Here is a 57,671-nt window from a genome sequence, read left to right as displayed (position 1 = left end):
GGGGTACCTAAGGGAGTAGTAGTTTCTCATAGAAGCATCATTGATTATATTGAATGGATTTTAAGTGAAAAATCTATTTGCCCCACAAGCGATGATGTGATTGGTAATCAATCGCCATTTTATTTTGATAAGTCTTTATTTGATATTTATCCAACATTTAGCATTGGGAACAAGCTGATTTTACTTCCCGAACAGGCATTTATTTTTCCTGCCAAAGCTTTAGAAATTTTGGAAGAAAAAGAAATTAATTACATCTATTGGGTGCCTTCTATCTTGAATACTATCGCACATTATGATTTGCTCAAAAACACCAAACCCAAACTAGATAAAATATTTTTTGGTGGCGAAGCAATGAGTGCAAAAATTTTGAATTATTTCAAATCTCACTACCCAAATGCCACCTTTGGAAATCTTTACGGACCTAGTGAAATCACAGATATTTGCGCTTACTATATCGTTAAAAAAGAACTCAAAGATACAGATCCCATTCCCATAGGAAAACCCTGCAGGAATACTCAAATAGTTATTATTGATGAAGAAAATAATAAAATTTGCACACAAGGAAAGTCAGGAGAAATCTATATTCGCGGGAGTTGTCTATCACTGGGCTATTACAATGATTTAGAAAAAACAAAGTCTGTTTTTGTGCAAAATCCTCTACACCATTTATTTTATGATAGGATGTATAAAACAAATGATCTAGGCTACTATAACCAAGAGGGTGAAATTATTCTGATAGGTAGAAAAGATTTTCAAATCAAACACAATGGCTATCGTATCGAGCTTGGGGAAATTGAAAATGCTTTGGGAGATTTTAGAGCAATCAGCAATCATTGCGCCATCTATGCAAATAATCAAATTATTCTTTGCTATGAAAGTCAAAAAGAAATTGCCAAAACAGAATTCTTGAAGCATTTAAAAAACAGACTTGCAAAATATATGATGCCACATCTATTTTTACATTTTGAAAAACTTCCCTTGAATGCCAATGGCAAGATTGATAGAAAGACAATTCAAGCCAATATTTGCTCAACAAATCAAAATGGATAAAATGTGTTAAAATTCAGACTAAAAAAATTACCAAAGATAATCAAAATATAATAAGCAATGAAAAATTTCATACAAACAAAAATATCGTGCATTTATCCTCAAATCAATCTTTTAAAGGCAAAAATGCCCTTTTATACAAACCTTTACTCTTATACCAATATTTCTTACTGGGTAAAATCTACTCCCAGCACCCTTTTGCTTCTGAAGGAAGAAAAACAACTCATCAGGGTATATTTTTTTACAAATGATTTTATAGAGCTTGAAGAACTCATCACAGATCTCACGCACGATAAAAATCTCTGCATAGAAATCTTGCAAAAACAACCTGAGATTTATTTTAAAACACTCAAACCTCAAGCTCTTTATCTGCGCCTGAGAAAAACACTCACACCGCTCTCTCCATCTTCTGAAAGTCACACAAATTTTGATAATATCAATCCAAAAACATTGCACAAATTATTATTCAAAGATTTTAATCCTAATTTTGACCACTTACCTAATCTCAAAATGCTTCAAAATCGTTTTAAAAACAGACACATTCTAAGCGTGCGTACTCAAAATATTATCTATAGTTATCTTATTTTTACCCATACTGGCAAAAGCGCGTATTTAAATTTTATTGCCAACTACGGCGATAAGCAAAGTCTGCTTGAAATCTGGAAAGTCTTTTATCAAAAGTTAAACACTCTTGAGGTAAAATTTCTTCACTTATGGTGTGATACCCTTAATCTAAAGGCATTAAATATGTATCAAAAAGAAAATTTTTCCATAGATGGTCTAAAGAACTATATTTATATAAAACTTTCTAAGACAAACGGGGGGGGGGCCTACAAAAGGTTAAGAAACAAATACCTATTGACTATTCTCATATTAGGATCAAATAGAGAAAAAACAGATAATGCCAATCGTTTTGTAAGCAATTCTGTAAAGCAGGTTGCTTAGTATGGTTTATCAAAAAATTATTCTCATCGGACAAGCAACCATTGCATTAAATATCTTAAAAAATTTGCTTGAATATAGACATTTTATTTGCGTTATTTCCTACAAACCCCATAATCTCTGCATATTAAAAACATTTTGCCAATCAAACAAACTATCCTATCAAAGTTATGAAGACTCCGCGCCATTGAGTGAATTTTTATATTCTCTCAATTCCAAAACTCTCATCATTAGTGCCAACAATAATTATATTTTTCCTAATAATATTCTTTCAAAAACCAATCTTAAAATCATTAATTTTCACAATGCCCTGCTTCCTCTTCATAAGGGAGTAAATGCCCCTATTTGGAGTATTTATAATCAAGAAAAAACCACCGGAATTACTTGGCATCTAGTCAGCTGTGAGCTCGATAGTGGGGATATTATTATCCAAAAAGAAATCCCGCTAAGCCCAGATATTAATAGCTTCAAATTAATCCAACTTTTAATGGAATTGGGGCTGGAAGCATTTTTGGAGATCAAGCAAGATTTATTGAATGACACCCTATCAAGTACCCCTATGCCAAAATCTCTCTTGAACCCTCATAAATCAAACGACCTTCCAAATAGTGGCTTTTTGGAAATAGAATGGGAAAAAGAAAAAATTAGTGCATTTTTAAGGAGTATGGATTCTGGGGGCATTATGCCAAAACCAAAAATACACTTATGTAAAATGGAATATTTTATTATAAAATATTCCATTGACAAACCCATCTCTGGATCCATTCTTTTAAGCAAAAATAATATTCATATGCTTCTAGGGGGGGGGGGGGCTAGATGACTTCTCTATAAACAATCTCTTCTTCACTCGTTTGATCGATTTTGAAAAGAATTGTATATGAAGTTACTCCATCCCTCTCTTATTGAACAATACAAACAAGATATACAAAGTCAAGCCCAAAAACTCTATAGAAATGATTTCATCTCCATAGATAAAGAAATTTATGGGAAAAAATCCCAAAAAAGCCTGATTTTTTTAATCCCCTATAAAAATTTCACCAAACTTTATTTTATTTCATCGGATTTAAACGATCTTGAAAAAGAATTGAAAAATTTGGATTCTAATCAACTCTGTTTAGAAATCATTCAAAGAGGAGATTTAGATTTAGAACTGAAAGATATTCTCAAAAAGCATTTCACTTTTCATACGCGATATGAAAAACTTCTCATCAATATAAAAAATTTAAAATCCAAAATAAAAAGAGACTTTCATACAATACAATACGCCAAAAACAATGATTTGGATTTCATTTATACAACCTTGCACACAAATTTTGACGAAAGATTTGATCATCTCCCAAGTGAGCAAGATCTCCTAAACCTTATTCAAAACCATCAAATTTTGATTAAAAAAACAGGTACAGAAATCACTGCTTATTGTATTTACACACTCAATGGAAAAACAAGCCATTTTAATTATCTTCTAAATCTTAAAGCCGAACCTTTCACTCTGATAGCACTGATGGAGGAATATTATGAACAAATAAAAACAAAAAATATCCAGTATGTCTATCTCTGGGTAGATGTATTAAAAAATATCCGTGTCAAAAATATGCATTTAAAATATGGCTATCAAAGTAGCAATATTTTCAATCATACTTTTATAAAAACCAATTTTAAGGAGTAAATTATGAAAACAAAAATCCAAAATCTCATTTGCAAATCCTTGCAAAATTTGAGCGATGAGCTTGAAAATGATGCATTAAAAAATCCCGATGCAAGTACAAAAATTTATGGGGGGGGGGGCAACTTAGATTCTTTGGCGCTAGTGAGCTTTATTTCCGATCTTGAAGAAAGTATCAGTGATACATTGGGCATTGATATCACGCTTGCTGATGAAAGGGCAATGAGTCGCAGAAATTCACCTTTCAAAGATGTGCAAAGTCTAAATGAATATATTTTGGAATTGATTTCTCAAAAAAGTCCTTCCCTATGAAAAAAATCTTTATCATTACAGGGAGCAGAAAAGGTATCGGTAAAGACCTTTGTTCTTATTATCTTCAAAAAGGGCATATTGTATGCGGCTGCTCGCGATCACAAGGAAGCATCTCACACCCAAACTACAGGCATTTTGAATTAGATGTCAGCGATGAAAAATCTGTAGTAGCGATGCTTAAAGCCGTCAAAAAAGAATTCGGACAAATTGATGTATTGCTCAATAATGCTGGCATTGCCTCAATGAATCATTTACTTTTGACCCCGTTGAAAAGTGTGCAAAATATCTTTGCCACAAATGTTTTCGGGAGTTTTTTATTCATCAGGGAATGTGCTAAAATTATGAGTGCAAGCTACCTCAAGAATAAAAAACACACTCCCTACCCTCATTATCGCATTGTAAATTTTGCCACTATCGCCACTGCCCTAAGACTTGAGGGCGAAGCGATCTATGCTGCATCAAAAGCAGCCATTATCAATCTCACTGAAATTGCTGCTAAAGAACTAGCTTCCTTTGGCATTACCATAAATGCAATTGCTCCCACACCTGTCCCAACTGATCTTATCAAAAATGTCCCTAAAGAAAAAATGGACGCCCTGCTCGCCTCTCAGGCCATTAAGCGATTTGGAAGTTTTGAAGATGTATTACATCCCATAGAATTTTTCATTAATGAAAAAAGCGATTTTATTACCGGACAAACTTTATTCTTGGGGGGCGTGAATGCCTAACTTCTCCCATCCGTTTTTACAAAAAATCTTTGCTTATCCCAAAGAAAAAGAAGCCCTAATCTATCAAAATCATTCTTATACTTACGATGAGTTATGCCAACAAACGCAGGCTCAAATAAAATGCCTCTCAAATATTCCAAATGGCTCATCTATGGGAATTATAGGTGACTATGACATTGATTGTGTCTCGATGTTACTAGCAGGCATTGAAAAAAAAATGATCCTAGTTCCCTTAAGCGAACAAATCAGCAACCCTGAAAAACTTGAAATCGCTCAAACAGATTTGCTCTTTCAAAACAATATTCTTACCCCCTATACGCATAAAGCAAAGCACACAATGCTACAACACTTACAAGATTCTTCCCAAAGCGGGTTAATCCTATTTTCAAGCGGAAGCACGGGCAAACCCAAAGCCATCGTGCATAACTTAGACAATCTGCTTAATGCTTATAGAGAGAAAAAATACAGGTCGATAAAAATCTTGCTTTTTTTAATGTTTGATCATATTGGCGGACTAAACACGCTTTTTAATACGCTTGCAATGGGAGCTTGCGGAGTAGGAATTGAAAACAGGAAAAATGTAGAGCTTCTTGCTCAAACCATTCAAAACCATCAAATTTCTCTCTTACCTGCAAGCCCATCATTATTAAACCTGATGCTTTTGAGCGAAGTCAATAAACACTATAATTTAAGTTCTTTAAAAGTCATCACTTATGGCACCGAACAAATGCCCTCTTCTCTGCTTGCAAGACTAAAAGATATCTTCCCTAAAGTCAAATTCCATCAAACCTTTGGAGCCACAGAAGTAGGAATTACCCAAACCAAATCCTTTAAAAATGCCATCAAGCTTGAAGATGTTGCGTATAAAATCATTCAAGGAGAACTTTATCTCAAATCCGATACTTGCGCACTCGGTTACCTCAACGTTTCAGACAATGTCTTTGATGCACAAGGATATTTTGCCACTGGGGATTTGGTTGAAACAATTGAGAAAGACGGGGAAGAGTATATCAGGATTGTTGGGAGAATCAAAGAAATCATCAATGTCGGGGGTGAAAAAGTATTGCCCCAAGAGGTTGAAGAAGTTGTTTTTGAAATGGATGGCATCAAAGACTGCCTTGCCTATGGAGAAGCCAATCCCATCACAGGACAAAGCGTGAGTTTAAAAGTCGTGTTAGATGAAAAGATTTTAGACCCTAAAGACAAAATAGGATTAAAAAAGCTTATCCGTGAATTTTGTAAAAATCGATTAGAAAACTATAAAATCCCTACAAAAATCATCGTCACACAAAATTTAAACGTGAGTGCGCGATTCAAAAAAATGAGGGGGGGGGGGCTAACTAATCTTCCCCTCTGGGCAAATAATCTTAATTATTATTTCCTTAGGAACCTCCAATGTTCTTAAGGCATACTTTTTTTGAAAGATTCCAAACCTATAAAAACCGCATTGCCCTGATCCATAAAGACCAAAAATACACTTATGGAGATTTAAATGAAAAAATATCTGAACTCTTATTGTCTCTAAAAATTCCTGATCAAAGTGCTGTTTCTCTAGTGGGAGACTACAGCTTTGAAACCATAGCAACCTTTCTTGCATTATGCATCAAAAAATGCATCATCACACCTATAAATTTAAAACCCCCTACTCACCTGATTGAACATCTTTGGGCGCAATTTTTGATTGAAAAAAATCAAGTTTTACCTATTAAAAAAAACCTCACTTGCCCCCAAAACCACCCCCTCATCAAACAACTCATCCAAAAAAATGCAAGTGGATTGATTATTTTGAGTTCTGCAAGCACGGGCAAACCCAAAAGCATTCTTCACAATCTGGATTTAATGCTTGATTTTTATGCTCAAAAAACTTTCAACCCTACTAACGTCGCAGGAGTATTTTTATTTGATCATATTGCTGGGATTGATGTGCTCCTAAGTCAATTTAGCACTTCAGGGATATTATGTGTTCCCGAATTCAGGACACCCCAAAGCGTGGGTGAAATCATTCAAAAATATCGCGTAGAAATTCTCCCCTCTTCGCCAACTTTTTTACGTCTGCTTTTGCTTGCCCAAATTACAGACACATTTGATCTGACCTCATTAAAACTCATTATTTATGGTTCTGAAATGATGCCCCCTCAATTGTTAAAAGATTTAAAAAATACTCTGCAATGGGTAAAATTCAAGCAAAGCTTCGGGACAAGCGAAACAAACGCCATTAAGACTAAAAATGCAAAAACTGCTTCAGGTTTTATCCGATTAGATCCCGCCCACACACAATATAAAATCATCAATAATGAATTATGGCTAAAGTCCAAGACTCAAACATTAGGCTATTTGGAAACTTATGAAGATACTTTTGAAGAAGGTTGGTTTAAGACGGGAGATCTAGTAGAAACCATCAGTGAAGATGGAGAAGAATTTATTAAGATTATCGGTCGCACCAAAGAAATCATCAATGTAGGCGGACAAAAAGTATTACCCCAAGAGGTTGAAAACACTATCGGGGAGTTAAAGGGCATCAAAGACTGCCTTGCCTATGGAGAAGCCAATCCCATCACAGGACAAAGCGTGAGTTTAAAAGTCGTGTTAGATGAAAAGATTTTAGACCCTAAAGACAAAATAGGATTAAAAAAGCTTATCCGTGAATTTTGTAAAAATCGATTAGAAAACTATAAAATCCCTACAAAAATCATCGTCACACAAAATTTAAACGTGAGTACGCGATTCAAAAAAATGAGGAGATAGCAATTATTTTAAAGCCATAGTGCCCAAGGCGCATTTCCACTTTGCCACATCTTTGTCATCTCCATTTTATCACGCAAAGTATCCATACATTTCCAAAATCCATAATGCTTATAACTATATAGTTCTCCACTTTGAGCAAGTCCCCTTAAAGGAGCTTGCTCAAATACGCAACTCTCATCCTGTTGAATATAATCAAAAATTTTTGGCTCGCATACAAAAAATCCTCCATTTATCCAACCAGCATTATGCAAGCTTTTATCACCCTTAGGTTTTTCAGTAAAACTTTTGATGCGTCCATCACTCTCTTGGATATCAAGCGCACCAAACTTACCATCAGGCAACACAGAAGTCATAGTCATTGCCTTTTTATGGGATTTGTGAAATTTAATGAGTGCAGGAATATCCACATCACTCAATCCATCGCCATAAGTCAGCATAAAAGTTTCATTCTGCACATAAGGTCTGGCTTGTAAAATCCTGCCTCCTGTCATCGTATCTTGCCCCGTATAAAGCATAGTGACTTTCCAAGGCTCGTGACGCATCGTGTGTATCTGCATAGAATTATCTGCCATATCAATGGTAATATCGCTGTAACGGGTATAATAATTAATAAAATATTCTTTGATAATATGGGATTTATAGCCTGTCAATACAATGAACTCATTATAACCATAATAGCTGTAAATCTTCATAATGTGCCATAAAATAGGTTTTCCTCCAATTTCAACCATAGGTTTTGGCTTAACCTCAGTTTCTTCAGATAACCGCGTACCATACCCACCTGCCAAAATCAAAACCTTCATTGCATTGCACCTTTTTTTCTTATTGATACATTTTGCAGAGATTTTATCGAAACTATTCTTGTTTTACACTATAATGATTTCATTAAATTACCAAAATACCCATCAAAGAAAGCAAGAATGAATTATCTACAACTCAAGATCAGTAATCTGATACCTAAAAACTCCCTTGAATATCGCTCCATTACAGATCCAAACAAGCCCTATAGCATTGCAGATATGACAAAATATGGTTTGCGCACAAGTAAAACAGACAGATGGGGGGGGGGGCAAACAAATGATCCTCTCAATGTGCCGCTTGATGAAATTCAAATTCTCCAACTTGACCAAGTTGAACTCATTGAGCAATGTGCTGTTTTTAAAAATGGTCAAACTATCTATGAAACCCTTGATTGCTACGATCCCACTAATACATACCCTCAAACCCAATATGACTATATTAAAAATCTTTCATTATTCAATCTAAAGACTTATCAAGATATAAAGAATTATGTTAAACACTTGTATTTTTTAAGACAAAACAAAAAACTTCTTGACCCAAAAATCCCAAAAATTCTTTGCTTTTGTCCGTGGTTTTCGAATATGTATCATTTTTTATTTGAAGCCTACCCAAGACTTTTAATTCTTTTGGAGCATTTTAAAAAACAAGGAATTGAAGATTTTTATATCATTGCACCTCCAAAATATAGAGGATATGCAAAATATCATCACTGGTATATCCAAGATATTTTCAAAATGTTGCAAATCCCTCAAGATAAAGTCATTTATCTTGATTATAAAATCTCTCAAGCAAACCATCTTTATGCCTGCACCTCTCCAAGATGCAATCCAACTTATGTCCTGCCCGCTATCAAAAAACTTCAAAATTATTTTTATGAGAAAGATTTTAAAAATCTTGGGACACGTATCTATATCAGTAGGAAGAAATCCGCTTATAGGTATTTAAATAATGAAGAAGAAATTTATGAAATCCTCCATAAAGAATATGGCTTTACACGTATATATATGGAAGATTTTAACCTTAAAGAAAAAATAAATATTATGATGAATGCAGAAATTACTCTCAGCGTAGATGGGACAAGTGCTGTAAATGGCTGTTTTATGGAAAAGCCCAATGCAAAAATAATTGCTCTCAGACCTTATGAAATGTCTGAATTTCAACTATTTATACCAAGTGTATTCGAAAATATTCAATATCTCCCCATAGTCTGTGACGTTCAAGATCAAATCGGGGAAAATATATGGAGCAGAAGCAATTTGTATTTAAACCCAGATTACTTGCACAAAAAATTTCAAGAATATCAAGTTGAGCGCATCAATTAAGCTAATATTTTATATAATCAAAATACATTTCGCCCTAGGGCAATATATTTAAGGAAACAAATGAAAACCCAAGCTTATCCAGAATATAAGCAATTTTACTCACCCGCATTTAATGCAGAGTCATTTCTGAAATGCCAACCCAACTTTAATGACACAAATCATATCGAATCTGTAAAAATTTTTGAACAAAACGATCATCAAAATCCTCTCATCACAATTGCAATTCCTACTTATAAGCGCATTGATACACTGATTGAAGCACTCAAATCAGCTATTTCTCAAAATATACCAATGGGATGGGGGGGGGGGTATGAAATTATCGTTGTAGAAAATACGGACGACTTCTACGCCTCAAGCAAACTAGAAGAAATTCTTCAGGACTACAGAGGTAAGCTTACTTATTATAGAAATAAACAAAATCTAGGACTTTTTGGTAATTGGAATCGCTGTCTCAGCCTCGCCAAAGGAAAATGGGTTTGCATACTTCACGATGACGATATTCTAATGGATGATTACATTGTCAAAATGGAAGGCTACATCCGACAAATAAATCAAAATACTGCCCTTATTTCAGGAAAAGCTCTCAATTTTTATACAAATCAAGCTGAACTCAAATACAAACATATTGCTCCGGTACCAAAAACTTTATTTTGGTACTGTAAAAAAATTCTAAAAAAAATGCTGAAATTTTTATTTTTTGGCATCTTTCCTAAACATATCAGCAAGAAAAATGCCAATGAAATCATTATAAATAATTCTATCTATCCATCGTGTCTTTTACACAACAAAGAATTATGTATAAAAATGGGTGGTTACAATCAAAATTTTTACCCCTCTGACGATTGGCTTTTTCATATACGTTGCGCACTCCATTCAGATGTTTATTTGGTTGATTATATCTCCCATAAATATCGCTACGACATCAATGAATCTTTTTCCAAAAAAACAATTATTGGGACTTTCATTATCTATTGCCTCAATATTAACAAAAACGCCAAGATAAATTCGATTTACAAAAACTATCTTATCAAGCAATTTTGTGAAGCAGTTTTTGTAAATTCTGGGATAGAAGGAGTAAAAGAAGAGCTTGAAGATTTTATTTCACAATACAATATAGACACCTCACCCATCCGTTTAAAAGAAAATTTAGTGGGCAAGTTCTATAATATTAAATATTTTGACTAAAAATCTAAGGAACATTTTGAATCAAGACAAGCTCCAGTCAAACATTTTTGACTACAAATTTCTATTTTATTTGGTTTCGAATTCTCTCTTTCTGCCGCACAATCAAAATACTGCAAAACTTTCACAAACTGCAAGTTCAAAGTATTTATATTCTATTTTGGAGGTTTCTTATGCTTAACCCTATTCTTAAAGAAGATTTACATTCCATCCTTAACTCGCTTTCAAAAGAACAAAGAGACATTTTTTCAGAATCAACAATCTTGATCACAGGATGTGCAGGTTTTTTAGGGTTCTATTTTATGCATTTCTTTGCTTATTTTCACCAAGAATTAAAAATTTCCAACGTCATTGCTCTAGATAACTTTATGCTTCGCACTCCAAAATGGCTCAATGATTTAAAAATCCAATATCCTGCCCTGATAAAAGTTAATAAATTCGACATTATCAAAGACAAAATCGAAAGCTTGGAAAATTCAAAACAGGCGAACCTCATTATCCATCTAGCAAGCATTGCCTCGCCCGTTTTTTATCGACAATATCCTATAGAAACACTAGATGCTAATATTTGGGGACTTAGAAATCTATTGGAATTTTACAAAGACAAGCCCATTAAGGGACTTTTATTTTTCTCAAGCTCAGAAATTTATGGCGACCCAAGTCCAGACCAAATCCCTACAGACGAAGATTACAGAGGCAATGTTGCTTGTATCGGCCCACGTGCTTGTTATGATGAATCCAAACGCTTTGGAGAAACTTTATGCTATTTGTTTGCACAAAAATATAGTATGCCAATTACCATTGCTCGTCCTTTTAATAACTATGGTCCAGGTATGAATCCTGAAGACAAAAGAGTACCTGCAGATTTTGCTAAAGCAATCTTGCAAAATAAAAATATTGAAATTTTAAGCGATGGAAGTCCCAAAAGAACTTTTTGCTATATATCCGATGCACTTAGCGGATATATAAAAACACTTGCTTATCAAAAATTTGACTATTTTAATATCGGCACAGATACTCCAGAAATATCAATCAAGGAACTTGCTCTGATCTACAAAAATGCCGGCGAAAAACTATTGAATTATAATCAAAACATCATTTTTGAAACGCCAAGCGATAAGGAATACCTCACCCATAACCCCAATCGCCGATCTCCTATTATAAAAAAAGCAAAAGAACTCCTCTCCTATGAACCTAAGATCTTAGTTGAAGAAGGGGTAGAAAGATTTTTAAAATTCTTAATCCTAGAAAAAGAGGAAAAATGATGAAAATAACAGTTTTTGGACTTGGTTTTGTAGGTCTTACAACAGCTGTAGGATTTGCCAAAAAAGGCTTTAATGTTAGAGGTTGCGAAATAGATGATTTAAAATACCAAATGCTTCAAAATGCTCAAGTGCCTTTTTTTGAAGAAAATTTAGAAGAAGCTCTCAAAGAAGTTTTAAATGAAAAACTTTTTATTACAAACGACGTTATCCAAGCACTTCAAGATGCAGAAATTATTTTTTATTGCATCGGCACCCCAATGGGGGAAGATGGAGAAGCCGATCTTAGCCATATCCTCAAGGCTCTAAGGGTTTTTGCTCAAAACAAAAACAAAACTTCCAACAAACCGATTCTAGTTATTAAATCTACCGTTCCTCCATCAACTTCAAGCGAAATTTTCATCCCTTTTTTAGAAAATCTAAAGCTAAAAAATAATCAAGATTTTATTTTGGCAAACAACCCTGAATTTTTACGCGAAGGTTTTGCCTACAACGATTTTATGAATCCAGACAGAGTAGTGATTGGCACGCAAGATGCAAAAAATCTAAATGCTCTTGAGAGGCTTTATGAACCTTTTAATACAAAAATAATATTTACCAATCTCAATACGGCCGAATTCATTAAATATTTAAGCAATACAACCCTTTCTATGATGATCAGCTATGCTAATGAAATGAGTATGGTTGCAGAAACGATTGGAAATATAAACATACCTGAAGCATTTAAAACGCTCCATTTTGATAAACGCTTCAGTGGAAATCCTGCTAGTATTACAAGCTATATATATCCTGGAATGGGCTTTGGAGGGTATTGTTTGCCTAAAGACACGCTTGCAATATGTAAAAAATCAAAAGATAAGGGATATGAAACAAAAATCTTACAAAACATTATCCGTGTTAATGAAGAGATCTTGGATTTTCATCTTTCAAAAATCTGCAATGAAGTTCCCAAAAATTCCAAAATAGGGGTGCTGGGACTCAGTTTTAAACCAAATAGCGATGATGTCAGAGAAAGTAAATCATTCATTTTGATTCAAAAACTTCTTCAAAATGGATTCAAAAATATAAGCGCCTATGATCCTCTAGCAAATAAGGCATTTAAAAACACCTACAAATTAGAAATCAAATATTGCGAAAATTTAGAAGAAATGCTTATTTGGGGTGAAGTTTTTATCATTGCAACAGCTTGGGAAGTGTTTAAAACTATTCCTAAATTTCCAAAGAAAAAAATATATAATTTAAGATATATAGAACTAGATTAAATTAAAAAAATTTTTAAAATAAGGAAAAATAATGCAATATATAATAAAAAAGAACATACCTTTTCTTGTAAGCATACTTTTTAATCTTCAAAATAATTGTATGCTCAAGTCTTTCTATTTTGCCACAAAATTAGAATGGCAAAGAATTGCAAATATTTTTAAAATATTTCAACAATTTTTGAAAATTTTCAAAGTATAGACTTATGAAACTCTTAATAACAGGGGCAACAGGCTTTGTGGGAACAAATTTTGTCCTAAAACTACATCAAAAATATAATATCACAGCACTATTGCGTCCCCATAGCAATCAAAAAGCCATTCAAGATTATTGTAAAATACACCGATATGATGGGAATATTGAAAATCTTATCAAATTATTTGAATGTGAAAATTTTGAAGGCGTCATCCATTTGGCAACCCTTTATAAATCCAATCATAGCATTGAAGATTTAGATGCGATTTTAGAATCAAATATCATCTTTGGCACCCAAATCCTAGAAGCACTCAAAATAAACCCACCGAATTTTTTTATCAACACACTCACCTTTAGTCAATTTGCCAATACAACAACATACACTCCAGCAAGTCTCTATGACGCAAGCAAACAGGCATTTTTTGATATTATAAATTTTTACAATCAAAGCCTGCCTACAAAATTTTCGCAGCTGTTGCTTTACAATACTTACGGGATAAATGATTTTCGACCTAAAATTTTCAATCTATGGCAAAACAATATCCAAAATCAACTACCCTTAGCAATGTCAGCAGGAAATCAAAAAATTGACATCAGTCATATCGATGATGTGATCAATGGTTTTGATATTTTGATACAAAATATCACCAATAAGGAAAGTTTCGATCCTTCCATTATCTACACTTTAGAAAATTTTCCACGCTATAGTTTGAAAGAATTGGCAAACATTTTTGAAAATGTCTTAGCCAAAAAACTCAACATTATTTGGGGAGCAAATCCCCCAAGACAAAATGAAATACAAGAGCCTATTTCAAGCTTATTATCTGAAAAATTTCAGAAATTACCAAATTGGAATCCTCAAATCACCTTAGAACAAGGGATTAAAAAAACTTTTGGAGAACACAAATGAGTCAAAAAATTGCTATCTTGGGTGCTGGAATTGCTGGAATTTCTGCTGCATATCACGCACAACAAAAATATCCTAATGATGAAGTTGTCATTTATGAAAAGGAATCTTTTTGGGGAGGGCTATGTGGAGGATTTGAACTTGATTCAACATTGGGAAAATTTTGGTTCGATCATTTTGTACATCTTTCATTTGCTTCCGACCCTTATGTAAAAGACAACTTTAATCGTTCTGCAACCCCGATCCTACACACCCCTGATCCCATAAACTATTACAAAAATATTCAGATCAAGCATCCTGCTCAAAATAATCTCTATCCCCTTGATCCTGAAATAAAAGTAAAAATCATCAAAGATATGCTTAAAAATGTTTATGAAATCCCGACAGAAAAAAGAGAAGCAAAAAATTTTGAACAATGGCTAAAGTTCCAATATGGTGATTATTTTGCAGAACATTTTCCAATGGCTTATACCCGAAAATATTGGACGACAGAAGCAAAAAATCTTAGCGTTTCTTGGGTTGGGGATCGCCTTTATCGCCCAAATATTGAAGAAATTCTTTATGGAGCAATGAGCAATAATACACCTTGTACTTATTATGCCAAAGAACAAAGATACCCCAAATGCGGACAATATCGATCATTTTTTAAGCTCTTTGCAAACCAGTGCCATATTCTCTATAACTATGAAGTCAGCAGTATTGATATGGAATCAAAAACATTAACCTTCAAAACAGGAGATTCAAAACATTTTGACAAAATTATCTCCACTCTTCCTCTGCCCTCTTTGCCAAATTTAATTGTTCAATGCCCCAAGAATATTCAAGAAGCCAAAAAAGATTTGTTTGCAACTTCAGGAGCAATTGTTTCGCTTGGATTCAATAAAAAAATTGCAGTCAAAAACTTATGGTTTTATATTTATGATGAAGATATTTTACCCTCAAGAGTATATAGTCCCTCAAATAAAAGTCCCGCAAATGCTCCAAAAAACTGCAGCAGTCTGCAAGCCGAAATTTATTTTTCTCCATTAAAGCCTATCAATGCATTGGATAGCAAGCTAAAAAAACTATCCGAAGAACAAATAAAAAAATTCTTTTTAGAACATACAATAGAAAAATTCATTAAAATGGGATTGTGCAAAGAATCTGATATTATTGCCAAAGATGTAAGAATTCTTCCTTACGCCAATGTTATTTTTACCCACCAAATGGAAGAAAAACGTCAAATTATTGCAGATTATTTAAGCTCTATAGGATTACTTTCTTGTGGCAGGTTTGGAGAATGGGATTACTTTTGGAGCGATCAAAGCTTCCTTAGCGGAAAAAAAGCCGGACAAGCAATATAAATTGCTATAATAAAAAATAATTAATCACTGAAACAAGGACAATACCAAAAAATGAAACACGGGCTTATTATTTGGATAAACGGTCTTGCCGGGAGTGGCAAAAGCACTATAGGAAAAAATCTCTACGATAAATTGAAGCCAACTTTTTCCAACCTTGTGTATCTAGATGGCGATGGATTCAGAGAACTTTTTGGACATTTCAAACACGACAAACAATCTCGAATAAAAGTTGCGCTTAAACGAGCAGATCTTTGCCATTTTTTAGCATCTCAAGGAATTAATGTTATCGCAACAACCATATCTCTTTTTGAAGAAATTTATCAATACAATCGCAAAAAATTTAACTCCTACCTTGAAATCTATATACAATGTGATCTTGATGAGCTCATAAAAAGAGATCAAAAAAACCTATATTCTCAAGCCATCCAAAAACAAATCAAAAATGTCGTGGGTATAGATATCCCTTATGATACGCCTTCCCCAGATATGATTATCAACAATAACAGATTAGATAATCTTGAAGAAAAAACAAATCAAATACTTCATTTTATAAAAGAACATCAAATTCTTCCTGTAAAATTTTTATAATAAAAGGCTTCAAAGATGATAATAACAAAATTGCAACGTCTTTTTCATAAAATCAAAAATAGAGAATTTAAAAAGATTGTACGTTCTATTGCACATAGGATTCCTTCATCCTTAAAGCAACGTTTGCCTCTCCCCCAGACATATTCTTTTTTAATCATAGGCACACACGGTGTAGGTTTGCACTCACTGCTATATTTTATTTCGCTCTGTAAATCTGTCCCCCCCCCCCCAGACAATAAACCTAAAAATGTCCTTCCTATGCCAATGCATCTTTTACACCCTGAATATTGCAACCAGCAGATTACCTTTGAAGTTTATTGGCATCTCTTCAAGGGTAATGGCTATGGAAAATGGGGTTTTACGCAAGATGGTTATGGTGCAAATAAAACATCTTACATAAAAACACATTTGAATAAAAAAGTTCCTGCCGTATGTTTAGTCAGAGATCCTATATCTGCATTGATATCCCATATTAATTATTGTGTCTTAAGGGATATGTTTCATAATGAATTTGATGTCCATAAAAACTACATAAAAAACTTTCTTGATGATGAATCTTTTTTAAACAGCACAGTGTGCTTTGAAAAAAATATCTCCCAAATGGCTGACGCCACGTCTGAAGTTCTCTATATAGATACAAAAGAGTTGATGGGAGAATCAACGATAAACACTATGCATAAAATTGCTAAATTCTTTGATATCGTTCCCCCATCCGATCAAGAAAAACTTTTGATTAAAGTCAATGACTCTTTCAGCAGGTGTTTTCCTTACTGCTTCAAGGTATCCAACCAAAAAATAATGATTTCAAGTTTTGAAGGAATTTTTGATCCCAAAGATCCAGAAGTCATTTACAACAAAAAAGATACTAGATTTTATCTGAATAAAGCCTATATATCAAAACAATTCCCACAAAGACGACTCTATATTTCTACTGAAAAACCCATTCGAAAAACCCCTGAAATAATTGATGAAATAAACAAGGAAACAGAAAAATATTTACAAAAAGTCCAAAATATTCAAGATTACTATAATCAATACAAACTTACCGAAAATAATGTATTTGAATATTTAAAATCCCATCCCAAAACTTTAACCCATCTCAAAAAAATTTTAAAAGACCAAACCGATATCATCAGAAAGAATGCCCCTCATATTTTTGAGAATTGGATATACTATCAAGACTTTTTAAAACTCTAAATAAAATACAGGAAATCATCAATTTGATTCAAATACTTAAAAAGAAATATCAATCTTTAGCACAATGCATCGAATTTGGCGAATATGATAGAATCATTGCTGCTATTTTGGGCAAAAAGATATCACTCTGGACCAACACTCTCAAACCTCATCGATATCGGTATATAATGCTTGCTTCACACGGAACAGGCAGAAATGCTTTTTGGCACTTCTTGCAAGCCTGTAATGCATATCCTATGAGAAAATTTGATATAGGCTGTATGGATAAAACAGCTTTTTTTAGTTGGAGAAAAATATATGGCATTGTTTCAGATAGAGATATTTCTCATTTGCCCTCAACCTTAAAATTTATCACAAAACTTGACCATAAAGTCCCAGTATTTTGCTTAGTAAGAGACCCTATTTCAATTATTCGCAGTGGTGTCAATATGACACTAGCTTCTAACCTGATGGGGGGGGGGGATAATGTTTCTATCCAAGAAGTCCTAAAATCTTATTTAGAGTCATATGCACAAATGCCTCATCATTTTATATTTACAACCTCCCCTAAACAATTCTCATCCCTCACTCAAGAGCTTATTTATATTGATATGAAAGAACTTTCTGCTCAAAAAGCTTTTGATACAATGAAAAAAGTATGTCAAAAAATAGGACTCCCCGCTCCAGATTCCAACGAAATTTTTTCCAAAAAAATTGCAGATTCCCTAGCATTGAATATTGAAAAAGATTTCTTTTTTTCAAAGAATAAAATTATGCCTTGTGATGTATATCTTAAAATTCTTCCTTATGAAAATACATTGCATAAAAAATTTATTTTTTTAGTAGAAAAATTTTCTAGCCCACACCTTCAAGAACAAATGATCTCTATTTGTTTAATCGGAAAAAATAAGCGAGATATTCGAAAAAAAATACTTAAAAATAAAAATGCTCTTGATTTTATTCTAGAAAAAATCAACGATTACGCAATACAAATCAAAGAAAAATTTGCAAGATATGAAGAATTAAAAATAAACGAAAATGATGTTTTAAAATATTTTGAAAATGACCCAGTCTTATATGATAAATTTAATCAATTATTAGAATATGAAGTTTCAGGCATCAGAAAAAATACACCGCAAATTCCTGAAAATTGGGTATACTACAATAAATTTTTAAGTATAAAAATACCTGAGAGGGGTCAATGTCAAAATGACGCTCCGTAAAAAACAGCTCATAATATCAATCTCAAAGATATAATTAATGTTTATGAATACTATTTGCAGAAAAGCAAACTCTTTCTTGAGAATCATCAAAGGCAGAAAATGGGGTTTTTTATGGACAAAAATACCATTTTTGAAAAAATCTTTAAGCCTTACCAATTTTTTTCCTCATCCTCAAAATTATCGCTATATCCTCATTGGCGGTCACGGCTTAGGAATGACTGCATTGATATATTATCTTGAGAAAATTGGAGCCAAACCTATGGAAATATGGTCTCACGAAGTCATTAGACCATTTATATTTTATCGCAATTTTGATGGCTTGGTATTGGATAAAACTCCCCTAAATAAAAATGCAAAAAACATCTTAGGAACTCTCCGAAAAAAAGTTCCTCTGTATCAAATCATCCGCGATCCGATCTCTGTTATCAAAAGCAATGTAAATGTGACAATGTTTCAATGTATTTCACAAATCAATTCTCAAGAAGATGCGACAAATAAATTATTTCAAGTGATTAATAACAACCCTCATATAATGTTTTATTTTGCTTCCACAAGAAAGCTTATTGATCATATCATCACAGATGTTTCTTACATCAGAATGTGTGATATTGATGATAAAAATATGCCTGTTACTCTAAAAAATATTGCCAATCGATTTAACTATAAGACCAATGGGGGGGGGGGTGCAGACAATGAGAGCGTTGTTAAAGGCTCTTTATTCCCGCGTTGTTTTCCTCACGTTTTTAATATCGATGGTTATGATTTTATCCTCTGCACTCACTCAAGACTTCAAACCAATAGTAGAAAAGAAATGGACACAGACACAAATTTAAGCGAATATCAAAAAATTCCAAAATCATATACGATTATCAAAAATAATATTATTGTGAAAGATTTTCCTCAATACCCATTGGTTCTTATCGCGTCAAGTTCCAAAGTTCCCCCTGAAAATTCAATCAAAAAAACCGATGATTGCATCAAACAATATATTGATTATGCCTTAAAACAAATTGCCAAACATCAAACATTTATATTTACTGAAAGCAAAATCATTGATTCTCTTAGTTCCAATCGAGATTTTTCCCTAAAATTGGCGTATAAAATCTATGACGAACTTTCCTTTATCAGAAGAGAAAAGCCTGAATTTCTAGCAGAGTTTATCTATACGCAAAAATTTTTACAACAATATAATATTGATATATTTTCAAATTCAACTACAAAGGATAATAATGAATCAAGGTGATTTTACTGAGGTAGCCAAACATTACCACAACAGACCTGCCTACAGCTCAATGCTTTTGGAAAAACTTCTTTTATGTGTCAATCCCAAACAGATCGAAAGAAAGGAATTTGAAGTGACAGAAGTCGGAGCAGGCACAGGCAAACTTACAAAAATGTTGGCAAACTTCAATCTTAAAGTTACAGCCATAGAGCCAAACGACGCAATGAGGTCTGAAGGAGAAAAATATACAAAAAATACTTCAGTCATCTGGAAAAAAGGTGATGGCGAAAACACTCTTATGCCTGATAAATCTGCAAACTGGGTAATTATGGCGAGTTCATTTCATTGGACTGATCCTGAAAAATCTCTCCCTGAATTTGCCCGTATTCTGAAAAATAATGGTTATTTTAGTGCGATTTGGAATCCTCGCAATATTTTGGAAGATTCAATTTTTTATAAAATTGAAGAGGAAATAAAAAAAATAGTTCCCGAACTCAAAAGAGTAAGTTCAGGAAAACAAAATGCAAAAAAATGGGAAGAAATACTTGTCTCTACAGGAGATTTTCAAGATTGCTTCTTTATGGAATGCGACTATCTAGAAATGATGAGTAAAGAACGTTATATGGGTGCTTGGAAATCTGTCAATGATATTCAGGCTCAAGCAGGAGAAAAGAGATGGAAAGAAATACTTGCAATGATAGAATCTAAAATTTCTCATTTGAATATCATTGAAATTCCATATAAAATCCGTGCATGGACAGCACAAAAATCAAATTAATACAAAAGGATAAAAAATGAAAAAAATTGTCGAACAAAATTGGGATTACACTAAGCACGCAAAATACTATAGTTACCGCCCAAATTATGCACCAGAAAGCATTGATATGTTAATCAATCTTATCGCAAAAAACAAGGGGGGGGGGGGCAAAGTAATCCGTGTCGCAGATATAGGCGCAGGTACAGGTAACTTAAGCATTATGTTATCAGAAAGAGAATGTGAAGTGACAGCTGTAGAGCCTAACGATGCTATGAGAGAAATTGGAATGGAAAGAACAAAAAATCAAAATATTACTTGGGTTCGCGCCATAGGTATTGACAGCACTTTGGACTCAGAAAATTTTGATTGGGTAACTTTTGGTAGCAGTTTCAATGTAATGGATCGGTCTCTTGCACTTAAAGAGGCATATCGAGTCCTAAGGAAACAGGGATATTTTTCTTGTATGTGGAATCATCGAGATTTGAATGATCCTATCCAGGAAATTGCTCAAAATATTATTCTTTCTTTAATTCCCAATTATCAAACTGGCACAAGGCGCGAAGATCAAAGACCAATTATTGAGCAACATAAACATCTTTTTGATAATATCATTTATTTGGAGCAAGATTTTTATTTTCATCAAGATATTGAGAACTATATCCTTGCTTGGAAAAGTGTAAAAAATCCCTATTGGGACTTGGATACTCCTGAAGGTGCCGAATTATTCGAAAAAATATCCTATCAGATGAAACACCAACTACCCACTGAGTTCGACATCAAATATACCACCCGATGTTGGAGTGCTAAAAAAGTAAATTGAAGGAATCTATTTGAAAAAATTAAGCTTTAAAACCAAAGGAGAAAATCTAGCTGCCCTATCACCCATCATTAAAAAAGCAAAAATTCTACCTTTGTGCTTAATCCAAACAGAAACACTCGATGACAATATTGAAGCTATTATGACTGATATCTCCAAACTTGGAGAAACTATCATCATAAGAAGCTCAGCTTCAAATGAAGATACTTTAGAATCCTCTCAAGCAGGAGCATTTTTAAGCATTGGAAATATTCCTACTTCCGATAAAAAAAGTGTCCTACAGGCTTTAAAAGCAGTAAAAGACTCAATGGGAGAGGGCAAAAATCTTATTTTGATCCAGCCTATGCTCAAAAATCCTCAAATGTGCGGGGTTGCTTTTAGTGCAGATAAAGACAATGGAGCACCATATTTTTGTATAGATTATGATCCTAGTGGCAATACAAATAGTGTGACTGCAGGCATAAAATCAGATCTAATCCATATTGTCTCACATCGAAGCCATAAACCCAAAAATCATCTGATTGCCAAACTTAAAGAAGCCATCTTAGAATTGGAAGAAATTTTTGATAATAATTATTTGGATGTAGAATTTGCCATTGTTTCAGAAGATATCTACATTTTACAAGTCAGACCATTAATAATGAAAAACAAAGATATCTTTTTTAACTCTATTACTGATAAAGCCTTACAAAAACTTTCTATAAAGATCAATTCTCTCAAACAAAAACATCCTCATATTCTAGGAAATAAAACAATCTTTGGCATTATGCCAGACTGGAATCCAGCTGAAATCATCGGACTAAAGCCCAAAAGACTTGCTATTTCTCTCTATAAAGAACTGGTTACAGACAATATTTGGGCTTACCAAAGAGATAACTACGGATATAGAAATCTTCGCTCTCACCCATTAATGTATTCTTTTTTAGGCATTCCTTATATTGATGTACGACTTTCTTTTAATTCATTTATTCCTAAAAGCTTAGATGATGCCATTGCTGATAAGCTTGTAAATTACTATCTTGATTCATTATCAAAAAAACCACATTTGCACGACAAAATTGAATTTGAAATTGTTTTATCCTGTTATGATTTAAATCTACCCAAAAAGCTACTCAAACTTAAAAAATATGATTTCAATCAAAATGAACTCAAAAGAATAGAATTTTCTCTTTTAGAACTCACAAACAATATTCTTGATAGCAGAACCGGTCTTTATCTCAAGGATCTTAATCGGGTAAATCGCTTAGAGGAGCGCACTCAAGCCGTTATGCAATCTTCCTTATGCACGATTGATAAAATTTATTGGCTAATTGAAGATTGTAAGCGTTTTGGAACATTGCCTTTTGCAGGGGTTGCAAGAGCTGCATTTATAGCAATGCAAATTTTAAATTCATTGGTTGAAACAGGTTTTTTCACTACTCAAGAAAAAGATGATTTCTTACTTTCCTTAAATACAGTTAGCAAAGAACTCGCTTTTGATGTTTATAAACTCTCTCAAAAACAAATAGCAAAAGAAAAATTTATAGAAAAATACGGACATTTAAGGGCTGGAACTTACAATATTCTTTCTCCGTCATATAAAGATGCATTTGAGGAGTATTTTTCACATAATTCTTTACTGCCCAAACCCGCCCAAAAGACAAATTTCAAGTTAAACTTCAAAAAATCCAAAGAATTAGATATTTTACTCAAGCAAAATGGGCTTTATCTGAATGCAGAGGAACTTTTTATCTTCTTAAAAACAGTGATTGAAGGCAGAGAATCAGTAAAATTCAAATTTACAAAAACTCTTTCAATTATCTTAGATTTAATAAGCGATCTTGCAAAAGAAACAAGTATTTCCAAACAAGATTTAGCCCATCTAGATATTCGTTCTATTCTTTCGCTTCAATCAAGCCTTTATAAAACCGATATTGAAGAATATTTTTTAAACGATATCAAAAGAAATAAAAAAGAATATGAGACTACAGCTGCGCTAAAACTCCCCTCTATTATCTTAAATGCCCAAGACGTATTTTACTTTGAAAATACAAAAACAGAACCCAATTATATTACCACTAAAACTATTGTTGCACCCACTGCTAGCGAAAATGACAAAGATTTAGAAAACAAAATCGTACTTATCCATTCCGCCGATCCGGGATATGACTTTTTGTTTGCAAAAAATATCGCTGGCCTCATCACTTGTTATGGTGGTGCAAATTCCCATATGGCTATTAGATGTTCAGAAATTTCATTGCCCGCCGTTATTGGGGTAGGTGAAGAAAAATTCTCTCAATATAAAAAAGCAACAAAACTGCGTATTGATTCTCTCAATCGGCAGGTATTTATCCTATGATAGGCATCACTCAAAGACTTGAAGAAAATCCAAGCTATTATGAAATTCGAGAAGCCTTGAGTTGCGAATGGGGAGAATTTTTCAACGATCTTGATTTTTTACCCTTAAGCTATAGCGTTCCTTTTGAGAGATATGTTGAAAAAATCAATGCCGTTATTTTCAGTGGCGGAAACGATTTATATGCATTAAATCCTCAAACCATTAATAAAAAACGAGATGCATATGAAACAAAAATCATTAAACATTGCCTGAAAAAAAAACTACCTTTATTGGGTATTTGTAGAGGTGCGCAAATGATTGCACATTTTTTTGATTCTACACTTTGTCAAAAAAATCATCACATCACCCCCGCCCACCCTATTGTCCTCCTAGAAGACAATAACGAATATGACGTCAATTCTTACCATAATTTTGCCATCACAAAACTAGGAGAAAATCTCATTCCCCTAGCACTTGGAAAAGATGGCAGTATTGAAGCGTATCAACACAATTCACTGCCAATTTTTGGCATAATGTGGCATATAGAACGGGAAAAAACGCAAACCTTTCCTTCCCAAATGATTTGGAAAAATTTTTTAAAAGAGGTCAAAAGATGAAAGCTCTTATTTTAGCAGCAGGCAGAGGTACGAGGTTAGCACCACTTACAAATACGATTCCTAAATGTATGGTTCCTTACCAAAATAAGCCCATTATTGATTATGAACTCGATGCTCTCAAATGCAATGGCATTGAAGAAATTGCTATTGTAGGCGGTTATTTATATCCGGTTTTGCAAAATTATCTCAAAGATAACAATCTACGATTTTTTATCAATGATCGTTTTATGGTAACCAATATGGTTGCCACAATGTTTTGTGCAAAAGATTTTATGCTTGAATGCGTAAATGATAAACAAGATTTAATTATTTCTTATGCAGATATTATTTACAAACATAATGTTGTTGAAAAATTGAAAAATTTTAAAGCAGAACTTGCAATCATTATAGATAAAGACTGGGAAAAACTCTGGAGAGAGCGTTTTGAAGATCCTCTGATTGATGCTGAAACACTAAAAATCAAAGGAGATAAAATCGTAGAAATCGGCAAAAAACCAACATCCATTCAAGAGATACAAGGGCAATATATTGGTCTTTTTAAAATTTCGTATGATTTTTTATCTGTTGTAATTGACTTTTATGAAACTCTCGATAAAAACGCCATTTATGATGGAAAAGATTTTGACAATATGTATATGACAAGTTTTTTGCAAGCCCTTATTCATAATTATCAAAATGCTTCGCCTGTTTTTATCCACAGAGGTTGGACAGAAATAGACGTTTTGGAAGATTTAAAAGTATGCTTATAAAACAAGATTTTTTATATTCAGTTATTGAATTAGCTCTACAAGCAGGTAAAATTATCCTAAAATATTATAAAAATACACACTTTGAACTTAAAAAAGATGGAACTCCCTTGAGTCAAGCAGATTTACAATCGCATTATTTTCTTACTCACGAACTCCAAAAAATGAATTATGCGCCTGTCTGCTCTGAAGAGGATCCTATGGAATATCAAGATAGAAAAGATTTGCCATTTTTATGGCTTTTAGATCCCCTTGATGGCACTAAAGATTTTCTAGCTCAAAACGATGGTTTTACTGTTAATATCGCACTTTTAAAAAACAATCTCCCTATTCTTGGTGTTGTCTATGCCCCAGCTCTTAAAGAACTCTATTATGCAACCAAAAACAATGGTGCTTATTTTTGTCAAATACAAGAAACATTTAATCCAGATAATTCTATTTCTTTAAACTGCTTCAATGCAAACAATTCAAGAAAGCCTATCGCTTGCATAAGCAATTTTCACAATACTAAAGAAACCCAAGAATTCATTCAGCGCTACAATCTTGAAACCCTTAAATTAGGTTCATCACTTAAGCTATGTGCTCTTGCTTCAAAAAAGGCTGATATCTACCCAAGATTCAATGGTACAAAAGAATGGGATACTGCAGCAAGCGATATTATTCTCTCTGAAAGCGGGGGAATCATCTTAGATATAGAAACAAAAAAGATTCTATCCTATAACAAGCCCGATCTCAGGAATAATTATTTTATTGCCTTCTCTAAAGACCAAATAAATGGGAAGATTTATCGCGACTTTCATTCCTGATATGCTATAATTTCCATTCATTATTTTTAAGAAAAGGTTTGAAGAAATTGAGCTCGCTTGCCCCTGTTCTTATCACTGTTTATGATAGGCTTGATTGCCTTCAAAATGCAATCGCATCATTAAAAACAAACAATGAGTGCAACAAAACCGATCTTTATATCGTCTCAGATTATGCATATCAAGAAGAGCATAAAAAAATAATTTCGCAAATCAGGGAATATATTAAAAATATTAAAGGATTTCAAAAGGTAGAGGGGATTTTTTGGGATCATAACAAAGGTAGTTTTAATTCCGCCCAAGATGCAATGAAATATCTATTTAGCAAATATGATAAGGTTATTTTCTTTGAAGATGATATATTAGTTTCCAATCGATTTTTAGAATATATGAATAATGCCCTAGAATTTTATAAAGATGATCAAAGAATTATTTCAATTGCTTCGCACAGACACCATAAAATTAAAATACCAAAAGAATATCCCTACGATGTATTTTTGCTTAAAATTTACTCACCCTGGGGAAGTGCGATCTGGAAAGACAGATATGAAAGCATTGATTGGGAGTTAAAAGATGTTGATTCATTTCTTAAGGACAAAGAGCAAATAAAAGCTTTTAATAATATCTCCACTCATATGCTCCCAATTTTACTTGATATGCTCAATAAGAAAAAAAAATATGGTGATGCGATCATCTGCTACAATATGCTAAAATCCAAGCGTTATACATTATTTCCTATTGAACCTTTGTCTGTCAATAGAGGTCACGATGGAAGAGGCGAGCATTGCGTTGAAGATATAGAATTGCAAAACCAAGTACTTGCGATGGATTTTTACCCAAGTCTGACTAAAAATTTACCCTATGATACAACTATAGGCAAAATGCATCATAAAGTTTTTTATTCTTTTCGCAGAGATTTTTTAGAACCATTTTTAAAAAAAATTTATCTTTATCGACCCTTAAGATTTCTTAAAAAACAAATTGAAAAAATTATCTTTCCTCGCAAAAAATTTTGGAAATCTTATTGAAAATATTACATTTAGTATCCCAAGATTTTGGCGGAGCAGGAAGAGCAGCCTTAAGGCTACATTTAAGCCTCCTTGCCCTATCTGAATTAAATAAACCCATAGAATCAATTATGCTTGTCCAAGATAAAAGTAGCGATTCAATAAATGTTTTACGCCTTGCAAAAACAAAACCACAAAAAATAATGGAAAAACTCCGTCCTTTAATAGCCTCCTTACCTTTGTTATTTTATCCTAAAAGGCATAAAGACATATTCTCTGCCAATGGTTTAAGTAACAATGTTTTACTCAAGGCTATTGAAAAAATCAATCCTGATATTGTTCATCTACATTGGATTAATAATGGTTTTTTCAATATCAAAGATTTAAAAAAAATCAAAGCCCCACTCATTTGGAGTTTGCACGATGCCAACGCATATACAGGCGGCTGTCACATAGTACCAACGACTTGCATACAGGTTGGCAATCACTGCAAAAAATGCCCATTATTGGATTCAAAATTTTCCTTTGATTTGAGCTACCACACTTTTGAGACAAAAAATAAAACTTATAAAAATCTCAATCTAACTATCAATGGTCTCAGCCATTGGATCTCCCAATGTGCAAAAAATTCTGCTCTTTTAAAAAATAAAAAAATTATCAATCTTCCCAATCCCATCAATACTGAACTTTATTGCCCAATAAACAAAGATATTGCACTTGAAATCTTAAAGCTTTCTAATTCTAAAAAAACCATTGTATTTGGAGCGATTAATGCCACTGCAATCGGTAGAAAAGGTTATGTGCAACTTAAAGAAGCTCTCAAAATTTTAAAAAACAAACAAGAAATTAGAACGATTATTTTTGGAGCAAGCAAAAATGGAACAAACGATTCAAAAGATAACGAAACAATCGAAACTCATTATTTGGGCTATCTCCACGATGATATCAGTTTAAAATTAATTTATAACGCTGCAGATATAGTTATTGTGCCAAGTTTGGCAGAAAACCTAAGCAATACAATTATGGAATCCTTATCTTGTGGCACACCCGTAGTGGCTTTTGATACAGGAGGAAATTCTGATATGATAGAACACCAAAAAAATGGTTACTTAGCAAAAAAATTTGACTGCAATGATTTGGCCAAAGGCATTGAATGGATTTTAAATCTTTCTCCTGCTTCCTATAAATTAATCAGTCAAAATGCACGAAAAAAAGTTTTAGAACATTTTGAATCTTCATTAGTTGCTAAAATGTATATTAAAGCTTATGAAGATATCTTAGGAGGGGGGGGGGGCAAACAAACTTTAATCCTCTATAGTTTTCTTTCTTATCTCTATCTACTCCATATCTATAGTTTTTTAATTGCCCGAAATATCAAAGAAAGTCGATGAAAACTTTCTTTAAAAAAATTTTAAAGAAAATCAGAAATTTAATATTTTCAATTATAGATTCTTGCGCCTGCCATACTGCGCCAAAATTTAATCCCCAATCCTTGATTATCATTCGAACTGATGCTATTGGAGACTATATTTTATTTCGAAATTTTTTAGAAGTCTTAAAAAAATTTTATCCCAATTATCAAATCACTTTTTTGGGAAATAGTATTTATCAAGATTTTGCCTTGCACTTAGACGGCAAGTTTATTGATCAGTTTATCTGGTTTGATAGGAATGCTTTTCTTAAAAATCCTTTTTATAGAGCAAAATTTATTGCCTCTGTTACCAAGATAACTTATGATTACCTACTCGACCCCATCTACTCTAGAGATCTGCATACAGACATTTTCTTATCAAAAATTATCCGTGCAAGAGAAAAAATAGCTCCTCAAGGTGATTGTTCCAATACTACTTTAAAATCCAAACAAAAAGCCGATAAAATTTTTAATCGCTTGCTCCCAAATAAAAACGAAATTTTATTTGAATTTGATAGAAATAGGGAATTTTTTGAGCATTTATTAAAAACAAAAATTGAAATCAAGCTTTCTATAAATCCTAACGATTTGCCCTCTTTTAATTTTCTTAAACAAACCTTCAAGATTTCATCACCCTATATTGTGCTTTTTATCGGTGCAGGTATGGAATTTAGAAAATGGGATATAAAAAATTTTTCCAACATTGCTTGCTATATCATCAAAAAATACCATCATCATATTGTCTTATGTTCAGGTAAAGAAGATATACAAAATGCAAAAATAATTGAATCTGGAATTCCTAATCTTTCAAAACTCAAAATTCATAATCTCGTAGGGAAAATCACACTTTTAGAATTAGGGGCAATCATCAATTATAGCAATATGTTAATCTCTAATGAAACCTCTGCACCCCATCTGGCAACTGCTCTAAATACTCCCTGCATTACAATCTCAAATGGCAACCACCTATCTCGCTTTACTCCACCAAATTTTTACACCAATTATCATCTCATCTTACATCCTAGCCTCAAAGGAGAGATAAGATATCATAGTCAAACCTTTAATCAGCCGAATTACCAAAGCAAACTTAATATCAATGAGATCACTCCTGAAATGCTCTATCTGATTATTGATAATCTCCTCAAAGAGCAATAGCACCAAATTATGCTATAATGCACAAAATTCAAGATATTTATCCGGATCAAAAAATATGCCTAAAACTGAAGAATTCATCAAGGTTTCAATTATCACCGTCGTTTATAATGATATTGCTCATATAGCTCAAACCATTGAATCAATTCTTTCACAAACCTATCCAAACATAGAATACATTATTATTGATGGAGACAGCACTGATGGCACAAAAGAAATAATTCAGAACTATATAGATACCAAGCCTGCCTGTTTCAAACACTCTATTACAAAATTTGTCAGCGAAAAAGATAAAGGTGTTTATGATGCAATGAACAAAGCAATGAAGTTTGCCAATGGCGAATGGTGTAATTTTATGAATAGTGGGGATATTTTTCATAAAAATACTACTATAGAAGAAATATTTAGAGAATATCAAAAATTATCTGATAAAAAAATAAGCGTGTTTTATGGAGATGTGCGGATTATTTTTGACACAAAACATTCCAAAATTGTAAAAAGCGCACCAAACAATTATAAATGCCATCATCGTTTCAATCTCAACCACCAATCTGCATTTATTAATACTAAAATCCAAAAAATTTATCCTTATGATACTCGATTTAAAATTGCTGCTGATTCAGATTTTTTTACAAAAATCTATCATCTTGGTCATAAATTTCAAAAATTTGAAATCGTGGTTTGCGATTTCAATCTAGAAGGCATTTCAAGTTCTTTATCTTGGAAAATATTTTCAGAATTCTGCACAATCGGTTACAAATACAATAAACTTTATCCTATTATGCTTGGAACGAAATATATATTTTGGAATATTCCACGAACAATTTTACGCAACCTCTTGCCTAAAAAATACAGAAATTTTGCAAGGGTAAAATTTGGTGCAAAAAAGCAATGATGCAAAATCCTCTCTTTTCTGCTCAAAAACCTCTCAGAATCCTTTTTATGCGCTCCAATCCCTGCAATCCCGATGTTAAAGTTTTAAAAGAAGTTAATTCTCTCTTAAAAGCCAACACTCAAATCAAGATTTTAGCTTGGGATAGGGGCAGTCAAACGGATTCAATTTCAATTCAAAATCTTAAAAATGGAAATGTACTGATTGAAAAAATAGGGATAAAAGCGAGCTATGGAGGAGGAATAAAAAATGTCTTTCCATTTTTAAAATTTCAAATCAAAGCATTTCTTTATTTATTCAAAAATCACAAAAATTTTGATTGTTTTCACGCCTGTGACTTTGATACAGCTTTTGTGGCATTTATCGCATCAATATTTTTCAAAAAAATACTCATTTATGATATTTTTGATTATTATATTGATGCTTACAGCGTGCCAAAAAAAATTAAATTTTTAATAAAAAAAATTGATACTTTGATTATCAATAAAGCCGAAGTATGCATCCTCTGTTCTGAAGAAAGACAAGTTCAGATATTGCCTGCAAAGCCAAAAAAACTTGTTATTATTCATAATTCACCTTCTGATTTTAAACATCAAGACACTCTTGGCAAATTAAATGCTAATAAAATCAAAATTGCCTATGTTGGTATATTTCAAGAAGGTCGTTATCTATCAGAGCTTCTTGAAATGGTTGCTTGCAATAAAGATTTTGAACTCCATATTGCAGGATTTGGAGTTTTAGAGTCCAAAATAAAACAATACGCCCAAAAATATTCAAATATTCTGTTTTATGGAAAGATTTCTTATGAAGTTACATTAGAATTGGAACAAAAATGCGATGTAATACCAGCACTCTATGAACCAACTATAAAAAATCATCAATTTGCTGCACCTAATAAATTTTACGAATCGCTATTCCTTGGGAAACCTACCGTGATGATTAAGAATACAGGAATGAGTCAAATCATTCAAAAATATCAAATCGGAGAGGTCATCGAATTTTCTATGCAAAATTTAGAAACTGCCATAAGAGAATGTTGTAAAACTGATAATGAGGAAAAAGCAGTTAGAAGAAAAAAAATCTATAAAGAATTTTATTCTTGGGAAGTAATGGAGCAAAGACTTTTTTCTATCTATCAAAGTTTTTCTCCTAATTTTTTTAAAAAACCTATTATTTGTGCAATTTTTGGAACTAGACCCGAAGCAATCAAAATGTGTCCACTTATCAAAGAACTCAAGCAGAATCAAAGTTTTGACACGATTGTGATTTTAAGTGGCCAACATAAAGATATGGTCAATCCAATACTTAAAATTTTTAAACTTAAAGAAGATTATAATCTTTGCATTGCCACCAAAAATCAAACTCCTCAGTCTGTTACCATAAAAATTCTCACAGCCCTTGAGCAGATTTTTCAAAACTTTAAGCCAAATATTGTCTTGGTTCACGGAGATACCTCAACCTCATTTGCTTCAAGCCTAGCTTGCTTTTATCACCAGATACCTATAGGACACATTGAAGCAGGATTACGCACTTATAATATTAAAGCCCCCTTCCCTGAGGAATTTAATCGCCAAGCAATCAGTTTAATCACAAACTTACACTTTGCCCCTACCCCATTAAGCAGGCAAAATCTTATCAATGAACAAAAAAATCCTCAAGATATCTTTGTCGTAGGAAATACGGCCATTGATGCTCTAAAAACAACTATTAAAAAAGACTATCATTCTTTGATTTTTGAGTGGATTGGAAAGGATAAGCTTATTGTCTTAACTGCACATAGAAGAGAGAATATCCCGCAAGGCTTAGAAAATATTTTTAAGGCTGTTAAAATGCTTCTTGAAGCAATGCCAAACCTAAAAATCATCTACCCCATTCATCCTAACCCTATCATTCAAAAAATTGCAAAAAAAATTTTAAACGACTTAAAAAATATCAAAATCATTCCTCCTTTGGACGTAGTTGATTTTCACAATCTCTTAAATCGCTGTGATCTTATCCTTACTGATAGTGGTGGCATTCAAGAAGAAGCGCCTAGTCTTGGTAAGCCAGTTTTGGTCTTGCGTGATACAACCGAAAGAATTGAAGGGGTTGAAGCGGGCACATTAAAATTGGTAGGGACAAATAGCTTAAAAATCTTTGAAGAATCTTTTAAACTCTTAAATGATTCAAAGCTATATGACAAAATTGCAAAGATAAAAAATCCTTATGGAGATGGGCATTCAAGTCAAAAAATTGTACAAATCTTAGCAGATTTTATCCATAGCGATAAAATTTCTCGTAAGGGGGGGGGGGCATATAAAATAAAAACTGCTTTGCTCTTCCCTCAAGAAGAGTTATATGCAGCCTAAAATTTCTATCATTATCCCAGTTTATAATGCTGAAAAATATATTCGCAGATGTTTGGATTCTTGCATCCATCAGACCTTAAAAGAAATAGAAATTATTGTTGTAGATGATTGTGGAAATGACGACTCTATTAAAATAGCCCAAGAATATGCAAGTAAGGATTTAAGAATTACTATTTTATATCACATTCAAAATTCAGGATCATTTCAAGCTAGAAAAACAGGGATAGAATATGCAAAAGGTCTTTATTGTATGTTTTGCGATAGTGATGATTTTTTAGACACTCAAGCTTGTGAAAATGCTCTTAATATCATAACAGTTAAAAAAGTTGATATATTAGCCCTCAAAATGCAACATTTTCCAAAAACCTTTAAGCGCATTAATCCCTATATCTATAAGGGCAGATTTAGGAACAATCAAATGCGTCAAATTTTTGCCAAAAGTAGGGATGCAGAAAGTTTAGGGAATAAAATTATTTCTACTCAAGTGTTAAAATCAGCCTGCAAAACACTAGATTTTGTGAAAAACCCCCTTCTATTTTCTGAAGACGGGTTATTGTTATTGGTCGCAAGTTTTTATGCCCAAAGCTATTATGGTCAAGACAATATAATATATTATTATTGTGATAACGAACAATCTATAACGCGTCAAAATACAATAAAAAATTTATATAGAAAATATATAGATTTAGAATATATTTTAGATATATTAGAGGAATTGAAAATAATTTTTCCTAATTATGCAGATTTCATCAAAAGTTATGGTAATAAAACTGCAAGTATGTTGATTATGCAAGCTCGATTTTTTAAAAAAGAGCATTTCTATCAAGCCCATAGAATTTTAAGTAAATATAATTTTTCCAAAAAAACCTTACCTGCAAGCATTTATATAAAATCAGTATTTCTATCTTTACGCTATCATTTCAGATGGCAAAATTTAATTAGATTGATCACCTATTTAATTAGTTTTGGAAAAATAAGAATCTAGGTAATTTTAAATGCGCAATATAGAATTCCAACTTCTTGGAAAAGCTGATGAAAATAATCCCTCAGCAATTTCGCGTACTCAAATCTCAAAATGGGAAAAAGAAGGCATTATCATCTATTTGGGAACGACTGAAGATGTGAGAGAATACCTTGCAAATGCATCTTGCATCGTTTTACCCAGTAACTATCGCGAGGGGATTCCAAGAGTATTATTAGAAGCAATGGCAACCCATAAGCCCATCATTACAACTACAGTCCCTGGTTGCAAAGAAATGGTTGCAAATGCCAAACAAGATAAATTCGATGGAATCCTTATTGGAGATAACGGCATCTTATGCCAACCCAAAGACAGCCTTTCTCTCAATAAGGCCATAGAATATTTTTTAAATCTAAGCCCGCAAGAACGCTATAAAATGGGTAGATCAGGCGGAGAATTTGTCAAAAAATTCGATATAAAAAAAATCATTGCATTCTACAAAAGCAGGCTTAATATCCAACCCCAAAAACTTAGCTTTACTTCCAATACTTCTTTTGGAATGTATCATTTCAGACTTGAAGTTTTAAAAGAACTTCAAAATGAGGGTTTTATTATCCATATTTTATCCCCGAAAGACGATTATAGCGACAAGCTCATCCAAGAGGGTTTTTTTCATCATCCCATTAAAATGGATCCCAAAGGACTCAACCCCTTAAAAGATTTGCAAACTTTTTTGCAGATCAAAAAAATCCTTCGCTCCATCTCGCCTGCCATCAGTTTTAATTACACTATAAAACCAGTTATTTACGCTTCTTTGGCGTGCAGGATACTAAAAATCCCGACAATCAATATCATCACAGGACTTGGCTATGTCTTCACAAACAAAAGCTTTAAAAAAAGAATTTTAAGGGCGTTAGTCTCTAAAATGTATCAAATATCTCTCAAAAAAAGCAGAGAAGTTTGGTTTCTCAATCTTGATGACAAAAAAGAATTTATCAATAAAAACATCATTTCAAGCCAAAAGGCTTTTCTGTTAGAAAGTGAGGGGATTAATCTAGAATATTTTACACCTAATGACAACAATACCCCGCAAAACAAAGATGTCTTTTTATTCATCGCAAGAATGCTTTGGGACAAAGGAGTGGGCGAGTTTGTCCAAGTGGCCAAAGCATTCAAAACTCCAAAAAATCAATGAAAATCCTTACGATTTTAGGCGCAAGACCCCAATTTATCAAAGCCGCTTGCCTAAGCAGAACATTTAAAAATCATCCCATCATAAAAGAAATTATTCTCCATACTGGACAACATTATGATCAAAAAATGAGCGAAATCTTTTTTAGAGAATTACAACTCCCTAAACCTACTTATCATCTCAAATGCACGCAAAAAAATCGCTTCAAAATGATAGGAACAATGCTAAAAGACATAGAAGAAATTATGTACAGACAAAAACCTGATGCAAGCCTTGTATATGGCGATACTAATTCCACACTTGCAGGAGCACTTGCAAGCTTTAAACTTGGTATTCCTATTATCCATATCGAAGCGGGTTTGCGCAGCTTCAACTCTCAGATGCCCGAAGAAACAAATCGTATTTTTACAGACAAGCTCAGTACGCTTCTTTTTTGCCCCACAAAACAAGCGATTACCAATCTCGAGAATGAAACATCTCTACAAGAAAATAATATGCAAAAACGCCATATTTTTTTATGCGGGGACATTATGCAAGATAATGCACTCCACTACGCCCCGTATGCAAAAAAACCTGCGATTTCTATCAAATCAAAATTTATACTTGCCACCCTCCATCGCGCCCAAAACACAGATAATCCAAAACGTTTAGGCTCTATCTTAGAGGCTCTTAAAACCATTGCATCTCATACTCAAGTCATCTTCCCTGTCCATCCAAGGACACTTCAAGCCCTAAATGCCTCTCATCTCAACTCTGCACCTCTTACTTTTACCCCGCCTGTAAGCTATCTTGAAACCCTTTGGCTTCTAAAGCATTCTCAAGCCGTATTTACCGATAGTGGCGGTTTGCAAAAAGAATCATATTTTTTTAAAAAACCCTGTTTTATTCTCAGAGAAGAAAGTGAATGGGAAGAATTAATCCAAACAAGATGTGCTATTTTAGTAGGGGCTGAAAAAGAAAAAATTATTCAATCTTTTGGTAATATGCCTTATTTATTTACAAAACACTTCCCATCAGATCTGTATGGAAATGGAAATGCAGGGAAAATCATTGTAGAAAAAATTTTGGAGACATTATGATATCTTTTGGAATCATTGGAGTTGGAGGATATGTCGCCCCTAGACATCTCAAAGCCATCAAAGATACGAACAATACACTTGTTTGCGCACTTGACCCCAAAGATTCGGTAGGCATTTTGGATAGTTATTTTCCAAATGCAGACTTTTTCACCGAATTCGAACGATTTGACCGCCATATCAATAAACTCAGACGCAAGAAAGAAAGTGTGGGCTATATTTCGATTTGCTCCCCTAACTATCTTCACGACAGCCATATTCGTTTTGCCCTAAGAAATGGCGCAAATGCAATTTGTGAAAAACCTTTGGTCTTAAATCCTTGGAATATCGATGGATTAAGTGAAATACAAAAAGAAAGTGGGGCAAAAGTCTGGAATATCTTGCAACTTCGCCTCCATCCAAGTATTATTAAACTCAAAGAACAAGTACAAAAAGAACTTCAAGATAATCCCAGTAAAATTTATGACATCACCCTTACCTATCTGACCAGCAGAGGAAAATGGTATTTTGTCTCGTGGAAAGGCGATGAAAGCAAAAGCGGAGGAATTGCTACAAATATCGGTGTGCATTTTTTTGATATGCTTTGCTTTATTTTTGGCGCTCCTCAAAAAAGTAGTGTTCATATCTCTAAGCCCGATTGTATGGGGGGCTACTTAGAACTTAAGCACGCTAGAATCCGGTGGTTTCTTTCCATCAACGCCAATCATATTCCCCAAGAATTTCAAGATAAAAAAACATATCGCTCCATCATTATCGATCATCAAGAGATTGAATTTAGCGATGGCTTCACAGATTTACATACCACAAGCTATAAAAATATTTTAGATGGAAAAGGTTTTGGGCTAGAAGATGCTAGAACCTGTGTCCAAATCATTCACGACATAAGAAATACCACACCTATAGGACTTGTCGGGGATTACCACCCTCTATGCCAAAAAGGCTTGGAATGAAAAACTTTATCCACCCCTCAAGCATTATAGAACCCGATGTTTTTATCGGCAAAGAGTGCAAAATTTGGCATTTTTGTCATATCCTAAGCGGAGTGACTATCGGGAATCATTCCTCTTTTGGACAAAATTGTGTCATAGGACCAAATGTCAAAATCGGAAATCATTGCAAGGTTCAAAATAATGTCAGCATTTATGAAGGTGTAGAATGTGAAGATGATGTCTTCATTGGACCTTCAGCCGTTTTTACCAATGTCTATAATCCCAGAGCCTTTATCGTGCGAAAAAATGAATACAAAAAAACACTTTTAAAGAAAGGTTGTTCTATTGGGGCAAACGCGACAATCATTTGTGGCATCAGCATAGGAGAATACGCTTTTATAGGCGCAGGCGCACTCATTAGAGAAAATGTAAAACCTTTTGCATTAATGGCAGGCGTTCCTGCCAAACAGATCGGTTGGGTAGATAAAGCCGGCAATAAAATGATTTTTGATATTCAAAATAATGCTATTGACAGCTATGATGGTGCAAAATACACTCTTACAAACAATGAGGTAAAAATCCTTGAAAATTGACTTTGCCAATCTGGGTAAAGCCCACCAAGAATATGAAAGCGAGATTTCAGAAGCAATAAATAGAGTGCTAAAATCTTCACGCTTCATTATGGGTGAGGAAGTAGAAGCGCTTGAAGAAGAGCTTTGCGCTTTTCTTGGCTACCGATATGCCATCACCTGTTCAAGCGGAACATCTGCAATTTTACTTTCCCTTTTAGCAATTAGAATCAAAAAGGGAGACGAGATCATTACTACTCCGTTCAGCTTTATCGCTGCTGCAGAAATGATTGCTCTCATCGGTGCAAAACCTGTTTTTGTCGATATAGACCCCCATACATTCCATTTAGATGCAAATCTCATTCAAAAAGCCATTACCAAAAAAACAAAAGCCATACTGCCTGTAAGCTTGTTTGGATTAAGCCTACAGACAGACACACTCCATTCTATTGCCAAAGCTTATGACTTAAGCGTCATTGAGGATGGAGCGCAAAGCTTTGGAGCAAATCATAAAAACAAAAAAAATCTTAGCAAAATCATTACCACAAGCTTTTTTCCCTCTAAGCCATTGGGGTGCTACGGGGATGGAGGAGCAGTATTTTGTAATGATAAAGAGCTTGCTGATACCATCAAATCCTTAAGAATCCACGGGCAAAACAAACGCTATAAACACTCTCATATCGGACTTGGAGCAAGACTCGATGCGCTTCAAGCAGCTATTTTACGTGTCAAACTTAAGCACTACCCCCTCCAAATTATAAGACGTCAAGAAGTAGCCAAAACCTATCAAAAATACCTTGCAGATAAGCCTGTTATACTGCCTCAAGTACCTAAAGACAGAGAAAGTGTATATGCACAGTATTGCATCCTCTCTACTCATAGAAAAAATCTAGAAAAAAATCTAGAAAAAAATAACATTCCTTATGCCATTCACTATCCAAAACCATTACATCTTCAGGCTTGCTTTAATTATTTAGGGTATCAAAAAGGCGATTTTAAGATTGCCGAACAGATTTCAAAAAAAATTTTAAGCCTTCCAATGAATCCATACTTAAGCGAAAATGAAATCGCATTCATCTGCAAACACGTGATATGAGGAAAAATAATGAATAAGACCATCGCCATCATCGGATTGGGTTATGTCGGGCTTCCTCTAGCATTAGAATTCGGTAAGATTTATCCTACAATAGGCTTTGATATAAACCCTCTACGGATCAAAGAACTTCAAAAACACAAAGATACCAACCTCCAAGCCAAAGTTGAAGATTTTACAAAAGCAAACTTACTAGTTTTTAGTTCAAAACAAGACGATCTGAAAAAAGCACATATCTACATCATTGCCGTCCCTACCCCCATCGATGCCTATAAAAAACCTGATATTTCGGCATTACTTCAAGCATCAGAGCTTGTCGGGAGATTTCTGAAAAAAGGAGATATTGTCATCTATGAATCTACGACTTATCCGACTTGCACCGAAAATAATTGTGTTCCAATTTTGCAAAATATAAGCGGACTTATTTTTAATCAAGATTTTTTTGTAGGCTACTCGCCTGAACGAATCAATCCCGGAGATCCTAAAAATACACTTACAAATATCATAAAAATCACTTCAGGAAGCACAGACAAAATCGCTTGTGAAATTGATAATCTCTACGCCTCTATCATTCCTGCCGGAACATATCTTGCCCCCTCTATCAAAGTTGCAGAAGCTGCCAAGGCAATCGAAAACGCTCAAAGAGATCTCAATATCGCCTTTATGAATGAACTTGCCATTATTTTTGAACGCCTTGGCATTGATACACGCGAAGTGCTTAAGGCTGCAGGCACAAAGTGGAATTTTTTGCCTTTCACTCCCGGACTTGTTGGAGGACACTGCATTGGAGTTGATCCTTACTATCTCATTCATATTGCCGCATCTTTTGGATACCATCCAAAAATCATAGCTGCTGGAAGGTATGTCAATGACCTTATGCCTGCTTTTATCGCCCAAAAAATGATCAAATTGCTCTCAAAAAATGCTATTGGGGCATTAAATGCCAATATCTTAATTTTAGGGATCACCTTTAAAGAAAATTGCCCCGATATCCGGAATTCTAAGGTTCCTGAAGTCAGGCAAGAGTTGCTTGACTTTGGCTGTAATGTGCATATCTATGATCCGCTTGCAAATAAAGAGGAAGTCAATAAAAAATACGGCTTTAAAACCTTAAATTTCCATTCTTTAGATCAAAAACAAATACAATATGATGGGATTATACTCGCAGTCGCCCATACTGAATTCAAAAATATCGATCCTTGCACACTCTTAAGCAAAAATGGGGTTATTTATGATCTCAAAGGCTTTTTTAAATCCAAGGCACACGCTAGATTATAGGCTTGAATTCTTTGTAAATTGACTTGACTTATCATTTAAAATAACTTATAATTTCACCTCTCAATACTAAAGCATTTCAAATATTCCGGATTAGCTCAGCGGTAGAGTAGGCGGCTGTTAACCGCTTGGTCGTAGGTTCGAATCCTACATCCGGAGCCACAATATCATTCTTTTCCCATTTGCCCAAAAAATAAATATCCTCATTTCTACATCTGTTAAATTTTCATTATTCATATCAATAGTATTTTAGAAATAAAATAATAAAATTTCAAATAGATTCAGGTATCAAGTAGCAATAAAAGAATAGAAAATAAAGTTAACTTATGGTGGATTGGAATTATCTGATATCATCATAACTACCGACAATATGAATCATTTATATAAATCATATAACTACTGATTTGGCAACCATTTTACCCTTAAATAAAAATTCTGTTAATCAAATATCTTTTCAAAATAAACTGCAATCATCTTGTTCTTATGTACTTTATATCCGGCTTATTTGCTCCTTTCTTTTTAAGAACCTTATAATACTTTTAGCCTTGCCACTTAAATCTGCAATCAGATTTAAGGGATAATTCCCCGAGAATTTCAGAGTGTTAAAACTATGTGCAATGTCTTGTCTTTTAAATAAAAATTTAAATTACATATATTTAAAATCATTAATTAGAGAATTTAAATAAAAATAAGTCTAATACTGCTCATATTGATTTTATTGACAAAAAATAAAATATTGACATACTTTATACATATTAGGAAAGCAAGAATATAGTATCTATACAATCAAAATTTTATATATTTTTAAGAAGCTAAATCTAATTTAATAATTATAAAATTAATTTTGAAAGATTTTTAATGGATTATAAAGACTTATTAAAAAATATTAATAACCTAGAAATGAACCGATTGATAGAATGAAGTGAAAAATATTTTATAGATGAAAAACAACAGTGTACTAATGAAAAAATTTTAAATATGGTTGTTTAATATCTTATTTTGAGCTTAAAAAATATAATCATGATTATCTTACGGATTGTAATTAGCTAAATCGTCTTAATGGGAAGATAGTACAAGAAATAAGAAGAGGACTGGATTATTTTTATTCGTTAAGTAAGCTTAATAGCGAAGAAAGTCTTATTAAATTAAGATACCGTATATTGGGAGTATTACAAAAAATATTAAAATTTCTATCCACTAAGTCGTCAATTACAACATTCTATCGCAGAAGATTTTAATAATTAGCTAAACCATTCTCTTGATTCTTGATTTTAAACCTTTATTCTGCCATAAAAAGAATTATTAAATCCAAGATAAATTAATCAGAGAATATGTCAAGCTATTTAAAGAGTCTTTTATTGAAAATAATGAGGTAAAGATTTATAAATAGGTAAAATGCTTATAGCGATATTTGCAACTTGCAAAAGTTTTAGGCAGTTATTAAATTCTTCTATGGTAAAATGGACCTCTTGCAATTAGTATCCCACCCCTGGTTTTAGGCAGTTATTAAAATCTTCTATGCTAAAATCAAGCGGGGTTTATAATGCACTGGTTAAAAGTTTTAGGCAGTTATTAAATTCTTCTATGGTAAAATTGCTAGAGCGCTATAGGTTGCAAATTTGTTGTTTTAGGCAATTATTAAATTCTTCTATGGTAAAATGAGAAGAGTTTTATATCAATCCATTTACGCTTGAAAATAAAGCAGAAAACATTGCTTTTTTATCAAGCTGGCTAAGTTTCTTAATCAGATTGAATGAAGACAATGCTGATGATATTGAAAAAATTTCTGCAATTGAAAAAGCAATTAGTGATACCTATGAAATGCTGATCCCACAAGGACAAGCTTTTGGATTAAAAGACATTGCAGAAACAATTTTAAAAACACCTGACCAACATATTGAAATGCAACTCAATCGCTATTTAAAAAATCCGATTTTTAATAAACTCAAAGATTCCCTAAGTTTTGAAAAACAACTCACTTGCATTAATATGGACTTTATTGCCAATTCCAATCAAGACGCAAGTTTAATCGCTTTATATTTATTCCACAGAATGATTTTTGAAGCCAAAGAAAACTCTAAGGGCTTCTTTATCTTTATTGATGAAGCAAAATCCTATACAGAAAATAAAACAATGATTGATAAAATCATTCTCACACTCACACAAGTCAGAAAAGTCAATGGCGTTTTAGCATTAGCATTTCAAGATATCGCACAGCTTGATGAAATTACTAACGCCTCCTCGATGGTTGCCAATATGGCACATATTATTTTATACCCCACAAGAGATATTGAAAGAATCAAAAAATACGGGATTAACCTGACAGAAGCCGAAGAAAGTTTTTTAACTACAGCCAATGCAAGAGACAGGAAAATCCTTTTAAAAAATATGCTTGATGGGACTTCTAATATTTTAGATGTGAATTTAGCCAAATTGGGGAACTACTTAAATATTCTAAGTTCATCTAGCCATTCGGTTCAAAAGCTTAAAACACTTAAAGAAAAATATTCTACAGATTATAAAGAAAGGTTTTTGAATGGATTCTAAAACTAATCTGTTTGAAATCCTTGCAGGTATTTTTAATAGCCTTTTAAATAATTTTACAGAAAGTATGGCAAAAAACTTTTCTGATTTTTTGCATACACAACTGATCATCAACACAATTACAATGCTACTTATCTTGCTTTTTTTCATCAAAAAACTTAAAAGCAATGAATTATTTGAATTTAAAACCTCTATCGAATTAATCATCTTTATTTGTTTTCTTGGCGTTTATAACTGGTCAAAAGAATACCCCCAACAATTTAATGAAGCTTTTAATGAAATTTTGTTTTATCTCTCAAATAAAATCAGCAATGCGGTTCAGACTACAGGAGCAAGCAATACCAATCAAGCCAATGTAACTTCTCAAAATCAAATCAGTGTTTTAATTCAAAAAATTTTTAATGCCATAGAAATATTGACTTCCAGAGTATTTAAAGGTATTGGAGCGTGGAATTTTTTTTCATTCATAATCCCTATTATCTTAACACTCGCCATTGCTGTTATTGAAATTCTTTTTATTTTAATGACTTGCTACTTTGTTTTTATTGTTTTTATTGAAATCACTATCTATAAAGCCTTTGCGCTTTTAATTATGCCACTCGTATTCTTTTCTCAAACAAGAGGTTTAGCCTATACTTATATTAAAAAAATCCTCTCACTTACTTTTTATCAACCATTAATCCTGCTTTTAGCAACACTTAATTTCAAAATGATAGATGAACTCATAAAGTATATGCCTTTACAAGCTGATATAAAAGAGAGAATAGTCAGCACTGTTGTAAATGGAGTCACGCAAAATGCACAAGTCAGTGCTGTCTTAGCAATGATTTTGATTATGTGTTTTTTATGTCTTTTACTCATCAAAAAAATACCCGGTATCATCGATGCCATTTTTGGAACAAGCACAGGCGTACAGGGAATGGGAGAAATGAGCAAAATGGCTATGGGAGCTGCCGGAGCAGTCGCTGGAGGCTTAATCGGAGCTGCCAAATCAGGGTTTAAAGCAGGGTCAGAAAAAGGTGGAGGCGGTTGGAAAGGCTTAGCAACAGGTTTGACAGGAGCAGGATTGAATATGGTAACTGCAGGATTAGGGACGAAGATAGCAGGAAGCAAAATAGGAGAAAGCTTAGGAAACGGGATTACTAAAGGTGTCTCATTTGGAACAAGTCAAATCGCTAAAGCTTTTGGCAAAGGAGATAAAAAATGAAATTCAAACAAATAAAATCCATAAAACCCGTCAAAATGACAGCAAAACTGCTTTTATTTACCATAACAATGATTAGTTTCATTAGTTTTAATGCTTGCAGTGATAAATACTACGAAATGTATCAATCTCCGTGTGCTTGCTTTGAAGATATTAAAAAACTAAAAGAACTCAATAAAAATCCTAAGTCTGAAGAAATTAACAATCAAGATCCACTGACCTTAAAAACATACAAAATCCAAAAAGGAACTTATAATGGATAATAATATAGTCATCATTAATGATAAATTCTTTGATTTTAAAATCAAAGAATTTAAAGCTTTTACCAGTAGTTATCACGTTGTAAAAATTGATTTATTGCAAGATGAGAAATTTAGTCTAAAAGATGAGATTATCAATGTTCAAAAGGACTTTATTACTTTTATCGGAGGAAAAAGCAAAGTCAATAAATTCAATAAAATCAAGCAATACGGATACATCACAAAAAGTGAAAGACAAGATATCCTCAATTACTATAAAAAAGGCTGTGAGATAGCAGACATCGCAGACTTACTTCAAAAAGCCCCGACCTCAATAAAGAAAATCATTGATGAAAAAAATTTAACTTTTAAAGACATTGAAATACGCAAACAGCAATTGGAAAACAAAAACAAGTGAGATAAGAATGCAAGAAACCAATTCAAACAGCAATCAAAATAATACAAAGACTGACAATAATGACAATAATACCAATCAAAAACCTGCACAAAATCATTCAAATGGCTTCAATAATGCAGAAACAATCATTGATACTGATAAAACCGACAAAAAAGATATTAATAAAGATAATATTGATGCTGATAATAATACAATGCCACAAAAAAGCCTTGAAGAACAAATTAAAGAGGATAACAGCAAAAAAAATATTTTAAAAAATCTTGCTGGTATCAGAGATAAAATCAAAGAATTCTTTGAAAACAAACTCCTCTCAAAAACCAGAAAACGCCTGCAGATTGAAACACTTTTTGAAAGTGTGGGGAATGCCAATACAATCTTTAAAGTCGAACGAAAAATTGGGGATTATCTGATTTTAATCGCAGGCTTTTTCTTTATCACAAGCCTTATTGAATTGATTTTAATCATTTCTCTTTTTCCCTTAAAAGAAAAAGAGCCTTATTTAGTGACCTTTTCCACCTCCACTCAAAACTTTGCCATCGTGCAAAAAGCAGATTCAAAAATTACTGCCAATAAAGCTTTAATTCGCCAATTGCTTGGAGCTTATATTCTAAATCGAGAGACAATTAATCGCATTGATGACCAGGCAAGGTTTGATATTGTCAGAGAGCAAAGCAGTCCTGAAGTGTGGAGGATTTTTGAAAGAATCGTAGCAAACCAGGATTCTATCTATACCAATGATAGTCTTAAAAGAAATGTTCAAATTATTAATATTTCTACTATCAAGAAAGGCTATGCTAATGCTGATGTGGATATCACATTATATGCTAACGGACTTTTACAAAGTGAAAAACGCTACCGTATTGTCATTGCCTATCAATTTGAACCAATTGAAATTGATTTTCATTCAATGCCAAAAAATCCTACAGGATTTATAGTCACAGGCTATTTCATTACAGAAATTGCTACCATTAAAGAATTAAATCCCGAAAACCAAGTTCAAACTCCAAAAGAATCATCAAAAATTAAATACAAAAATCCAAAAAAGAAACCAGATGCACTCAATGATGGATTGAATGATGCAACAATCAATGGTGTTTATCAATACAATCTCAAAAATCAAGGGAATCAAGAGAAAGCCTCTCAATCATCAAATCAATCTGATATAAAATCAAATCTGTCCAATCAATCAAATACAGATTCAAATACAACAAATACAAACTCTAATGTTTCTGATACTGCTTCTGATACATTGAATGCAGATGAGATTCAAGCATTACAAAAAGAATTAGAGAAACTCAAAAAAATAAAAGAATTCAATAAGGCAATAAAATCAGAAAACTTAAAAGAACAAATCAATGAGGATCCAAATCATACCAATGCAAGCGATAATAATACCAATAATGGTAATAATCATAGCAAAATCCAAAATTCCAATACCAATCAAGAAAATTTACAAGAAGATTCAAATTCTAAAGCTTCTGATTTAAGACCTGTCATCAATCCTTTAAAATCTGCTCATCAAGACAATAAAGAATCTGAAACTTCTCAATTGAGAAAAGACCATAAAGATAATTCTCAAAAACAACAAATGGTATCCCCGTTTGCAGGAGGGGATGAATGAGAATAATCCAAACAATCAAAGATAATACCAATCATATCAATGGCAACAGTATTCAAAAGACAACTAAAATAAAGGGTTTGAATGCTTTAGTCATCGCTTTATTTGCATTCTTGTTTTTGAGTGTGCAGCTTCAAGCTGATGAACCTAGTCCATTTGATAATCATCAAAGTCAAAATAATGCCAAAGCCTCTAAAAGTAATGAAAGCGACAATGGTATTTCATTGCAAGATTATGAAGAAAAAGAACAAGAGCAAAATGCTTCTAAAATGATGTTTTTAAATGCGATTCAAAATTCCTTTTTTTCTAAAAAAAGGAATCCTCAAAGCAATAACATCAATATTCATTATATACCTGGAGATACTCCAAAAATAAGACTTAGATATGCAATGAGCACAATGTTTATCTTTGATAATGATAGCATTCTTTATATTTCTTTGGGAGACCCAAGCGGCTTTGAAGTTACATTACCTCAAAAGGAAGGCTTTGATTTAAGCAACATTCTAATAGTCAAACCACTTTTAATAGGAGTAGATACAAACCTTACTGTAATCGGCAAGAGTGGAAAAATTTATACATTCTATTTATTCTCTACACATTTTACCAATTCGAGAAATCCTGCATTAAGCGTATTTATTTCAGACCATCGAAAAATCGGAAAAATTGATGTGGATAAAGAGAAAGAAAAAAAGGAGAAATTGGAGAAATTAAAAAAGCTTCAAGAACAAAACACCCGATTGCTTGATATGAAAAATCCTTTTGCAAAACCCCAAGAGACTTCTCAAACTGCTAAAGACAACAAAAATGGCAAAAATAATACTGATGATGTGATTTCTAAAAAGATTGATTATTCCTCTAAAGAGATTGATGATGGTAAATTTATCAGAATCGGAGATGCAGTCAATCATCTTTATATTGATAAATCTCAAATCCAAAGAGATTATTACCAAAAGCCCAAAGCAAAAAGAACCTGGTGGAGTTTATGGCTTTATAAAAAACCTTCCAAAGAAGCAAAAAGTTTAGAGAGCTTAGAGATTTTTGATGATGGGAAATACACTTATTTTAAATACGACAGAGAAAAAAGTATCTCAAAATTTCCTTACACCTATAAAGTCGTTGATAAATACGACAATCCTGTGAATTCAAGAATTGTGGGTAATTACATCATTGCTGAAGATGTTGGAAAAAAATGGACATTAAGACTTGGAGATGAATATGTCTGTATCGAGAAAATCCCAAATAAAAAAACAAGCAGGGAGAAAGAATAAACAATGGTTGCAAATATCCTCAGATTATTCAAAAAAAGTCATTTGGATACCTCTGAGCATCGCAAGTATTTTATTTCTATTGATAATTTTTACTGATGCTGATGAAGAAGATGATTTTAAAATCAATACAAAATTCCCGCTCTCTGATTATTTATTTGCCGATTCCAAAGATAAAACTGATTTATCAAACAATCCACAAAATCAATCAAATGATTCAATCGATAAGGTTTTAAAAGAAGTTACAAAACAAGTTCAGGAAGAAAACACTCAAATAAGTCAAAATTACCACAAAGATAAAGATGGCAATATCGTTGATGCAAACGGGGATATTGTTTTACCTAAAGAAAAAATCATTGTAATCAATCCCAACTCAAGCTCACAGGCAAATAAAAATCATCAAGAAGCCAATAGCAGCCATTCAAATAAAAATGCTTCTAATAAAAAATCAAAATCATCAAATACTCAATTTAATTATAAAACTGCTTCTGCAATTGATAAAGAAAGACTTTCACAACTTGCCAAACGATTTGAAAGCATTGGTCTTAATCCAAGCGATTCTGATTTTAAAGATAAGGTCAATCGCAATATTGAATATGGAGCAGATTCTTTCAGTAATTTTGATAAAAAAGATGAGGCAAGTAATGAACATAAGCTTTTAAGAACCATTACAGCAGACAAAATGATACCTGCAATTTTAATCACTCCCATTAGCTCTCAAATTGAAGGGAATAAAGTTGTCGCACAGGTTGAAAGCGATATTTATGCTTCAATGGGAAGAGCAGTCTTAATTCCAAAAGGCTCCAGAGCCATCGGATTTTATAACAGCAACAATAAAATCGGAGAATATCGCTTAGAAGTGGTTTGGAATCGCATCATCACACCACAAGGCATTAATATCATTTTAACCAATGCAAAAGGTGCTGATGTGAAAGGTTATGCAGGCTTAGTGGGGAATTTACATAATAAATATTGGGAAAAATACGGACTACCTCTAACACTCTCAACCCTCTCAAATGGACTGCTTTTAGCCATCTCTTCAGGATTGAGCACACAGCTTAATAAAAGTTCTAATGGTGCAGGTGTGTATCAAAGCTATCAAACCGCCCAATTAGTCGGACAAATGAAAGATGATGTTTCAAATATTATCCAACAAATCTTAAGAGAACAAATCAGAATCAAGCCCATCATTACAATTAAAGAAGGAAGTAGGATTTTTATTTCCCCCAATGTAGATATCTTTTTTCCAGAACCTAAAGATGGAGAGGTTTTAACAGAGTTCTTTAAAGAATATGAGCCCTTACCAAAAGATGATGATATCAGTGATGAAGACAATGAATACTGAATCTCTAATCAAAGGAAACCAAATGAATGAATATTTTAAAAAGTCTAAAAAATCTAAAAGCCTGACAGACTTAAGAAGCTTAAGAAAAATAAAAACCTTTAAAAAAGAAGACTTCTCAAAAACTTAAAAGACTTGAAAGGAAAAGAAATGACAAGAATAACAGATATGACCATCAAAACAACTCAAAAGCAATGCAAGCAATACCAACAATTCAAAAATGTATTGTTTAAAATCCTTTGTTTGTTTGCTTTAACAGGTATATTCAATTCTGTTTTTGCATTAATGATTATTACAGATAAAAACATTGATTTAAGTAAGAAACAAGGGACATTAAGAGGCAAAGTCGTTTTTAATAATAAAGTTTATCCTGCAATTGCTATAGGAACCTATAGTGCAGATAAGACCAGAAAAAATGTAGCATTTGTAATCAATCAAATCAATTACAAAAACCAAACACACAATCTCCAATCCTCGCCATCAGTCATTAAAGAAACCAAAAAAGCTAAAAGACTGCCTAAAAATTCCAAATTGATTTTAGCAGGAGAGAATCAAGAAGAAATCGCTCAAATATTAGGATTAAATGTAGAAGATTATAAGAAAAAAGGCTCAGGGATTGTGACAGGTTCAGGAAGTAACAGCAGCACTAACAGCAATAGTTCTGGATCACAAAGTGCAGGAAGCAGCAGTTATGACCCCACTGCCAGCCCTTTTACATCAAATACAAGCAGTGACTTCGGAAATGGTAGTAGCAGTTATTTTCCTCCTTCAAATGGTTTAAATAACGGGTCTGATGGATTAAACAATCCTGTGATTGTGCCAGGAGATAACTCACAAGGAGATGCAGGAGGAGCTTCAAACTATTCAGCACAATATTGCAAGGCTCCACAATATGACGGAACTAACAGTATGAGTTTATCTGTTGTAGATAAAGATGGGAATTGCTTGCCTCTGAAAGCTCAAAGAGATGATACTAAATGTGAATATCGCTATGACTTTAATGACGGAGTTGCTATCAAACAAACGCAATTTTATTATGTGGATAAAGAAAATCAAACTCAAAATATCGGAGGTTGTGTGGATTTGCAAGGCGATGCTTATCGTTTTCCCTTATATAAAGATGATTCCAAATGCAAATTACAAATTACCGATAACAAAGGTTATGGGGGAGGACAAGCATTAATGTTTCAAACACAAATCCTATTTAGAGGAATGGACGGATTGATCCATACAGCCGCAGATTGCGGGGATTATATGAACGTACAAGAAGAATTGATTAGTTATGAAAAAGATGACAAGAATAAAAAGCTTAAAAGAATGGTGAATCAATATTACATTGATCCAAAAACCAATCAAAAAATCTATATCAATCACGGCATTTATTCGCCATATGAATTTGGTTATCAGGAATATTCCTGTGGAGCTTGGGAAATGGACGATCCTAATCTGCAAGCTTACAGAAGAACTCAAATCAAAGCTTATGACAATATTGCAGGGAGTTATTATGATATTACAGGCTGTGATTATAGCAATGATCAAGGTAAGAGCGGAAGAATCACTATGCCTTATATCAAGCTGGCTAATAATGAGACAGCAGGAGCAACAGAAAAAGGGGATATGAATGGGACATATGATTTTGAGATAAAAGAAGCATTATTGGGAAGCTGGATTAAAAGTGAAAGATATTGGTGCAAAAGTTGTGGGGCGTGGGGAGAGTACAGGCACAGGAGTGGAACAAATTATTTTAACAACGGCTACAAAACGACTCAATGGAAAACCACTTATAAAACCACCAATACGGGAATAACCGTAGGTTATCAAAGACCCAAACAAGATGATGAGAAAGAAGCAAGCATCTACTATGTTTCCAAAAAAATCAAAACAATTGATCGAAATACAACTCTCATTAAAAATGAATTGAACCTTGATGCAAACTATATGAAATTTTATGAAGCTAATGAAGGCTTTTATAAAGACGCTGATAACAATACTACAAAACAATCAAAAGAATTTACGGATTTTATTACGAAATATTACAGACCTAGTAAGGGGATATGCAGTGAATGGAATTTTTGGAGGGAAGATTGGCTTGAATCTGGCGGACATTCCTGTGTTTCTATTCAAAACTATATCCTACCTACACCATAAACAAAGGAAATACCAATGCATCAAAAAGAACAAACAGGCATTTATAACGTGACTTTTAATGAAAAAAAAGCAACGCCTGTGCATACCAAAGATGCACAAAATAAAAGTGATATCGAACTCATTGAAGAAGCCATCATTGAAGAAGTTGTGATGTATGTAAAGGGATATCATTTATCCAATAAAGACAAAGGAAGAGGTGCAGAGCATATTAAACTGCATTTAGAACCCGATTCACAAGGGCATATCAAACTTGAAGAGCTATTAAATCTAGGAAATTTTATCAGAGAATATACCAAAGTATTTAAAGAGCCATTTATCGATAATAAAGGCGGAAAGATTTATGAATGGGAAAATCAAGAAAAAATTAGATTCAGAGTTGTAATAGGAAGAGTGGGCAGTGGCACTGATTTACCAACTTACACCCACGAGCAAATTATAACATTTTATTCTGATAGAAATTTTAATGAAAGAATGCAATTTAAAAATCCTTTGGTAGCAAGGCATTATGAAGCAATAGCCAAAACAAAGAAAATATCAATAAATTCAAACGAACCCAAAAAAGAGGTAAAACAACAGAGTTTCAATAAAAAACCAAAATCCAATGGTTTTGGTATGGGAATGTAGGGAGTAACAATGAACACTCAAATCAATAATAAAATCAACACAAAGGACCAAAATGTATAAAATGAATGAAACAGACCAATTGCTTGTAGATAAGCTTTATGAGAGATTTAAACCTGTCGATAACCTTTACCAACTGTATGTAAGCGAACCAGATATTTTTAGTAAAGATGAAGCACAAAAAATTAATACAAGGATAAAACTTAGTGATTCTGAAATAGATAAATACTTTGAAGAAATAGACAATCTCAAAAAAGAGATTGCCCCTTTATATGAAAAATATTTTAAAGCAAATTCTATCCCAAAAGAAGAAATTGCAAAAAGCCAAATCAATAAAGAATTAGATTTATTAAAAGAAAAACATTGTGGAAAAACTACAGAAACTACAGATGGGTTTCTTGCTAAACAAGAATTATGTGATATTTATCAACTCTTCTATCTGAAAAAATATGAAAATTACCCTAAGGAAGAGCTTAAAAAAGAACAAAAGCTTTTTGAAGTCTTAAATTTTTATGCCGGTTGGAACAAAGAAGATAGCGAACAAAATTTTGAAAAACTCTATTATATAGCCGGCAAACTAAATGCACTTACACGGCTTGTCGATTATGATAAATATCTCTTTGGAGACAATCAATATTTTTGTGAAAATGATACTAAAGAATCCTATCAAAGGTATAAAGCTTGGATTCAAGAAATGAAAGACACTACTCCTGCAAAAGAAAACTACGAAAATTATCTGAAAAACACTCTATATTTTTGCAATCAAGAAGCCCTTATAGACAGGATATACAGAGAAGGAAAATACACAGATTCCAAAGGCAATATTCAAACATATTATGGTTTAGTAGATATAGAAGATAACTACTTTTATCGAGTAATAAAAGATTTTAAAAATGGTGATTTTAAAAAAGAAAATCTAAAATCTCTTCATTCAATACAATTATTTGAAACAATCAAAAACTTAGTCGTAGAAGAAAAAAAGATTTATGAAGAGAGATTTTATCAAATCCAAAACATAAAAAATGAAATCAAGCTATCTGCTTCTAAAGAAAAATCCAAACAAATAGCACAACAAAAATCACATAGTTTCAATAATAAACCAAAATCCAATGGTTTTGGTATGGAAATGTAAGGAGTAACAATGCATCAAAAAGAACAAACAGGGATTTATAACGTGACTTTTAATGAAAAAAAGGCAACGCCTGTGCATACCAAAGATGCACAAAACAAAAGTGATATCGAACTCATTGAAGAAGCCATCATTGAAGAAGTTGTGATGTATGTAAAGGGATATCACGATACCAGAAGAGATAAAGGAATGGGTGCCGAACACATTAAGTTGCACTTGGAAGAAGGGTCACAAGGGTAAATTAGGATTGAAGAATTATTGAACTTAGGTAAATCCATCAGAGAATACATCAAACTGTTTAAAGAACCTTTGATTGATGAAAAAGGAGCAAAAATCTATGAGTGGGAAAATCAAGAGGGGGTAAGGTTTAGGACAATAGCAGACATTATAAATCAAAGAGGAGGGCGACAACTGCCACTTTCCCTCTTTGAGAGTCAAATTATAACATTTTATTCTGATCGAAATCTTAATGAGAGAATGCAATTTAAAAATCCTTTGGTAGCAAGGCATTATGAAGCAATAGCCAAAACAAAGGAAATGTCAATAACTTCAAACGAACCCAAAAAAGAGGTAAAACAACAGAGTTTCAATAAAAAACCAAAATCCAATGGTTTTGGTATGGGAATGTAAGGAATGGCAATACATATTACGTCCAATATCACAAATAACAAAAGCAATCAGATATCAACTCTTTGCAATCTCAAATAAAAGGATAAAAATGGAAACAGACAATATAAAAACACAGACAAATCCAAATAGTGACAATAAAAATAAAAAGACAGAAGAAAAAACCAATCAAGGAGACCCTATGGAAAACAATACCCAAGAAATCAAATTAACCATTGTAGATAATCTTTTAGAGCAAAGCAACTTGCCTAATCAAAAGCTGTTAAATCAATACCACAGGTTAGAAAAAGAGATTAAAAATATCAAAAAAAAGCTTGAAACTAAAATTGCAAATCTGCAAAGAGTTCAAAATCAAATCAGTGATTTAAATAAAAACAAAAATCAGAGAGGGGAATTCTAATGACTGTTTCTAAGGTTTTACAGGTATTAACAGAAAAACTCAATCCTTACTTGAAGCAAGATATCAATGAAGTTATTTTCAATCGTGAAAAAGAGATGTTCTTAGTGCGTGGTTCAGAATATGAAAGAGTAGAATGCGAAGCGTTTGATGAGAGATTTTTAATGATTCTTTGTGAGCAATTAGCCAATTACAGAAATTTATATTTTAATAAACAAGTCCCCCATCTATCCTGCAGTATTCCAAATACAAGATATCGGGTCAATGCACTCCATCCGAGCATCACATCAAACAATCATATTGCTGTGTGTATCCGTGTGCCAAGTGTAAACAAATTCAGTATTCAAGCTTTTAGTCTAGGAGAGAAAGTCACCCAGAAAAATATCAGTTACAACGATATTTTGCAACTTTCTAATCTTGGTAAAAATATCTTAGTGAGTGGAGGAACAGCAAGCGGTAAAACAAGCTTTGTCAATTGCTTGATTGAAGAAATACCCATCAATGAAAGAGTCATCACAATTGAAGATAGTCCTGAATTACATCTAAAAAACCCTAATTTAGTCTCCATTCTTGTAGGTAAAAATGAAAATACAAACTATAGCTATGAAAACGCCTTAAATGATGCTATGCGAATGTCGCCTCAACGAATATTGCTTGGAGAGATTGATACCAGAAACGTATCGTTGTTTTTAAGACTTGCAAATACAGGACATAGCGGAATGATATCAACACTCCATAGCAATAGTGTGCAAGATGCAATCTTTGCAATCAGTCTTAATATAAAAATGGGTGGGGGCAAGGATATTGACAGCAATACATTGCTTGATTTTTTTATTTCAGGAATGGATTGCATCATTCAGATTAAAAAAATAGGCAATCAACGTATTATTGAAGATGTGCTTGATGTAAAAAAAGATTTAAAAAGATATTTGAGGAAGCAAATTTAAAAAATAAACATCTCCCAGATATTTCAACAAATACTTGTTTCAATATCTGAGAGTTTGAATAAAAAACACAATCAATACATCAAATTGATTGATTTAAAGGAATAAGATGGAAAATAAAACAGAACACAATCCAAACAGTATTAAAAGACCACGCCATCACAACAAGACTTCCAGATTGGTTGCAAGGAAGCAAACTAAATTTATTTTGGATTTAGAAAGCTATCAAAATCTTAAAAAACAATCCAGAGAAAATAATCTTACGATGACAAAGTTTTTAGAAACTTTATTGAAAGAAAAAAGCTTGCAAAATAGTAGTGGTATTACTAAAATCATTGCATTGACAAACTTCAATCAAAAATTCTATATGGATTTAAATACCACATTTTCCAATCTCAATCAAATTGCTTATAACCTAAACCTTGATAAATTCTTAGAAGAAAGCAAGATTGACAATGCATTTTTAAAAAATATTGCTGATGAACTTATCACTACAAAAACTGCGTTGCAAGATTTAAGACTATTAACACTTAAATTTTTACTTTATTTAGAGATAGACAATAAAAAACAAAAGAAAATTCAAAAACGCATTGAAACCTACAAAGAAAAATACGAAAAAGAGATGGCAAAAAACCAATCAATCCTCAATCAAACTCTAAAACAATATCAAGTCCAAAAAGACTTAGAACAAGAGGACTTAAAAGATTTAGAAGAAGACTCACTTACAGAGCAAAACAATATAGAAAACTTTAATTTAAGAGGAGAAGAGCAATGCTAAAACTTATCAATAATCCAAAATATAAACCATATTTCTTTTTATTAAGCATTCTTTTGGTTCTGCCTATATTTTTAGGTGCCAATATGTTTTTATTTGATTTAAAAGACTTTGAGCAAGGCTACAAATTTACAAAACTGATTTTAGAGAATATCAATGAATATGCAAATTTTAAAAAAGAAGTCTATCTGGGTGCAATTTTTGCTTTTATACCCTTTATTGCAATGATTTATTTCACAACAGGCAAAGGCGATTTAACAACACACGGCAAAGCTAGATGGGCTAGTAGAAAAGATATTGAAAAATATGTCTATAACCCATTCACATTTCTTAAGGATATTTTTTTATTTCTCAATCCATTAAACATCTTAAAACCAAAACTTTTTTTAAAACGCTTTATTAATGTTTTAAAATTAGGTAGAAAAACCATCAATCCAATGAAAATCAACTTTGGTAAAGGTTTTATACTCGGACTCTATCAAGAACTTGGAACACAAAAAGCCGTATGTTATGATGCTCCATTATGCACACTCATTGTCGCCCCGCCTGGAAGCGGTAAGACTGCAGCTGTTGCAATTCCAAACCTATTATCTTTAAAAACAAGTTGCATTATCTTAGATATTAAAGGCGAATTATGCGACCTGACAGCAGGATACAGACAACAAGCACTTAAAAATAAAGTCTTTGTTTTTAATCCCTTAGGCGATGACAACTCTTTAAAATTCAATCCATTCGATAAACGCATTATTTCAAAACTTGACTTCAACAGAAAAAGACGGCTTGTTGATGAAGTTGCTAATACAATCTTTGCAGATAATGATTCCAAAGATCCGCACTGGACACAACAAGCTAAAAATCTCTTTATCTTTTATGCCCTTTATGATTTATGTACTAAAAATGAATCAAGTTTTTTTGAAATTGCAACAGCTCCCATTAAGGATTATCGCCCTCTTATCCACCCTGATAGTCCCTATTATAAAGAACTTTATAAAACAGATGAAAATGGATATTTTGTTTTAGAAAATGGAGAAAAGGTTTTAAATTTAAGTGCTGATGTAGAAAATCTATTCTATCGCCAAGTTGCAGACCAAGTCTATTTAGATATCAATAATCCGAAAAACTTTCATAATCAAGATGATGGCGTAAAAAACAATATAGATGTAACAAATGCAAACCAAGATGAACTATTAGACCAAATTATCCGAAATGATGCAAGAAGATGGGCAAATGCCAATCAAAATGAGTTTGCTTCCATCAAATCTGTATTTAGCAGATTTATGCAGGTTTTTACCAGTTATCAAGTCAGAGAAGCAACTTCATCAATGAGTTTTGAATATGAAGATTTGCGAAAAGAAAATATTACTCTTTATATCAAAATCGCACAAACTGATATTGACACCCTTGCACCTTTAATTAGAATTTTACTTGAATCCATTGCTAAAAATCTCTTAACAAAAGAAAGCAAAGACCCCAATGAACGCATTTATTTTATTCTTGATGAGTTTGTAAGGTTTGGAAAACTCCAATTCTTACTTGAAATGCCTGCACTTTGTAGAAGTTATGGCATTGTGGGACTTTATATTACACAAAGCAATGCATTAATTGAAAAATATTACTCCAAAGAAGACGCAAAAATTATCAATGCAACCGTTGCCTACAAAGTAATTTTTAAAACTGATGATATGGAATATGCAAAAACGCTATCAGAAGAAATCGGTAAATACACCCGTAAAGTTTTAGGCAGTTATTAAATTCTTCTATGGTAAAATTTAAGGGCATATCAGAAAGAGCAAAAAGCTGTTTTAGGCAGTTATTAAATTCTTCTATGGTAAAATGGACTGCAAGCCCATTTAAACATTTTTTGAGTTTTAGGCAGTTATTAAATTCTTCTATGGTAAAATCCATTGCTTCGTTATAAAGCTTGTCAATCTGTTTTAGGCAGTTATTAAATTCTTCTATGGTAAAATAGAAAATCGTTGGAAAATAGAAGATGGTTTGTTTTAGGCAGTTATTAAATTCTTCTATGGTAAAATGATTTTTAGCTTTTTAAGCAAAGAATTCCTGTTTTAGGCAGTTATTAAATTCTTCTATGGTAAAATCCGCACCTCCAGCATAATGACCGCACTAACGTTTTAGGCAGTTATTAAATTCTTCTATGGTAAAATCACACATCGGACACCACCGAACATCGCAGAGTTTTAGGCAGTTATTAAATTCTTCTATGGTAAAATGAATTTCGGCGGTTTCTGTTTGAATCTCACGTTTTAGGCAGTTATTAAATTCTTCTATGGTAAAATTCAATAATTCTTTTGCCTCTTGATAATCTTGTTTTAGGCAGTTATTAAATTCTTCTATGGTAAAATTTGTAACCTGTAGGCGATTTGCAGAAAATCGTTTTAGGCAGTTATTAAATTCTTCTATGGTAAAATACACCTCTATCAAATCATTGATATTAGGGATATACATAGAATAAAATGATAAAAAATATGCTATAATACACACAGAAGATTTTAATAACTG

General features: G+C 32.8%; 51 protein-coding genes, 1 tRNA gene, 2 pseudogenes and 2 CRISPR repeat arrays (1 of these 56 running past the window's edge). Of the genes and pseudogenes, 53 read left to right on the top strand and 1 reads right to left on the bottom strand.

The window, feature by feature from the left end:
* From BKH41_RS04325 to BKH41_RS04290, 8 genes are all read left to right on the top strand, one after another.
* Positions 1-1,050, top strand: the 3' portion of a protein-coding gene (locus BKH41_RS04325) for an amino acid adenylation domain-containing protein (protein ID WP_095297347.1). The gene continues 471 nt to the left of window position 1, outside the view; the window shows 1,050 of its 1,521 coding nt (coding positions 472-1,521); the start codon falls outside the window, past its left edge; its stop codon occupies positions 1,048-1,050.
* A 123-nt stretch (positions 1,051-1,173) separates the two neighbouring features.
* Complete coding sequence (locus BKH41_RS04320; RefSeq protein WP_180762734.1) at positions 1,174-1,992, top strand: hypothetical protein; 819 nt, start codon at positions 1,174-1,176, stop codon at positions 1,990-1,992.
* Between the two features lies 1 nt (position 1,993).
* Positions 1,994-2,809 (top strand): formyltransferase family protein, encoded by an 816-nt coding sequence (locus BKH41_RS04315; protein WP_095297343.1) that lies wholly within the window; start codon positions 1,994-1,996, stop codon positions 2,807-2,809.
* A 57-nt stretch (positions 2,810-2,866) separates the two neighbouring features.
* On the top strand, positions 2,867-3,655 hold the full coding sequence (locus BKH41_RS04310; protein ID WP_095297341.1) for a hypothetical protein: 789 nt from the start codon (positions 2,867-2,869) through the stop codon (positions 3,653-3,655).
* A 3-nt stretch (positions 3,656-3,658) separates the two neighbouring features.
* The gene (locus BKH41_RS04305; protein WP_095297339.1) at positions 3,659-3,964 is read left to right on the top strand and encodes a hypothetical protein; all 306 of its coding nucleotides are present in this window, start codon (positions 3,659-3,661) and stop codon (positions 3,962-3,964) included.
* Positions 3,961-4,692: an SDR family oxidoreductase gene (locus BKH41_RS04300; RefSeq protein ID WP_095297337.1), complete on the top strand. Its 732-nt coding sequence runs from the start codon at positions 3,961-3,963 to the stop codon at positions 4,690-4,692. Before BKH41_RS04305 ends, BKH41_RS04300 begins: the two co-directional genes overlap by 4 nt.
* A complete protein-coding gene (locus BKH41_RS04295; protein WP_095297335.1) occupies positions 4,685-6,097 on the top strand; it encodes a fatty acid--CoA ligase family protein in 1,413 nt (470 codons plus the stop codon). Before BKH41_RS04300 ends, BKH41_RS04295 begins: the two co-directional genes overlap by 8 nt.
* The gene (locus BKH41_RS04290; protein ID WP_095297333.1) at positions 6,088-7,437 is read left to right on the top strand and encodes a class I adenylate-forming enzyme family protein; all 1,350 of its coding nucleotides are present in this window, start codon (positions 6,088-6,090) and stop codon (positions 7,435-7,437) included. The genes BKH41_RS04295 and BKH41_RS04290 overlap by 10 nt, the downstream gene beginning before the upstream one ends.
* 8 nt (positions 7,438-7,445) lie before the next feature.
* Here the strand turns inward: BKH41_RS04290 and rfbF are convergent, their stop codons facing one another.
* The gene (gene rfbF, locus BKH41_RS04285; RefSeq protein ID WP_095297332.1) at positions 7,446-8,240 is read right to left on the bottom strand and encodes a glucose-1-phosphate cytidylyltransferase; all 795 of its coding nucleotides are present in this window, start codon (positions 8,238-8,240) and stop codon (positions 7,446-7,448) included.
* A 117-nt stretch (positions 8,241-8,357) separates the two neighbouring features.
* Here rfbF and BKH41_RS04280 point away from each other — a divergent pair, with 117 nt between their 5' ends.
* From BKH41_RS04280 to BKH41_RS04070, 45 genes and pseudogenes are all read left to right on the top strand, one after another.
* Positions 8,358-9,560: a glycosyltransferase family 61 protein gene (locus BKH41_RS04280; RefSeq protein WP_095297330.1), complete on the top strand. Its 1,203-nt coding sequence runs from the start codon at positions 8,358-8,360 to the stop codon at positions 9,558-9,560.
* Positions 9,561-9,620: 60 nt separating this feature from the next.
* Positions 9,621-10,745, top strand: coding sequence for a glycosyltransferase family 2 protein (locus tag BKH41_RS04275; protein ID WP_095297328.1), 1,125 nt, complete (start codon positions 9,621-9,623; stop codon positions 10,743-10,745).
* A 170-nt stretch (positions 10,746-10,915) separates the two neighbouring features.
* A complete protein-coding gene (locus tag BKH41_RS04270; RefSeq protein ID WP_095297326.1) occupies positions 10,916-12,007 on the top strand; it encodes an NAD-dependent epimerase/dehydratase family protein in 1,092 nt (363 codons plus the stop codon).
* Positions 12,007-13,266, top strand: a complete 1,260-nt coding sequence (locus tag BKH41_RS04265; protein WP_180762733.1) for a nucleotide sugar dehydrogenase — start codon at positions 12,007-12,009, stop codon at positions 13,264-13,266. Before BKH41_RS04270 ends, BKH41_RS04265 begins: the two co-directional genes overlap by 1 nt.
* Before the next feature lie 203 nt (positions 13,267-13,469).
* Positions 13,470-14,369 (top strand): NAD(P)-dependent oxidoreductase, encoded by a 900-nt coding sequence (locus BKH41_RS04260; RefSeq protein WP_095297322.1) that lies wholly within the window; start codon positions 13,470-13,472, stop codon positions 14,367-14,369.
* Positions 14,366-15,709 (top strand): FAD-dependent oxidoreductase, encoded by a 1,344-nt coding sequence (locus BKH41_RS04255; RefSeq protein ID WP_095297320.1) that lies wholly within the window; start codon positions 14,366-14,368, stop codon positions 15,707-15,709. Before BKH41_RS04260 ends, BKH41_RS04255 begins: the two co-directional genes overlap by 4 nt.
* Before the next feature lie 51 nt (positions 15,710-15,760).
* On the top strand, positions 15,761-16,297 hold the full coding sequence (locus tag BKH41_RS04250; RefSeq protein ID WP_095297318.1) for an adenylyl-sulfate kinase: 537 nt from the start codon (positions 15,761-15,763) through the stop codon (positions 16,295-16,297).
* 15 nt (positions 16,298-16,312) lie between these two features.
* The gene (locus BKH41_RS04245; protein ID WP_095297316.1) at positions 16,313-17,494 is read left to right on the top strand and encodes a DUF2972 domain-containing protein; all 1,182 of its coding nucleotides are present in this window, start codon (positions 16,313-16,315) and stop codon (positions 17,492-17,494) included.
* 23 nt (positions 17,495-17,517) lie between these two features.
* Positions 17,518-18,696, top strand: a complete 1,179-nt coding sequence (locus BKH41_RS04240; protein ID WP_143428706.1) for a DUF2972 domain-containing protein — start codon at positions 17,518-17,520, stop codon at positions 18,694-18,696.
* A 37-nt stretch (positions 18,697-18,733) separates the two neighbouring features.
* On the top strand, positions 18,734-19,939 hold the full coding sequence (locus tag BKH41_RS04235) for a hypothetical protein (RefSeq protein ID WP_095297312.1): 1,206 nt from the start codon (positions 18,734-18,736) through the stop codon (positions 19,937-19,939).
* Positions 19,926-20,696, top strand: coding sequence for a class I SAM-dependent methyltransferase (locus BKH41_RS04230; RefSeq protein WP_095297310.1), 771 nt, complete (start codon positions 19,926-19,928; stop codon positions 20,694-20,696). Before BKH41_RS04235 ends, BKH41_RS04230 begins: the two co-directional genes overlap by 14 nt.
* A gap of 16 nt (positions 20,697-20,712) precedes the next feature.
* Complete coding sequence (locus BKH41_RS04225; protein WP_095297307.1) at positions 20,713-21,495, top strand: methyltransferase domain-containing protein; 783 nt, start codon at positions 20,713-20,715, stop codon at positions 21,493-21,495.
* Positions 21,496-21,505: 10 nt separating this feature from the next.
* On the top strand, positions 21,506-23,830 hold the full coding sequence (locus BKH41_RS04220; RefSeq protein WP_095297305.1) for a PEP-utilizing enzyme: 2,325 nt from the start codon (positions 21,506-21,508) through the stop codon (positions 23,828-23,830).
* Positions 23,827-24,426: a gamma-glutamyl-CDP-amidate hydrolase gene (locus tag BKH41_RS04215; RefSeq protein ID WP_095297303.1), complete on the top strand. Its 600-nt coding sequence runs from the start codon at positions 23,827-23,829 to the stop codon at positions 24,424-24,426. The genes BKH41_RS04220 and BKH41_RS04215 overlap by 4 nt, the downstream gene beginning before the upstream one ends.
* Positions 24,423-25,175: a phosphocholine cytidylyltransferase family protein gene (locus BKH41_RS04210; protein ID WP_095297301.1), complete on the top strand. Its 753-nt coding sequence runs from the start codon at positions 24,423-24,425 to the stop codon at positions 25,173-25,175. The genes BKH41_RS04215 and BKH41_RS04210 overlap by 4 nt, the downstream gene beginning before the upstream one ends.
* Positions 25,166-25,978 (top strand): 3'(2'),5'-bisphosphate nucleotidase CysQ, encoded by an 813-nt coding sequence (locus tag BKH41_RS04205; RefSeq protein WP_095297299.1) that lies wholly within the window; start codon positions 25,166-25,168, stop codon positions 25,976-25,978. Before BKH41_RS04210 ends, BKH41_RS04205 begins: the two co-directional genes overlap by 10 nt.
* 47 nt (positions 25,979-26,025) lie before the next feature.
* Positions 26,026-27,003 carry a glycosyltransferase gene (locus BKH41_RS04200; protein ID WP_180762732.1) on the top strand — a complete coding sequence of 326 codons (978 nt, stop codon included), beginning with the start codon at positions 26,026-26,028 and terminating at the stop codon, positions 27,001-27,003.
* On the top strand, positions 27,000-28,373 hold the full coding sequence (locus BKH41_RS04195; RefSeq protein ID WP_095297295.1) for a glycosyltransferase: 1,374 nt from the start codon (positions 27,000-27,002) through the stop codon (positions 28,371-28,373). Before BKH41_RS04200 ends, BKH41_RS04195 begins: the two co-directional genes overlap by 4 nt.
* Entirely contained in the window at positions 28,370-29,548 is a 1,179-nt protein-coding gene (locus BKH41_RS04190; protein WP_095297293.1) for a glycosyltransferase family 9 protein, read from the top strand. Before BKH41_RS04195 ends, BKH41_RS04190 begins: the two co-directional genes overlap by 4 nt.
* Before the next feature lie 55 nt (positions 29,549-29,603).
* Positions 29,604-30,440 (top strand): glycosyltransferase family 2 protein, encoded by an 837-nt coding sequence (locus BKH41_RS04185; RefSeq protein ID WP_095297291.1) that lies wholly within the window; start codon positions 29,604-29,606, stop codon positions 30,438-30,440.
* On the top strand, positions 30,437-32,785 hold the full coding sequence (gene wecB / locus BKH41_RS09645; protein ID WP_143428704.1) for a UDP-N-acetylglucosamine 2-epimerase (non-hydrolyzing): 2,349 nt from the start codon (positions 30,437-30,439) through the stop codon (positions 32,783-32,785). The genes BKH41_RS04185 and wecB (BKH41_RS09645) overlap by 4 nt, the downstream gene beginning before the upstream one ends.
* Positions 32,775-33,770: a glycosyltransferase family 2 protein gene (locus tag BKH41_RS04175; protein ID WP_095297289.1), complete on the top strand. Its 996-nt coding sequence runs from the start codon at positions 32,775-32,777 to the stop codon at positions 33,768-33,770. The genes wecB (BKH41_RS09645) and BKH41_RS04175 overlap by 11 nt, the downstream gene beginning before the upstream one ends.
* 10 nt (positions 33,771-33,780) lie before the next feature.
* Positions 33,781-34,941, top strand: a complete 1,161-nt coding sequence (locus tag BKH41_RS04170; protein ID WP_095297287.1) for a glycosyltransferase — start codon at positions 33,781-33,783, stop codon at positions 34,939-34,941.
* The gene (gene wecB, locus BKH41_RS04165; RefSeq protein ID WP_257875401.1) at positions 34,875-36,017 is read left to right on the top strand and encodes a UDP-N-acetylglucosamine 2-epimerase (non-hydrolyzing); all 1,143 of its coding nucleotides are present in this window, start codon (positions 34,875-34,877) and stop codon (positions 36,015-36,017) included. Before BKH41_RS04170 ends, wecB (BKH41_RS04165) begins: the two co-directional genes overlap by 67 nt.
* Positions 36,014-36,964, top strand: coding sequence for a Gfo/Idh/MocA family oxidoreductase (locus BKH41_RS04160; protein ID WP_095297284.1), 951 nt, complete (start codon positions 36,014-36,016; stop codon positions 36,962-36,964). Before wecB (BKH41_RS04165) ends, BKH41_RS04160 begins: the two co-directional genes overlap by 4 nt.
* Entirely contained in the window at positions 36,961-37,536 is a 576-nt protein-coding gene (locus BKH41_RS04155) for an acyltransferase (protein ID WP_095297282.1), read from the top strand. The genes BKH41_RS04160 and BKH41_RS04155 overlap by 4 nt, the downstream gene beginning before the upstream one ends.
* Positions 37,526-38,608, top strand: coding sequence for a DegT/DnrJ/EryC1/StrS family aminotransferase (locus BKH41_RS04150; protein WP_095297280.1), 1,083 nt, complete (start codon positions 37,526-37,528; stop codon positions 38,606-38,608). The genes BKH41_RS04155 and BKH41_RS04150 overlap by 11 nt, the downstream gene beginning before the upstream one ends.
* Positions 38,609-38,617: 9 nt before the next feature.
* Complete coding sequence (locus tag BKH41_RS04145; RefSeq protein WP_095297278.1) at positions 38,618-39,883, top strand: nucleotide sugar dehydrogenase; 1,266 nt, start codon at positions 38,618-38,620, stop codon at positions 39,881-39,883.
* A gap of 84 nt (positions 39,884-39,967) precedes the next feature.
* Positions 39,968-40,042, top strand: a tRNA-Asn gene (locus BKH41_RS04140).
* 1,264 nt (positions 40,043-41,306) lie between these two features.
* Positions 41,307-41,540: direct repeats of the CRISPR family, unit length 36 nt; unit sequence GTTTTAGGCAGTTATTAAATTCTTCTATGGTAAAAT.
* A gap of 89 nt (positions 41,541-41,629) precedes the next feature.
* Positions 41,630-42,427, top strand: coding sequence for a VirB4 family type IV secretion system protein (locus tag BKH41_RS09640; RefSeq protein ID WP_143428703.1), 798 nt, complete (start codon positions 41,630-41,632; stop codon positions 42,425-42,427).
* Positions 42,417-43,631, top strand: a complete 1,215-nt coding sequence (locus tag BKH41_RS04135) for a type IV secretion system protein (RefSeq protein ID WP_095297276.1) — start codon at positions 42,417-42,419, stop codon at positions 43,629-43,631. Before BKH41_RS09640 ends, BKH41_RS04135 begins: the two co-directional genes overlap by 11 nt.
* Positions 43,628-43,891: a hypothetical protein gene (locus BKH41_RS04130; RefSeq protein ID WP_095297274.1), complete on the top strand. Its 264-nt coding sequence runs from the start codon at positions 43,628-43,630 to the stop codon at positions 43,889-43,891. Before BKH41_RS04135 ends, BKH41_RS04130 begins: the two co-directional genes overlap by 4 nt.
* The gene (locus BKH41_RS04125; protein WP_095297272.1) at positions 43,884-44,285 is read left to right on the top strand and encodes a helix-turn-helix domain-containing protein; all 402 of its coding nucleotides are present in this window, start codon (positions 43,884-43,886) and stop codon (positions 44,283-44,285) included. Before BKH41_RS04130 ends, BKH41_RS04125 begins: the two co-directional genes overlap by 8 nt.
* A 7-nt stretch (positions 44,286-44,292) precedes the next feature.
* The gene (locus BKH41_RS04120; protein WP_095297270.1) at positions 44,293-45,906 is read left to right on the top strand and encodes a VirB8/TrbF family protein; all 1,614 of its coding nucleotides are present in this window, start codon (positions 44,293-44,295) and stop codon (positions 45,904-45,906) included.
* A gap of 92 nt (positions 45,907-45,998) precedes the next feature.
* A pseudogene (locus BKH41_RS04115) lies at positions 45,999-47,129 on the top strand (TrbG/VirB9 family P-type conjugative transfer protein); the annotation flags it as partial.
* Positions 47,119-48,513: a DNA type IV secretion system protein ComB10 gene (locus BKH41_RS10205; protein ID WP_095297265.1), complete on the top strand. Its 1,395-nt coding sequence runs from the start codon at positions 47,119-47,121 to the stop codon at positions 48,511-48,513. The pseudogene BKH41_RS04115 and the gene BKH41_RS10205, both read left to right, overlap by 11 nt.
* 147 nt (positions 48,514-48,660) lie before the next feature.
* Positions 48,661-50,658 (top strand): hypothetical protein, encoded by a 1,998-nt coding sequence (locus BKH41_RS04105; protein ID WP_095297262.1) that lies wholly within the window; start codon positions 48,661-48,663, stop codon positions 50,656-50,658.
* Positions 50,659-50,673: 15 nt separating this feature from the next.
* Entirely contained in the window at positions 50,674-51,282 is a 609-nt protein-coding gene (locus tag BKH41_RS04100) for a hypothetical protein (RefSeq protein ID WP_095297259.1), read from the top strand.
* 52 nt (positions 51,283-51,334) lie between these two features.
* A complete protein-coding gene (locus BKH41_RS04095) occupies positions 51,335-52,411 on the top strand; it encodes a hypothetical protein (protein WP_095297257.1) in 1,077 nt (358 codons plus the stop codon).
* Positions 52,412-52,420: 9 nt separating this feature from the next.
* Positions 52,421-52,648, top strand: coding sequence for a hypothetical protein (locus BKH41_RS10080; protein WP_257875399.1), 228 nt, complete (start codon positions 52,421-52,423; stop codon positions 52,646-52,648).
* 18 nt (positions 52,649-52,666) lie between these two features.
* Positions 52,667-53,038 carry a hypothetical protein gene (locus BKH41_RS10075; protein ID WP_257875398.1) on the top strand — a complete coding sequence of 124 codons (372 nt, stop codon included), beginning with the start codon at positions 52,667-52,669 and terminating at the stop codon, positions 53,036-53,038.
* Positions 53,039-53,126: 88 nt separating this feature from the next.
* Positions 53,127-53,435, top strand: a complete 309-nt coding sequence (locus BKH41_RS04085) for a hypothetical protein (protein ID WP_095297254.1) — start codon at positions 53,127-53,129, stop codon at positions 53,433-53,435.
* Positions 53,435-54,379, top strand: a complete 945-nt coding sequence (locus tag BKH41_RS04080; protein WP_095297252.1) for an ATPase, T2SS/T4P/T4SS family — start codon at positions 53,435-53,437, stop codon at positions 54,377-54,379. Before BKH41_RS04085 ends, BKH41_RS04080 begins: the two co-directional genes overlap by 1 nt.
* A gap of 106 nt (positions 54,380-54,485) precedes the next feature.
* Positions 54,486-55,154, top strand: coding sequence for a hypothetical protein (locus BKH41_RS04075; protein WP_095297250.1), 669 nt, complete (start codon positions 54,486-54,488; stop codon positions 55,152-55,154).
* Between the two features lie 83 nt (positions 55,155-55,237).
* A pseudogene (locus BKH41_RS04070) lies at positions 55,238-56,884 on the top strand (type IV secretory system conjugative DNA transfer family protein); the annotation flags it as partial.
* Positions 56,885-57,580: direct repeats of the CRISPR family, unit length 36 nt; unit sequence GTTTTAGGCAGTTATTAAATTCTTCTATGGTAAAAT.
* Between the last annotated feature and the right edge of the window lie 91 nt (positions 57,581-57,671).

The sequence above is a fragment of the Helicobacter sp. 12S02232-10 genome (genome assembly GCF_002272895.1).
Lineage (GTDB): Bacteria > Campylobacterota > Campylobacteria > Campylobacterales > Helicobacteraceae > Helicobacter_J.
The sequence above is the reverse complement of the archived record's forward strand: the minus strand, read 5'-3'. Positions and strand labels throughout refer to the sequence as shown.

Excerpts from the sequence above, each read along its gene's own strand:
- BKH41_RS04170 (WP_095297287.1), top strand. The coding sequence starts at position 33,781 with ATGCGCAATATAGAATTCCAACTTCTTGGAAAAGCTGATGAAAATAAT.
- BKH41_RS04105 (WP_095297262.1), top strand. The coding sequence starts at position 48,661 with ATGACAAGAATAACAGATATGACCATCAAAACAACTCAAAAGCAATGC.
- BKH41_RS04300 (WP_095297337.1), top strand. The coding sequence starts at position 3,961 with ATGAAAAAAATCTTTATCATTACAGGGAGCAGAAAAGGTATCGGTAAA.
- BKH41_RS04225 (WP_095297307.1), top strand. The coding sequence starts at position 20,713 with ATGAAAAAAATTGTCGAACAAAATTGGGATTACACTAAGCACGCAAAA.
- BKH41_RS04130 (WP_095297274.1), top strand. The coding sequence starts at position 43,628 with ATGAAATTCAAACAAATAAAATCCATAAAACCCGTCAAAATGACAGCA.
- BKH41_RS04275 (WP_095297328.1), top strand. The coding sequence starts at position 9,621 with ATGAAAACCCAAGCTTATCCAGAATATAAGCAATTTTACTCACCCGCA.
- BKH41_RS04190 (WP_095297293.1), top strand. The coding sequence starts at position 28,370 with ATGAAAACTTTCTTTAAAAAAATTTTAAAGAAAATCAGAAATTTAATA.
- BKH41_RS04080 (WP_095297252.1), top strand. The coding sequence starts at position 53,435 with ATGACTGTTTCTAAGGTTTTACAGGTATTAACAGAAAAACTCAATCCT.
- BKH41_RS10205 (WP_095297265.1), top strand. The coding sequence starts at position 47,119 with ATGTCTGTATCGAGAAAATCCCAAATAAAAAAACAAGCAGGGAGAAAG.
- BKH41_RS04245 (WP_095297316.1), top strand. The coding sequence starts at position 16,313 with ATGATAATAACAAAATTGCAACGTCTTTTTCATAAAATCAAAAATAGA.
- BKH41_RS04255 (WP_095297320.1), top strand. The coding sequence starts at position 14,366 with ATGAGTCAAAAAATTGCTATCTTGGGTGCTGGAATTGCTGGAATTTCT.
- BKH41_RS04085 (WP_095297254.1), top strand. The coding sequence starts at position 53,127 with ATGGAAACAGACAATATAAAAACACAGACAAATCCAAATAGTGACAAT.
- BKH41_RS04100 (WP_095297259.1), top strand. The coding sequence starts at position 50,674 with ATGCATCAAAAAGAACAAACAGGCATTTATAACGTGACTTTTAATGAA.
- BKH41_RS04185 (WP_095297291.1), top strand. The coding sequence starts at position 29,604 with ATGCCTAAAACTGAAGAATTCATCAAGGTTTCAATTATCACCGTCGTT.
- BKH41_RS04205 (WP_095297299.1), top strand. The coding sequence starts at position 25,166 with ATGCTTATAAAACAAGATTTTTTATATTCAGTTATTGAATTAGCTCTA.
- BKH41_RS04160 (WP_095297284.1), top strand. The coding sequence starts at position 36,014 with ATGATATCTTTTGGAATCATTGGAGTTGGAGGATATGTCGCCCCTAGA.
- BKH41_RS04235 (WP_095297312.1), top strand. The coding sequence starts at position 18,734 with ATGTTTATGAATACTATTTGCAGAAAAGCAAACTCTTTCTTGAGAATC.
- BKH41_RS04295 (WP_095297335.1), top strand. The coding sequence starts at position 4,685 with ATGCCTAACTTCTCCCATCCGTTTTTACAAAAAATCTTTGCTTATCCC.
- BKH41_RS04135 (WP_095297276.1), top strand. The coding sequence starts at position 42,417 with ATGGATTCTAAAACTAATCTGTTTGAAATCCTTGCAGGTATTTTTAAT.
- BKH41_RS04270 (WP_095297326.1), top strand. The coding sequence starts at position 10,916 with ATGCTTAACCCTATTCTTAAAGAAGATTTACATTCCATCCTTAACTCG.
- BKH41_RS04155 (WP_095297282.1), top strand. The coding sequence starts at position 36,961 with ATGAAAAACTTTATCCACCCCTCAAGCATTATAGAACCCGATGTTTTT.
- BKH41_RS04250 (WP_095297318.1), top strand. The coding sequence starts at position 15,761 with ATGAAACACGGGCTTATTATTTGGATAAACGGTCTTGCCGGGAGTGGC.
- BKH41_RS04210 (WP_095297301.1), top strand. The coding sequence starts at position 24,423 with ATGAAAGCTCTTATTTTAGCAGCAGGCAGAGGTACGAGGTTAGCACCA.
- BKH41_RS04215 (WP_095297303.1), top strand. The coding sequence starts at position 23,827 with ATGATAGGCATCACTCAAAGACTTGAAGAAAATCCAAGCTATTATGAA.
- BKH41_RS04145 (WP_095297278.1), top strand. The coding sequence starts at position 38,618 with ATGAATAAGACCATCGCCATCATCGGATTGGGTTATGTCGGGCTTCCT.
- rfbF (WP_095297332.1), bottom strand. The coding sequence starts at position 8,240 with ATGAAGGTTTTGATTTTGGCAGGTGGGTATGGTACGCGGTTATCTGAA.
- BKH41_RS04120 (WP_095297270.1), top strand. The coding sequence starts at position 44,293 with ATGCAAGAAACCAATTCAAACAGCAATCAAAATAATACAAAGACTGAC.
- BKH41_RS10080 (WP_257875399.1), top strand. The coding sequence starts at position 52,421 with ATGCATCAAAAAGAACAAACAGGGATTTATAACGTGACTTTTAATGAA.
- BKH41_RS04315 (WP_095297343.1), top strand. The coding sequence starts at position 1,994 with ATGGTTTATCAAAAAATTATTCTCATCGGACAAGCAACCATTGCATTA.
- BKH41_RS04280 (WP_095297330.1), top strand. The coding sequence starts at position 8,358 with ATGAATTATCTACAACTCAAGATCAGTAATCTGATACCTAAAAACTCC.
- BKH41_RS04075 (WP_095297250.1), top strand. The coding sequence starts at position 54,486 with ATGGAAAATAAAACAGAACACAATCCAAACAGTATTAAAAGACCACGC.
- BKH41_RS04175 (WP_095297289.1), top strand. The coding sequence starts at position 32,775 with ATGCAGCCTAAAATTTCTATCATTATCCCAGTTTATAATGCTGAAAAA.
- BKH41_RS04265 (WP_180762733.1), top strand. The coding sequence starts at position 12,007 with ATGAAAATAACAGTTTTTGGACTTGGTTTTGTAGGTCTTACAACAGCT.
- wecB (WP_143428704.1), top strand. The coding sequence starts at position 30,437 with ATGATGCAAAATCCTCTCTTTTCTGCTCAAAAACCTCTCAGAATCCTT.
- BKH41_RS04310 (WP_095297341.1), top strand. The coding sequence starts at position 2,867 with ATGAAGTTACTCCATCCCTCTCTTATTGAACAATACAAACAAGATATA.
- BKH41_RS04125 (WP_095297272.1), top strand. The coding sequence starts at position 43,884 with ATGGATAATAATATAGTCATCATTAATGATAAATTCTTTGATTTTAAA.
- BKH41_RS04305 (WP_095297339.1), top strand. The coding sequence starts at position 3,659 with ATGAAAACAAAAATCCAAAATCTCATTTGCAAATCCTTGCAAAATTTG.
- BKH41_RS04260 (WP_095297322.1), top strand. The coding sequence starts at position 13,470 with ATGAAACTCTTAATAACAGGGGCAACAGGCTTTGTGGGAACAAATTTT.
- BKH41_RS04290 (WP_095297333.1), top strand. The coding sequence starts at position 6,088 with ATGTTCTTAAGGCATACTTTTTTTGAAAGATTCCAAACCTATAAAAAC.
- BKH41_RS04320 (WP_180762734.1), top strand. The coding sequence starts at position 1,174 with ATGCCCTTTTATACAAACCTTTACTCTTATACCAATATTTCTTACTGG.
- BKH41_RS04095 (WP_095297257.1), top strand. The coding sequence starts at position 51,335 with ATGTATAAAATGAATGAAACAGACCAATTGCTTGTAGATAAGCTTTAT.
- BKH41_RS04230 (WP_095297310.1), top strand. The coding sequence starts at position 19,926 with ATGAATCAAGGTGATTTTACTGAGGTAGCCAAACATTACCACAACAGA.